General features: G+C 60.5%; 57 protein-coding genes, 1 tRNA gene and 2 pseudogenes (1 of these 60 only partly in view). 24 read left to right on the top strand and 36 right to left on the bottom strand.

Features of this window, described 5'->3' with window-relative positions; genetic code table 11:
* Together ACYQ3S_RS11295 and ACYQ3S_RS11290 are read right to left on the bottom strand one after the other, a co-directional pair.
* On the bottom strand, window positions 1-703 hold the 5' portion of the coding sequence (locus tag ACYQ3S_RS11295) for an ABC transporter ATP-binding protein (protein ID WP_459689199.1). The gene continues 41 nt to the left of window position 1, outside the view; only the first 703 of its 744 coding nucleotides appear in the window; the start codon lies at window positions 701-703; its stop codon lies beyond the left edge, outside the window.
* Window positions 704-717: 14 nt separating this feature from the next.
* Window positions 718-1482, bottom strand: coding sequence for a TraX family protein (locus ACYQ3S_RS11290; RefSeq protein ID WP_459689198.1), 765 nt, complete (start codon window positions 1480-1482; stop codon window positions 718-720).
* A 214-nt stretch (window positions 1483-1696) separates the two neighbouring features.
* Between ACYQ3S_RS11290 and ACYQ3S_RS11285 the strand changes: the two genes are divergently transcribed.
* Together ACYQ3S_RS11285 and ACYQ3S_RS11280 are read left to right on the top strand one after the other, a co-directional pair.
* Entirely contained in the window at window positions 1697-2404 is a 708-nt protein-coding gene (locus ACYQ3S_RS11285) for a LytR/AlgR family response regulator transcription factor (protein ID WP_459689197.1), read from the top strand.
* Between the two features lie 12 nt (window positions 2405-2416).
* Window positions 2417-3697, top strand: coding sequence for a sensor histidine kinase (locus ACYQ3S_RS11280; RefSeq protein WP_459689196.1), 1281 nt, complete (start codon window positions 2417-2419; stop codon window positions 3695-3697).
* Window positions 3698-3756: 59 nt separating this feature from the next.
* Here ACYQ3S_RS11280 and ACYQ3S_RS11275 read toward each other — a convergent pair whose 3' ends face one another.
* From ACYQ3S_RS11275 to ACYQ3S_RS11255, 5 genes and pseudogenes are all read right to left on the bottom strand, one after another.
* Window positions 3757-5373: a mannitol dehydrogenase family protein gene (locus ACYQ3S_RS11275; protein ID WP_459689194.1), complete on the bottom strand. Its 1617-nt coding sequence runs from the start codon at window positions 5371-5373 to the stop codon at window positions 3757-3759.
* A 180-nt stretch (window positions 5374-5553) separates the two neighbouring features.
* Entirely contained in the window at window positions 5554-6189 is a 636-nt protein-coding gene (locus ACYQ3S_RS11270) for a GNAT family N-acetyltransferase (protein WP_459689193.1), read from the bottom strand.
* A gap of 93 nt (window positions 6190-6282) precedes the next feature.
* Entirely contained in the window at window positions 6283-7917 is a 1635-nt protein-coding gene (locus ACYQ3S_RS11265) for a class I adenylate-forming enzyme family protein (protein ID WP_459689191.1), read from the bottom strand.
* A 12-nt stretch (window positions 7918-7929) separates the two neighbouring features.
* A complete protein-coding gene (gene fabF / locus ACYQ3S_RS11260; RefSeq protein WP_459689190.1) occupies window positions 7930-9165 on the bottom strand; it encodes a beta-ketoacyl-ACP synthase II in 1236 nt (411 codons plus the stop codon).
* 146 nt (window positions 9166-9311) lie between these two features.
* A pseudogene (locus ACYQ3S_RS11255) lies at window positions 9312-9806 on the bottom strand (manganese catalase family protein); the annotation flags it as partial.
* A 98-nt stretch (window positions 9807-9904) separates the two neighbouring features.
* Here ACYQ3S_RS11255 and ACYQ3S_RS11250 point away from each other — a divergent pair.
* On the top strand, window positions 9905-10291 hold the full coding sequence (locus tag ACYQ3S_RS11250) for a (deoxy)nucleoside triphosphate pyrophosphohydrolase (protein WP_459689189.1): 387 nt from the start codon (window positions 9905-9907) through the stop codon (window positions 10289-10291).
* Window positions 10292-10319: 28 nt separating this feature from the next.
* Window positions 10320-11360 carry an alcohol dehydrogenase gene (locus tag ACYQ3S_RS11245; RefSeq protein WP_459689187.1) on the top strand — a complete coding sequence of 347 codons (1041 nt, stop codon included), beginning with the start codon at window positions 10320-10322 and terminating at the stop codon, window positions 11358-11360.
* 73 nt (window positions 11361-11433) lie between these two features.
* On the opposite strand, the gene ACYQ3S_RS11240 is transcribed toward ACYQ3S_RS11245, so the two are convergent.
* On the bottom strand, window positions 11434-12957 hold the full coding sequence (locus ACYQ3S_RS11240) for a 4Fe-4S dicluster domain-containing protein (RefSeq protein ID WP_459689185.1): 1524 nt from the start codon (window positions 12955-12957) through the stop codon (window positions 11434-11436).
* Between the two features lie 228 nt (window positions 12958-13185).
* Here ACYQ3S_RS11240 and ACYQ3S_RS11235 point away from each other — a divergent pair, with 228 nt between their 5' ends.
* Both ACYQ3S_RS11235 and ACYQ3S_RS11230 read left to right on the top strand, forming a co-directional pair.
* On the top strand, window positions 13186-13380 hold the full coding sequence (locus ACYQ3S_RS11235) for a hypothetical protein (protein WP_459689183.1): 195 nt from the start codon (window positions 13186-13188) through the stop codon (window positions 13378-13380).
* Complete coding sequence (locus ACYQ3S_RS11230; RefSeq protein ID WP_459689182.1) at window positions 13377-14876, top strand: recombinase family protein; 1500 nt, start codon at window positions 13377-13379, stop codon at window positions 14874-14876. The genes ACYQ3S_RS11235 and ACYQ3S_RS11230 overlap by 4 nt, the downstream gene beginning before the upstream one ends.
* On the opposite strand, the pseudogene ACYQ3S_RS11225 reads toward ACYQ3S_RS11230, so the two are convergent.
* Window positions 14874-15071 (bottom strand): annotated as a pseudogene (locus tag ACYQ3S_RS11225) (manganese catalase family protein); the annotation flags it as partial. The gene ACYQ3S_RS11230 and the pseudogene ACYQ3S_RS11225 sit on opposite strands and share 3 nt — an antisense overlap.
* Window positions 15072-15351: 280 nt before the next feature.
* Between ACYQ3S_RS11225 and ACYQ3S_RS11220 the strand changes: the two are divergent.
* From ACYQ3S_RS11220 to ACYQ3S_RS11210, 3 genes are read left to right on the top strand one after another with little or no spacing between them, the layout of a single operon-like run.
* A complete protein-coding gene (locus ACYQ3S_RS11220; RefSeq protein ID WP_459689181.1) occupies window positions 15352-16464 on the top strand; it encodes a betaine/proline/choline family ABC transporter ATP-binding protein in 1113 nt (370 codons plus the stop codon).
* A 4-nt stretch (window positions 16465-16468) separates the two neighbouring features.
* Window positions 16469-17095 carry an ABC transporter permease gene (locus ACYQ3S_RS11215; RefSeq protein ID WP_459689179.1) on the top strand — a complete coding sequence of 209 codons (627 nt, stop codon included), beginning with the start codon at window positions 16469-16471 and terminating at the stop codon, window positions 17093-17095.
* Window positions 17092-18630 carry a glycine betaine ABC transporter substrate-binding protein gene (locus ACYQ3S_RS11210; protein ID WP_459689178.1) on the top strand — a complete coding sequence of 513 codons (1539 nt, stop codon included), beginning with the start codon at window positions 17092-17094 and terminating at the stop codon, window positions 18628-18630. Before ACYQ3S_RS11215 ends, ACYQ3S_RS11210 begins: the two co-directional genes overlap by 4 nt.
* A 67-nt stretch (window positions 18631-18697) precedes the next feature.
* Here ACYQ3S_RS11210 and ACYQ3S_RS11205 read toward each other — a convergent pair whose 3' ends face one another.
* Both ACYQ3S_RS11205 and ACYQ3S_RS11200 read right to left on the bottom strand, forming a co-directional pair.
* The gene (locus tag ACYQ3S_RS11205; RefSeq protein ID WP_459689177.1) at window positions 18698-19804 is read right to left on the bottom strand and encodes an NAD(P)-dependent alcohol dehydrogenase; all 1107 of its coding nucleotides are present in this window, start codon (window positions 19802-19804) and stop codon (window positions 18698-18700) included.
* A gap of 88 nt (window positions 19805-19892) precedes the next feature.
* Window positions 19893-21839, bottom strand: coding sequence for an oxidoreductase (locus ACYQ3S_RS11200; protein ID WP_459689175.1), 1947 nt, complete (start codon window positions 21837-21839; stop codon window positions 19893-19895).
* Here ACYQ3S_RS11200 and ACYQ3S_RS11195 point away from each other — a divergent pair.
* The 3 genes from ACYQ3S_RS11195 to ACYQ3S_RS11185 all read left to right on the top strand — a co-directional run bounded on the left by ACYQ3S_RS11195 (window position 21829) and on the right by ACYQ3S_RS11185 (window position 24039).
* Window positions 21829-22296, top strand: a complete 468-nt coding sequence (locus ACYQ3S_RS11195; protein WP_459689173.1) for a hypothetical protein — start codon at window positions 21829-21831, stop codon at window positions 22294-22296. The two genes, ACYQ3S_RS11200 and ACYQ3S_RS11195, sit on opposite strands and share 11 nt — an antisense overlap.
* Before the next feature lie 134 nt (window positions 22297-22430).
* On the top strand, window positions 22431-22565 hold the full coding sequence (locus ACYQ3S_RS11190; RefSeq protein ID WP_459689171.1) for a hypothetical protein: 135 nt from the start codon (window positions 22431-22433) through the stop codon (window positions 22563-22565).
* 1 nt (window position 22566) lies between these two features.
* Window positions 22567-24039, top strand: coding sequence for a recombinase family protein (locus ACYQ3S_RS11185; protein ID WP_459689169.1), 1473 nt, complete (start codon window positions 22567-22569; stop codon window positions 24037-24039).
* Between the two features lie 93 nt (window positions 24040-24132).
* Here the strand turns inward: ACYQ3S_RS11185 and ACYQ3S_RS11180 are convergent, their stop codons facing one another.
* The 10 genes from ACYQ3S_RS11180 to ACYQ3S_RS11135 all read right to left on the bottom strand — a co-directional run bounded on the left by ACYQ3S_RS11180 (window position 24133) and on the right by ACYQ3S_RS11135 (window position 35143).
* Window positions 24133-25275 carry an acyl-CoA dehydrogenase gene (locus ACYQ3S_RS11180; RefSeq protein ID WP_459689167.1) on the bottom strand — a complete coding sequence of 381 codons (1143 nt, stop codon included), beginning with the start codon at window positions 25273-25275 and terminating at the stop codon, window positions 24133-24135.
* 155 nt (window positions 25276-25430) lie between these two features.
* Complete coding sequence (locus ACYQ3S_RS11175; RefSeq protein ID WP_459689165.1) at window positions 25431-26435, bottom strand: electron transfer flavoprotein subunit alpha/FixB family protein; 1005 nt, start codon at window positions 26433-26435, stop codon at window positions 25431-25433.
* Window positions 26436-26451: 16 nt separating this feature from the next.
* The gene (locus ACYQ3S_RS11170) at window positions 26452-27255 is read right to left on the bottom strand and encodes an electron transfer flavoprotein subunit beta/FixA family protein (RefSeq protein WP_459689164.1); all 804 of its coding nucleotides are present in this window, start codon (window positions 27253-27255) and stop codon (window positions 26452-26454) included.
* A 41-nt stretch (window positions 27256-27296) separates the two neighbouring features.
* Entirely contained in the window at window positions 27297-28421 is a 1125-nt protein-coding gene (locus tag ACYQ3S_RS11165) for a 2-hydroxyacyl-CoA dehydratase subunit D (protein ID WP_459689162.1), read from the bottom strand.
* A complete protein-coding gene (locus ACYQ3S_RS11160) occupies window positions 28421-29698 on the bottom strand; it encodes a 2-hydroxyacyl-CoA dehydratase subunit D (RefSeq protein ID WP_054327916.1) in 1278 nt (425 codons plus the stop codon). Before ACYQ3S_RS11160 ends, ACYQ3S_RS11165 begins: the two co-directional genes overlap by 1 nt.
* A gap of 38 nt (window positions 29699-29736) precedes the next feature.
* The gene (locus ACYQ3S_RS11155; protein ID WP_459689161.1) at window positions 29737-30516 is read right to left on the bottom strand and encodes an acyl-CoA dehydratase activase; all 780 of its coding nucleotides are present in this window, start codon (window positions 30514-30516) and stop codon (window positions 29737-29739) included.
* Window positions 30516-31703, bottom strand: a complete 1188-nt coding sequence (locus tag ACYQ3S_RS11150; RefSeq protein ID WP_459689159.1) for a CaiB/BaiF CoA transferase family protein — start codon at window positions 31701-31703, stop codon at window positions 30516-30518. Before ACYQ3S_RS11150 ends, ACYQ3S_RS11155 begins: the two co-directional genes overlap by 1 nt.
* A 33-nt stretch (window positions 31704-31736) precedes the next feature.
* Window positions 31737-32513, bottom strand: coding sequence for an enoyl-CoA hydratase/isomerase family protein (locus ACYQ3S_RS11145; RefSeq protein ID WP_459689157.1), 777 nt, complete (start codon window positions 32511-32513; stop codon window positions 31737-31739).
* A gap of 123 nt (window positions 32514-32636) precedes the next feature.
* On the bottom strand, window positions 32637-33779 hold the full coding sequence (locus ACYQ3S_RS11140; RefSeq protein WP_054327911.1) for an acyl-CoA dehydrogenase family protein: 1143 nt from the start codon (window positions 33777-33779) through the stop codon (window positions 32637-32639).
* An 89-nt stretch (window positions 33780-33868) separates the two neighbouring features.
* Entirely contained in the window at window positions 33869-35143 is a 1275-nt protein-coding gene (locus ACYQ3S_RS11135) for an SLC13 family permease (protein ID WP_459689155.1), read from the bottom strand.
* Window positions 35144-35729: 586 nt separating this feature from the next.
* Here ACYQ3S_RS11135 and ACYQ3S_RS11130 point away from each other — a divergent pair.
* Entirely contained in the window at window positions 35730-37064 is a 1335-nt protein-coding gene (locus ACYQ3S_RS11130) for an SLC13 family permease (protein ID WP_054327909.1), read from the top strand.
* A 113-nt stretch (window positions 37065-37177) separates the two neighbouring features.
* Here ACYQ3S_RS11130 and ACYQ3S_RS11125 read toward each other — a convergent pair whose 3' ends face one another.
* The 3 genes from ACYQ3S_RS11125 to ACYQ3S_RS11115 all read right to left on the bottom strand — a co-directional run bounded on the left by ACYQ3S_RS11125 (window position 37178) and on the right by ACYQ3S_RS11115 (window position 38690).
* Window positions 37178-38071: a LysR family transcriptional regulator gene (locus tag ACYQ3S_RS11125; protein ID WP_054327908.1), complete on the bottom strand. Its 894-nt coding sequence runs from the start codon at window positions 38069-38071 to the stop codon at window positions 37178-37180.
* A gap of 167 nt (window positions 38072-38238) precedes the next feature.
* A complete protein-coding gene (locus ACYQ3S_RS11120) occupies window positions 38239-38496 on the bottom strand; it encodes a spore coat protein CotJB (RefSeq protein WP_459689152.1) in 258 nt (85 codons plus the stop codon).
* Entirely contained in the window at window positions 38493-38690 is a 198-nt protein-coding gene (locus ACYQ3S_RS11115) for a spore coat associated protein CotJA (protein WP_054327907.1), read from the bottom strand. The genes ACYQ3S_RS11120 and ACYQ3S_RS11115 overlap by 4 nt, the downstream gene beginning before the upstream one ends.
* A 126-nt stretch (window positions 38691-38816) precedes the next feature.
* Here ACYQ3S_RS11115 and ACYQ3S_RS11110 point away from each other — a divergent pair, with 126 nt between their 5' ends.
* From ACYQ3S_RS11110 to ACYQ3S_RS11100, 3 genes are read left to right on the top strand one after another with little or no spacing between them, the layout of a single operon-like run.
* Complete coding sequence (locus tag ACYQ3S_RS11110) at window positions 38817-39377, top strand: TIGR01440 family protein (protein ID WP_459689150.1); 561 nt, start codon at window positions 38817-38819, stop codon at window positions 39375-39377.
* Window positions 39378-39384: 7 nt separating this feature from the next.
* Window positions 39385-40089 (top strand): HAD family hydrolase, encoded by a 705-nt coding sequence (locus ACYQ3S_RS11105; RefSeq protein WP_459689148.1) that lies wholly within the window; start codon window positions 39385-39387, stop codon window positions 40087-40089.
* Window positions 40090-40102: 13 nt separating this feature from the next.
* Window positions 40103-40360 carry a TIGR03905 family TSCPD domain-containing protein gene (locus ACYQ3S_RS11100; RefSeq protein ID WP_459689146.1) on the top strand — a complete coding sequence of 86 codons (258 nt, stop codon included), beginning with the start codon at window positions 40103-40105 and terminating at the stop codon, window positions 40358-40360.
* Window positions 40361-40464: 104 nt separating this feature from the next.
* Here ACYQ3S_RS11100 and ACYQ3S_RS11095 read toward each other — a convergent pair whose 3' ends face one another.
* The 5 genes from ACYQ3S_RS11095 to ACYQ3S_RS11075 all read right to left on the bottom strand — a co-directional run bounded on the left by ACYQ3S_RS11095 (window position 40465) and on the right by ACYQ3S_RS11075 (window position 43103).
* Window positions 40465-41127 carry a 4'-phosphopantetheinyl transferase family protein gene (locus ACYQ3S_RS11095; protein ID WP_459689145.1) on the bottom strand — a complete coding sequence of 221 codons (663 nt, stop codon included), beginning with the start codon at window positions 41125-41127 and terminating at the stop codon, window positions 40465-40467.
* 126 nt (window positions 41128-41253) lie between these two features.
* A complete protein-coding gene (locus tag ACYQ3S_RS11090) occupies window positions 41254-42102 on the bottom strand; it encodes a 4Fe-4S binding protein (protein WP_459689216.1) in 849 nt (282 codons plus the stop codon).
* A gap of 19 nt (window positions 42103-42121) precedes the next feature.
* Window positions 42122-42268 (bottom strand): CD1871A family CXXC motif-containing protein, encoded by a 147-nt coding sequence (locus ACYQ3S_RS11085; protein WP_459689143.1) that lies wholly within the window; start codon window positions 42266-42268, stop codon window positions 42122-42124.
* Window positions 42265-42891, bottom strand: coding sequence for a TlpA family protein disulfide reductase (locus tag ACYQ3S_RS11080; protein ID WP_459689142.1), 627 nt, complete (start codon window positions 42889-42891; stop codon window positions 42265-42267). The genes ACYQ3S_RS11085 and ACYQ3S_RS11080 overlap by 4 nt, the downstream gene beginning before the upstream one ends.
* A 135-nt stretch (window positions 42892-43026) precedes the next feature.
* Window positions 43027-43103: transfer RNA gene (locus ACYQ3S_RS11075), tRNA-Arg, on the bottom strand.
* A gap of 318 nt (window positions 43104-43421) precedes the next feature.
* Here ACYQ3S_RS11075 and ACYQ3S_RS11070 point away from each other — a divergent pair.
* From ACYQ3S_RS11070 to ACYQ3S_RS11045, 6 genes are all read left to right on the top strand, one after another.
* Window positions 43422-44789, top strand: a complete 1368-nt coding sequence (locus ACYQ3S_RS11070) for a pyruvate carboxylase subunit B (protein ID WP_459689215.1) — start codon at window positions 43422-43424, stop codon at window positions 44787-44789.
* Between the two features lie 2 nt (window positions 44790-44791).
* Window positions 44792-45130 carry an OadG family protein gene (locus ACYQ3S_RS11065; RefSeq protein ID WP_459689141.1) on the top strand — a complete coding sequence of 113 codons (339 nt, stop codon included), beginning with the start codon at window positions 44792-44794 and terminating at the stop codon, window positions 45128-45130.
* A gap of 15 nt (window positions 45131-45145) precedes the next feature.
* The gene (locus ACYQ3S_RS11060) at window positions 45146-45529 is read left to right on the top strand and encodes a biotin/lipoyl-containing protein (RefSeq protein ID WP_459689140.1); all 384 of its coding nucleotides are present in this window, start codon (window positions 45146-45148) and stop codon (window positions 45527-45529) included.
* Between the two features lie 15 nt (window positions 45530-45544).
* Entirely contained in the window at window positions 45545-46696 is a 1152-nt protein-coding gene (locus tag ACYQ3S_RS11055; protein WP_459689139.1) for a sodium ion-translocating decarboxylase subunit beta, read from the top strand.
* Between the two features lie 181 nt (window positions 46697-46877).
* The gene (locus tag ACYQ3S_RS11050; protein ID WP_459689137.1) at window positions 46878-47453 is read left to right on the top strand and encodes a TetR/AcrR family transcriptional regulator; all 576 of its coding nucleotides are present in this window, start codon (window positions 46878-46880) and stop codon (window positions 47451-47453) included.
* A gap of 144 nt (window positions 47454-47597) precedes the next feature.
* Window positions 47598-47894 (top strand): sporulation transcriptional regulator SpoIIID, encoded by a 297-nt coding sequence (locus ACYQ3S_RS11045; RefSeq protein WP_459689136.1) that lies wholly within the window; start codon window positions 47598-47600, stop codon window positions 47892-47894.
* A 34-nt stretch (window positions 47895-47928) separates the two neighbouring features.
* Here the strand turns inward: ACYQ3S_RS11045 and ACYQ3S_RS11040 are convergent, their stop codons facing one another.
* Window positions 47929-48171 carry an AbrB/MazE/SpoVT family DNA-binding domain-containing protein gene (locus ACYQ3S_RS11040; RefSeq protein WP_459689134.1) on the bottom strand — a complete coding sequence of 81 codons (243 nt, stop codon included), beginning with the start codon at window positions 48169-48171 and terminating at the stop codon, window positions 47929-47931.
* A 112-nt stretch (window positions 48172-48283) separates the two neighbouring features.
* Here ACYQ3S_RS11040 and ACYQ3S_RS11035 point away from each other — a divergent pair, with 112 nt between their 5' ends.
* Window positions 48284-48868: a nucleoside recognition domain-containing protein gene (locus ACYQ3S_RS11035; protein ID WP_459689133.1), complete on the top strand. Its 585-nt coding sequence runs from the start codon at window positions 48284-48286 to the stop codon at window positions 48866-48868.
* 136 nt (window positions 48869-49004) lie between these two features.
* Window positions 49005-49532: a nucleoside recognition domain-containing protein gene (locus tag ACYQ3S_RS11030; RefSeq protein WP_459689132.1), complete on the top strand. Its 528-nt coding sequence runs from the start codon at window positions 49005-49007 to the stop codon at window positions 49530-49532.
* 168 nt (window positions 49533-49700) lie between these two features.
* Here ACYQ3S_RS11030 and ACYQ3S_RS11025 read toward each other — a convergent pair whose 3' ends face one another.
* From ACYQ3S_RS11025 to ACYQ3S_RS11000, 6 genes are all read right to left on the bottom strand, one after another.
* Window positions 49701-50570, bottom strand: a complete 870-nt coding sequence (locus ACYQ3S_RS11025; protein ID WP_459689130.1) for a 3-hydroxyacyl-CoA dehydrogenase family protein — start codon at window positions 50568-50570, stop codon at window positions 49701-49703.
* A 45-nt stretch (window positions 50571-50615) separates the two neighbouring features.
* Window positions 50616-51431 carry an enoyl-CoA hydratase-related protein gene (locus ACYQ3S_RS11020; RefSeq protein ID WP_459689128.1) on the bottom strand — a complete coding sequence of 272 codons (816 nt, stop codon included), beginning with the start codon at window positions 51429-51431 and terminating at the stop codon, window positions 50616-50618.
* Window positions 51432-51553: 122 nt separating this feature from the next.
* A complete protein-coding gene (locus tag ACYQ3S_RS11015) occupies window positions 51554-52741 on the bottom strand; it encodes an acetyl-CoA C-acetyltransferase (RefSeq protein ID WP_459689126.1) in 1188 nt (395 codons plus the stop codon).
* 186 nt (window positions 52742-52927) lie between these two features.
* Complete coding sequence (locus ACYQ3S_RS11010; protein ID WP_459689125.1) at window positions 52928-54496, bottom strand: acyl CoA:acetate/3-ketoacid CoA transferase; 1569 nt, start codon at window positions 54494-54496, stop codon at window positions 52928-52930.
* Window positions 54497-54543: 47 nt separating this feature from the next.
* On the bottom strand, window positions 54544-54810 hold the full coding sequence (locus tag ACYQ3S_RS11005) for a hypothetical protein (RefSeq protein ID WP_459689124.1): 267 nt from the start codon (window positions 54808-54810) through the stop codon (window positions 54544-54546).
* An 82-nt stretch (window positions 54811-54892) separates the two neighbouring features.
* The coding region (locus tag ACYQ3S_RS11000; RefSeq protein WP_459689123.1) for a 4-hydroxyphenylacetate 3-hydroxylase C-terminal domain-containing protein at window positions 54893-55329 on the bottom strand (437 nt) is incomplete at its 5' end.

Raw genomic sequence — 55329 nt, 5'->3', positions numbered from 1 at the left:
CCTGAAACGTGCCGCGCGCCTTATCCGCGCGGGCGAGCACGCGCCATACCACGCCGTCGCGCAGGATGACCACGCGGTCGCAGAACGAGGCCGCGAACGAATCGTGCGTGACCATGAAGATGGTCGCGCCGAGCGCCTGCCGCGCCTGTGTAAAGCTGTCGATGACCGCGCGGGAGGACTTGGAATCCAGGTTGCCGGTCGGCTCGTCGGCCAAAATGAGCAGCGGGTGGTTGATGAGTGCGCGGGCGACCGCGGTGCGCTGCTTTTCGCCGCCCGAGATCTCGGCAGGGTATTTATTTTTGATGGCGGTGATGCCGAATACGTCGCACAGGCTGTCCGCTTCGTTCTCCATACCGCGCCCGGCCTGGCCGGCGATGATGCGGGGCAGCAGGATGTTTTCGCGCACGGTCAGCCCGTCGAGCAGCAGGAAGTCCTGGAACACAAAGCCCAGCTTGCGGTTGCGCACATTGGCGAGCGCGTCCTCGTCCAGACGGGCCAGCTCCTCCCCGCGCAGGGTGATGCTGCCGCTGTCCGCGGGGATGTAACAGGAGATGCAGTTGAGCAGCGTGGTCTTGCCTGAGCCGCTTGGTCCCATGACGGCGACGAATTCCCCCTCATTTACGGTAAGGGATACGCCTTTGAGCACCTCATAGGTCGTTTTTCCGACCTGATAGGATTTGTGGAGGTCTTGAACAGATAACATGGTGGATACTCCTTTCAGAAAATAACGAATTGTATTACAGCGATGGCCGCCAGATGCGCGGGATAGAACGCATAGAACACCCACTTGGGGATTTTGAGGTCAAGGCGCGTGGGGAGGAAGAGGAGCGGCGCGGCAAACACGGCGAAGAACGACCAGTCGATGCAGAGGCCGCCGACCGTAAGGCTCAGCGGATCGCCCGGCGTTACGCCGAGGCAGGTGATAAACTGCGCGCAGTACAGCGCTGCGCCCACGGCTGGATGATTGCGGCACAGGTAAAAGATCAGCATGTACTGGATGCCCATGCCGGAATAGTCGAAGTTCCACCAGGAGACCACGAAGAGCGCCGCGAGAAACAGCCACCATTTGCGCTCCTTGAGTCCGTACATGGCGAGCAGGGACAGGAACAGCGTGCAGAAGATGTTCCAGTTGGTGAACTGGGCGGCAAAGTCATGCGGGTGGAAGGCCAGCACATAGAACGGCTGGGAGATCACCGCGAACAGGCCGAGCCGGAACAGGTATTTTTTGATATCCCGCGTGTAGAGCAGGCCGACCGTCATGCAGTAGCAGAAGACCGGGAACGCGATGCGCCCCACCCAGCGGAACCAGCCCGCCTCGGGGAAGAACGCGCCGCCGATGTGGTCGATCAGCATGGCGAAAATGGCGATGAGCTTGAGGAAATTTGTATCCAGATTGGTCCTGAGCCTGGGCGCGCCCGCTTCAAACGTGGGCGGCGTGGTCAGCACGGTGCGGATGCGGGATAAAGTCAGCTTTGCAGTCATGGCGGATGCCCTCCTTTTTCTTGTCTCCAGCATACCGCGGCGGGCGGGCAAAAACAAACAGCCCTGCCAAAAATGGCAGGGCTGATGTAACATTTGGCAGGTGGGCGGCGTGGGATGTCATAAACCGCGCGTCTGCTGTAAAGTTTGGTTTGGCGAAAGGAAAGCCTTGTGGTATAATTTGTTCTGGTAAACAGTAAACAAAGGGGGGAAGCCCATGCTTCGCATCGGCATCTGCGACGATTCAGCGGAGGCGCGGCTCGGCTTGCGCGCTATGCTTGAGCGCCTGCTGGACAAGCGCGCGGTCGAGTGCCAGATCTATGAATTTTCCTCAGGCGAGGGGCTGCTCGGCTGGATGGAAAAGCACACGGGTGAGATCGACCTCGTGTTCCTGGATATCGAAATGGGCGGCATGAACGGCATGGAAGCCGCCAAGGCCCTGCGGGAGCGGAGCGACACCCTGCAGCTCGTATTCGTCACCGGCTACACGGATTTTGTGTTCGACGGATACGCGGTCGGCGCGCTCGGCTATGTGATGAAGCCGCCCCAGCCCGAGCAGATCGGCGATGTGCTCACCCGCGCGCTCGCGGCGCAGTTTAACGAGGCGGACAAGGTGTTCCTGTGCCGCAATACGGACGGCCTGTTCCGCATCCCGAAAAAGTCCATCCGCTATTTCTACTCCGACCGGCGGCAGGTCACCTGCGTGACCGACACGCGCAGCCTGACGTTTTACGCGCGGCTGGACGACGTGGCCGAGTCCGTGGGGGCGGCGTTCGTGCGCATCCACCAGCGGTATCTGGTGCGCGCGGGCGCGGTTGACCGCGTGGAGGGCGGCACGGTCGTGATCGGGGAAGAGAAGCTGCCGGTCAGCCGGTCCTGCCAGTCCACGGCGCTCGCGGCCATCGCGCGCGCCATGCTGGACTAAGGGGGCGCGCGGATGACGGCATGGGACTTTTTTGCGTGGCTGGCGACCGTACTGCTGGGCGGCGTCCTGCCTGCGCGCACGGCGCTGCGCTTTCTGGCCGCGCCCAAGGGGCGGGTGCGCTGGATTGCGCCGTATCTGGTGCTGGGCGCGGCGCTCGGCATGCCGACGTGGATGGGGGACGGCAACCCGCTCTACTACTTCCCGTTCCTGATCGCCGCTTTTCTCATCGGCTACGGCGGCAGTCTGGCCGCGCGGTTGGTGATGGGCATGATCTTTTTCGAGTGGATCATCGCGTGGAGCATGATCGTGGACACGCGCGCGGTGCTGCCCGGTTCTGCGGGCTACTGGGGCGCGCTGGCGTGGAAATTCGCCATGTGGGCGGCGGTGTGGCTGCTCGTGCGTCGGGTGCTGCGGGACGGGCGGCGGATCGCGCTCTCCGGCCGGCTGTGGGCGCTGTTGGGGCTGCTGGCGCTCTCGCCGCTGCTCAGCGAGCTGGCGTTCTCCCTGTGGAACGTCCGCGCCTACACGGAGGAGATCGTGGACGGGGTGCTCGATGCTGCGTTCTACACACTGCTGCCATTCGTATTCGTCTCCTCGATCGCACTGCTGCTCGCGGTCGTGCTGCTTTCACAGCACCAGGCGCTTGAGCAGGAGCATCAGCTCGCAGATATGCGCGAGCTGTACTACCAGGGCATCCGGCGCGAGCAGGAGCAGGTGCGCCGCCTGCGGCACGATATGCGCAACCACCTGACCGCGCTTTCCGGCCTGCTTGAGCAGGGGGAGGCCGGCCGCGCGGCCGAGTATGTGCGCAGCCTGCAGGCTGCGTCCGGCCCCTCCGGCGCCGGACGCTTTACGGAAAACGATACGGTCAATATCGTATTATCCGCCAAGGCGCGCGACATCCGCGAGGCGGGACTGGAGGCGGATATCCGCGTCTCCCTGCCGGAAAAACTGCCGGTCGCCGACCCTGACCTGTGCGCGCTGTTCGGCAACGCGCTGGACAACGCGGTGGAGGCGGCGAAGGACGCGGCGGACAAGCGCATCACTGTGCGCGCCCGCGCGGACAAGGGGCTGCTGATGCTGCGCGTGGTCAACGCTTACGCGGGCAAGCGCACGGAAAAGCCGGACGGGCTGTTCGGCACCACCAAGGCGGACCAGCGTGCGCACGGCTTCGGCCTGCGCGGCATGCGCGAGATCGCCGCGCGTTACGGCGGCACGCTCGAGGCGGCGGCACGGGATGGGAAGTTTGAGCTGGTGGCCTGTCTGCCCCTTGCGGAAAACCGGACCGAATAGCCGGCGGCGCGGCATAGAAAAAAGCATCGGATGATTTTTCATCCGATGCTTTTGTGTTTTTACCAGGCGGGCTCCAGCTCTTTTTCGCCGCAGTATTTGTGCAGGGTCTCGCGAACCGCGTGCGGGCCGCGGTTCAGCTCGTTGAACAGTTCGACGACCTTTTCGCCCACGCCGACCTCGAACAGATTGATGCCGAAGTACATGGTGCTGGAAAGCAGCGGGTACAGGCGCTCTTCGGTCACCTGGTCGCCCAGGCGGGCCTCGCCGAGCAGCTTGTGGACGTTTTCGATCCGCGCGTCCGGACTGAGCTGGAACGGCTGGCCCTCGTCGTCCACGCCGACCAGATAGCGCAGCCAGCAGGCCAGCACGAGCGGGATATAGGTCAGGTGGGTTGCCCGATGCATGGGTACGGGCGAGTTATAGTAGGCCTTGAGCGTTTCCCCGAAGCGGATGGCGAGCTTGCGGCTGGTGTCGGTCGCGATGCGCTGGGGCGTATCCTGCAGGAACGGGTTGGGATACCGCTCGCCGAGTACCTCGTGCAGGAACGCGAACGGATCGATCACGCCGGGGTCGGTGACGAGTGGCATGGCCTCGCGTTCGGACATGCGGGTAATCAGGTTCACCAGGTCGGGGTCCTGCATTTCGTCGCAGATACGGGTGTAGCCGAGCAGGCAGCCGAACAGGCCCAGCGCGGTGTCCATCGGGTTCATGCAGGTGCAGGCCTTCATGCGGGCCGACTTTTCCACGATCGAGCGGCTGGTCAGGATGACGCCGAGCTGCTCGAACGCGGGATGGCCGTTCGGGAAATCGTTTTCGATCAGCAGGTGCTGCGGACGCTCGGAATTGACATAGGCCGCGGCGACCGTATTTTTGGCGGTCGTGAAGATCTCCATGCCGCTCAGCCCGTCCGCCTGCAGCATGGCGCAGACGCGCTCGTCCGGATGCGGGGTGATCTTGTCGATCATGGAGAGCGGGTAGGTCAGCTTTTTGGTGATATAGTCAAAGTCCTCCTGCGTGATGTGTCCGTGTTCGAGCCAGCCGCCGGCGAGGTCGGTCGTCATGCGGCGGAGCAGGTGGCTGTTGTTCTGGCAGTTGTCGAGCGAAACCAGCGCGACCGGCGCAAGACCGGCGCGGGCGCGCGCAAGGCACAGCGCCGTGATGCGGCCGGCAAACGTGCAAGCGGCCTGCGGGCCTTGCCGGATATCCTGCTCGATCGCGGGCAGGAAATGACGCTGGTCGTCACGCAGGACGTAGCCTTTTTCCGTGATGGTGAACGACACCATCTGCAGGTCGGGGCTGGTGAAGATCTGGCGCAGGCGGTCCTCATCCTCGCTCATCTTCAGGCTTTCCGTGACCGAGGCGACAACCTCCTTGTTGACCGTGCCGTTGGGATACACGGTCGCGACGATCGAGAGATGGTCGCAGCTCCGGTAGCAGCGGTCAATCAGTTCTTCGTCATAGCCCTCGCAGCAGATCACGCCGGCTTGGGACAGGCGGGCGGTCAGCAGGCGCTGCGCGAGCACAGCGGGAAAAGCGCGGAACAGGTTGCCGGCGCCGAAATGCAGCCAGACCGGATGGGCCTTGGTGTAATCGCGGGCAGCCTGGATATCATACTGCGGCAGGCGGTAGCCTTTCCAGGAAAGGTTTTGCGAAAGGTTTTCAAGAGAAAGTTTCATGGGTTCACATCCTTTGGTGTTCATAGGAATGGGAATGCGGTTGCCGGTGGATACTCATATGTATATAGTATACCAAAAACGCAGGTGAAACAATGTTTTTTTAAGCGCAGCGGCCGGATTTTTCCATTCCGGCCGCCGCGCTGCGCTTTCCCTAAAAGGGCGGGGCCGCCCCGCCCGGCCTTATGCCAGGAAAGAGCGGCTCATGATATAAAATTCCTCCTGGCTGGGCAGGCGGCGCTTTTCCATGGGCTCCAGGCTGTCGTCATACCGCGCCGCCGCCTCTTCATCGACCGCCATAGCGGGGCTGCCGTGATATACCCAGCGCTCCCTGCCGAGCGCCTGGGGAACAAGCTCCTTGACCAGCATCGCCGCGGGGAAGCGCCCGTCCTCCGTGGCGATCTGGAACCGCCTGCAGCTTTGAAAGCCGCGGCCCACATAATTGGCGGGACTGCCGAAAATAACGATCCCATCATACCCAAGGGCGGCCGCGCGCGCGAACGAATGTTCCATCAGCCGCGTCCCATAGCCTTTCCGCTGGTGCTCCGGCGCGATGCTGAGCGGGCCGAACGTCAGGATATCCTTTTCCCTGCCCGACGCGCCGACCAGCTTGGCTTTTGTATACATAATATTGCCGATGACCTGCCCGTCCAGCTCGAGCACGAAATCCAGCTCCGGCAGGAAATCCGCATGCCCGCGCATGCAGCGGACCAGGTAATGCTCCACGCAGCCCGGGATATAAATGTTGTAGAAAGCGCGGCGTGTGAGCGCTTCCACGGCGGCATAGTCGCCTGCCGTTTCCTTGCGTATCACCATCATGTGACCATCTCCTTTCGGTTTGTTGCCGGCGGATAAAAAGGGGCTGCGGGACGGCTGGCGTCCCGCAGCCCGCTGCGCGGTTCCCCCAGCCGGTCAGCCCAGCGCCTCGCGCAGCTTGTAATGCATCAGCTTGCCGGTTGCGGTGTGCGGCAGCTCGTTGACGATATGGTAGACGCGCGGCCATTTATAGGAGGACAGCATGGGGCTTTGCGTGCAGTACGCTTTGAGCTCCTCTGTGGTCAGGCTGCCGTCCGACGGGACGACGTATGCCGCCACGACCTCGCCGCGCAGCGCGTCCGGCACACCGATGACCGCGCTTTCCGCGACCTTGGGGTGGCCGTTGAGCACGGCTTCAATCTGCGCCGGATAGATATTCTCGCCCGCGGACACGATCATGTCGTCCTTGCGGCCGGCGACGGTGACGAATTCGTCCTCGTCCCAGGTACCCACGTCGCCGGTGTAGAGCCAGCCCTTATAGAATTTTCGGGCGGTCATTTCCGGATTGTTGAAATAGCAGAACGCGCTTTTCGCGGGGGAGGAAATGATGATCTCGCCCGGCGTCTCCCCGTCGCGCGGGACGGTATCCTCCGGCTCCGCGTGCGCGCCGTCCGCGCGGAGGGCGACCAGACGCACCTCGTCGTCCGTGCAGGAGCGGCCGGCCGAGCCGGCCCGGGCGGGCAGGTCGAACGGACGCAGGAAGGTGTTCCAGAACGTTTCGGTGGTGCCGTAGCCGTTGAAGATGTTGGGGGTCAGAAGCCGCATGTATTTTTCGCATGCGGCCTTTTCAAACGGCGCGCCCATGGTCACGATGCCGCGCAGCGCGGACAGGTCGGCGGGCGTGCGCTCCTGGGTGCGCGCGAGCATGGCGATGATGGTCGGTACGCCGATCAGGAAAGAAATGCGGTATTTTTCCGCGTATTCCAGGCAGCGCTTGGGCGCGAAGTCGCGCAGGATGACGACCTCGCCCCCCGCGTACAGGGTTGGGCAGGGGCCGCCCGAATGGATGCCGCCGCGGTGGAACCAGGGGGTCATATTCATTGTGCGGTCGGTCGGACCCAGCGGGAAGTGCATCATCACATCATGCGCGGAAAGCACCTCGTTGACGTTGTTGATCGGCACGCCCTTGGGCCGGTTGGTCGTACCCGAGGTATACAGGCGGGTGGTTTCGTCGTAGATATGGGGGGCGAAATCGACCGGCGGGTCGGCCTCCGGCTGGCCGGACACATAATCCGGATAGCGGACATGACCGTCGGGCGCCTGCGCGCCGCCGCGGGAATCGACCATCACAACGGTTTGCGGCTTGTGCTCGCACAGGGCAAGCGCGCCGCCGGACAGTTCGCCGAAGGCCGCGTCGTACAGGAACGCCTTGGGGCGGCTGTCGTCGATCACGAGCGCGAGCTCGCCCGCGCCCTGGCGGTAGTTGACCGGACTGGCGATAGCGCCGATCTTATGCGCCGCCAGATAGCAGAACACGAATTCAGGGGAATTGAGCAGGGCGAACATCACCACGTCATTTTTCCCCACCCCGTCCGCGCGCAGCGCGTGCGCCAGGTGGTTGGCCGCGGCATTCAGCTCGCGGTAGGTCCAGCGGCGGCCGGAGAGCGGATCGTGCAGCGCCGGCCGCATGCCGAAACGGGATACGTTGCGTAAAAAACCGTTCAAATAGGTGAACCGAGTCTCAAAGGTGTCCCGAAACATGGACACATCATAGGTATATTCATTCTTCATTTCAAAGGGGCCTCATTTCTGGTATCGGGAAAGGACGATGCTGGAGTTCTGCCCGCCGAAGCCGAGGGAGTTGCTCATGGCTGAGTCGATATTCGCCCGGCGGGCCTGGTTGGGAACATAATCAAGGTCGCATTCCGGATCTGGATTTTCAAGGTGCAGGGTGGGCGGCAGGATACCGTCGCGGATGGCCAGGATGCAGGCGATCGCCTCGGTCAGGCCGCCTGCGCCCATCAGGTGTCCGGTGGCGGATTTGGTCGAGGACATGGGGGGCGCGGTCTCACGCCCGCCGAACACGGCCTTGACCGCCAGCGTTTCCGCCTTGTCCCCCAGCGGGGTGGAGGTGCCGTGCGCGTTGATGTAGCCGATGGCTGCGGGCGGCAGGCCGGCGCGTTCGAGCGCCCGCTTCATACAGGCCGCGGCGCCTGCGCCGTCCGGACAGGGCGCGGTGACGTGATGCGCGTCCGAGGTGTTGGCCCAGCCGGCCAGCACGGCGTAAATATCGGCGCCGCGCGCCAGGGCGTGCTCCTCGGTTTCGATGATGAGCGCGCCGCCGCCCTCGCCGATGACGAACCCGTCGCGGCCGAGGTCGAACGGGCGGCAGGCATGCGCAGGGTCGTCGTTGCGGCGGGACAGCGCTTTGGCCTGCGACAGGCCGGACACCACAATCGGACACAGGATGCTTTCCCCGCCGACCGCGAGCACCGCGTCCGCCTCGCCGGTGCGCAGCAGCATGGCGGCGGTCATGATCGCGTCGCCGCCCGCGGAGCAGGCGGTGTTGAGCGTCAGGCTCGGCCCGCGGATGCCATGCGCGATGGCGATCTGCGCGGCGGCGATGTTGCCGATGGTCATAGGCACGAAGCGGGGGCCGACGCGGTGGCCCGCGTCGAACGCGGACTGTGTCTGCGCGACCGTGGTCACGCCGTCCATCGCCGTACCCATCACGATGCCGATGCGGTCGGGCTCGCCCGAAACCGAAAGCCCGCTGTTCCCGAGCGCCTCCTGCGCGGCCGCGAAAGCGAACTGCATGAAGGGGTCCATTGTGCGCGCGAGCGCCTTGGGCATGTGGTCGCCGGGGTCGAAGCCCTTCAGCTCGGCCGCGATCTGCACGGGCAGGCCGGATGCGTCGAAGCGGGTGATCGGGCCTACACCGCAGCGGCCGGCCTTGAGAGCCTCCCAGTAGGCGGCGACCCCGATGCCGATGGGCGTTACTGCGCCCATGCCGGTGATTACCAGTGTTTTTTCTTTCATACTCATTCCTCAATTTCTATATTCAGTTGATAGAAATACATGTATAGTATACCAGATTAAGCAAAAAAATAAAAGTATTTTCACCTTGTAATGTGTTCAATAACAAAAGCCTCCCCGCTGCAGCGGGGAGGCTGGGAAAGGAAAACTCAGGCTTTTTTCGGTTCGGCAGGCGCCGCGGCGCCTGCGGAAAGGTCGGGCAGCTTGGGCGCCCAGGTCCTTTCCGGCGGGCGGATATCGATTGCGGGGTTGAAGGCATAGTAGTTCTTCGCGTCCAGATTCTCCTGCACGACGCGCAGGGCGTCGCCGAAACGCTGGAAGTGTACGATCTCCCGTTCGCGGAGGAATTTGAGCGGCTCGCGGACATCCGGATTGTCGATCAGGCGCAGCAGGTTGTCATAGGTCGTGCGGGCCTTCTGTTCCGCTGCCATATCCTCGAACAGGTCGGTAATCGGGTCGCCCTTGGACTGGAACGTCATGGCGCTCCACGGCGTGCCGGAGGCGAATTGCGGATAGATACCGGTCGTGTGGTCGACAAAATAGGTATCGAAGCCGCCCTCTTTGATCTGTTCGGGCGTCAGGTTGCGGGTGAGCTGGTACACAATAGCGGAGATCATCTCCATGTGCGCCAGTTCCTCTGTACCTGCGGCGGGGTCGAAATGACGCCCGCTGGATTTGACAGCCCGCGCCCCGCGGCGCTATAATAAGTGCATCAAACACAGAGAAAAGAGCGGATGAACGGATGAAGGAAGTCGTAGCCGCCCTGATTTGGGACGGAGACCGGTTTATGATCTGCAAGCGGCCGGCGCATAAGGCGCGCGGCTCGCTCTGGGAATTTGTGGGCGGCAAGGTCGAGCCGGGCGAGAGCCGGTCCGAAGCGCTGATCCGTGAGTGCAGTGAGGAACTTGCGATCACCGTTGCGCCGGGCGCGCCGTTTATGGAGGTCACGCATGTGTATCCGGATATGTCCATCCACCTGACGCTGCTCAACGCCCGCATCACCGCGGGGGAGCCGCAGCTTCTGGAGCATGAGGCGCTGCGCTGGATCACACCGGCGGAAATACCGGAATATGAATTCTGCCCTGCGGACGAGGCGATCCTCGCCCGCCTGCGCGGGGCGGCCGAGTAAAAACCAGTACGCAAGGAGGACGGCGTTTATGCTGGCATATACCTATGTGGAGCGCGGGAAATTCGCGCTCAGAAACAAGCCCGTGCCGGTCGTTCAGGACCCGCACGACGCGGTTGTGCGCGTGACGCTGGCGAGCATCTGCACGAGCGACCTGCATATCAAGCACGGCTCCGTGCCGCGCGCGGTGCCGGGCGTGACTGTCGGGCATGAAATGGTCGGCGTGGTCGAGCAGGTGGGCGCGGCGGTCACGGCGGTCAGACCCGGCGATCGGGTGACGGTCAATGTCGAAACGTTCTGCGGCCGGTGCTTTTTCTGCGAGCACGGCTATGTCAACAACTGCACCGACCCGAACGGCGGCTGGGCGCTTGGCTGCCGTATCGATGGGGGACAGGCGGAATACGTCCGCGTGCCGTATGCCGACCAGGGGCTGAATGTGATTCCGGACGGCGTTTCCGACCGTGAGGCGCTGTTTGTGGGGGATGTGCTGGCGACCGGCTTTTGGGCGGCGCGCATCGCGGAGATCAAGCCCGAAGATACCGTGCTGATCCTGGGCGCCGGCCCGACGGGCATCTGCACGCTGCTCTGCGCGCGGCTGCACGGCCCGGGCAGGGTGATCGTCTGCGAGCCGGATCCGGTGCGCCGCCGTTTTGTGGAGGAGCGGTATCCGGAGGTGCTGACCGTAACGCCGGAGCAGGCGCCGGATTTTGTCCGGCGGCACAGCCGCCATGGCGGCGCGGACGCGGTGCTCGAGGTGGCGGGAACCGCGGACAGCTTCCGGCTTGCCTGGGAATGCGCGCGCCCCAACGCGGTGGTGACTGTGGTTGCGCTGTACGACGCGCCGCAGACGCTGCCGCTGCCCGATATGTACGGCAAAAACCTGACCTTCAAGACCGGCGGCGTGGATGGCTGCGACTGCGCGGAAATCCTGCGCCTGATCGCGGCGGGCCGACTGGACACAACGCCCCTGATTACGCATATTTTCCCGCTGCGCGAGATCGACGCGGCCTATGACCTGTTCGAGCACCGGCGCGACAATGTGGTCAAGGTCGCGGTCACGACCGAGGGATAAGCGCGGGAATGGCAGAAAGGCCGCCCTTTTGGGCGGCCTTTCTTTGCTTTTCCGGATATATATGCGCAGCCGGTCAGTCAACGAGCTTGTCAAGTTCCTTGACGTATTCCGTGCCGCTTGCAGTCTTGTGTTCGGCCTGCTTGGCGTACATACCGACCGCGGCGGCGGACTTGCGGATCGGCTGCATGGTACCCGCGCCTGCGACGCAGCCGCCCGGGCAGGCCATGCCTTCCAGCAGGTAGCCGTTGTACTTGCCGGCCTTGGCGGCGGCGAGCAGGTGGCGGCATTCGCGCAGGCCCTCTGCGTTGGCGACCTTGACCTCGCGGTCAGGGTACTTCTCCTTGATGACGTTGACGACCGCCTGCGCCACGCCGCCGGAGACGGCGAAGTTGCGCCCGTCGGTCGAAGCGTCGTTGACGCCGTTCGGGTCCTCCGGCACCATGGTCAGCTCAACGTGCTTGGCGTCAAAAATACCGGCCATTTCCTCAAAGGTGAGCACGAAATCCACTTCGCTGCGCACGTCGGTGCGCATGGCTTCGAGCTTTTTCGCCGCGCACGGCCCGATGAATACGACCTTGGCGTTTTTGTGCTGGTGCTTGATCAGGCGTGCGGTCAGCGTCATGGGCGTGAGCGCCATGGAGATGCAGTTGGCATAATCGGGGTACAGCTTTTTCGCCATGGTCGACCAGGCAGGGCAGCAGGAGGTCGCCATGAACGGCAGCTTTTCCGGCACCTCTTCCAGGAAGTCGTCGGCCTCCTGCGCGGCGCACAGGTCCGCGCCGATCGCAACCTCGAAAACGTCCGCAAAGCCGAGCTGCTTCATCGCGGCGCGCAGGCGGCCGGGCGTGACCTTGGGGCCGAACTGGCCGACGAACGCGGGCGCGACGGCGGCGTAAACGCGCTCGCCCGACTGGATCGCGCGGATGACCTGGAAGATCTGGGACTTATCCGCGATCGCGCCGAACGGGCAGTTGACCAGGCACATGCCGCAGGAAACACACTTGTCGTAATCGATATCCGCCTTGCCGTTCTGGTTGGTGCGGATGGCGTCCATGCCGCAGGCGGCGGCGCAGGGGCGCTTCTGATGGATGATCGCGTTGTAGGAGCAGACCTCCACGCAGCGGCCGCACTTGATGCACTTTTCCTGGTCGATCACCGAACGCCCGTTATAGCGGGCGAGCGAAACGGCGTCCTTGGGGCAGACCTCGACGCACGGATGCGCCAGGCAGCCCTGGCAGCCCTCGGTCACAACGACCTGGTTCTCCTTGCAGCCGTGGCAGGCGAATTTGATGATGTTGATCAGCGGCGGGGTATAATAGGTTTCGGGCTTGTCGGCGGCCTCGATGCCGTCCGAAATGGGAGAGTGGTCGGCCGCGCTGCGGTAGGGCAGGCCCATGGCCAGGCGCAGCCGCTCGCCGACAATGGCGCGCTCCAAAAAGATATCGTTGCGGAAATTGCCGACCTCGCCCGGTACAATCTCATAGGGAAGCTCTTCGATCCGTTTGTCCACCTGCCATTCAGTATGGTAGGCCATACGGGCCACCTCGCGGAAAATCCTGTGGCGGATCTCCTGGATACGGGTCTCTACGCCTCTCATTCTTTCTTCGTCCCCCTCAATATAGTTATGACATGATAAATCCTGTTTTTACAGTAAAATCGGGCTGCTTTACAACCATCATAAGCATACAGCAAAACACAATTGTTGTAAAGAAAGAAATTGTAGAAAATTTAACAAATTTCTGCGGCGCAAACAACGTCCGGCTGTGCGGGAAGTGGAAAGCGGCGGGGAGGCGGCGCATATCCTCCTGATAGAGGAGGCGATGGAATGTACAGGCAGCCGGTGATGAAAGGGGAACGTACGCGGCCGGCCGGACCGCGCTTTTGGGAGGCCTGCGGCCGGGCGCTGCTGGCGGAGGCCGAGGCCTGCGGTCTGTTGGACGCGGCGGCATACCCGCGGGCAGAACGGGAGCTGCGGCGCCGTTTGAACGACCTGGCGGCAGGGCGGGAGGCGCGGCCGTGATACGGGCCGCGGCCTATTGCCGCGTGTCCACGGACAAGGAGGACCAGGCGGGCTCCTTTGCCAGCCAGCAGCGGTATTTCGAGGCGTTTATCAGCCGCCAGCCCGACTGGGCGCTGTACCGAATCTATGCGGACGAAGGCGTGACCGGCACCTCGACAAAGCGGCGCGCGGCGTTCAACCGCATGATGGCCGACGCGCGCGCGGGCCGTTTCTCCCTGCTTCTGACCAAGGAGGTCAGCCGCTTTTCGCGCAATATCCTGGATACGGTCGCGTATACGCGCGAGCTGAAGCAGCTCGGCGTGGGCGTACTGTTCCTGAGCGACGGCATTGACACGCGGGACGCGGACGCCGAGCTGCGGCTGTCCATCATGGGCTCGATCGCGCAGGAGGAGAGCCGCCGCACCTCGGCGCGCGTCAAGTGGGGGCAGACGCGCCGCATGGAGCAGGGCGTGGTGTTCGGCCGCTCGCTGCTGGGCTACACCGTGCGGGACGGGGTACTTACGGTCGAACCCGAAGGGGCGGCGGTGGTCCGGAGGATTTTCCGCCAGTACGGGGAGGAGAAAAAAAGCACAGGCGAAATCGCGCGCGGCCTGGAGGCGGCAGGCTGCCGCACCAGTCGGGGCGGCGCGTCGTGGTCGGGCAGCCATATCGTCAAGATCCTCCGAAATGAAAAATATGTGGGCGACTTGATCCAGAAAAAGAGTATCACGCCGGACTACCTCTCCCATGCAAAGAAATACAACCACGGGGAGGAGGAAAAGATCATCCTGCGGGACCACCATGAGGCGATCGTCAGCCGGGCGCTGTGGGAGACCGTGCAGCGGGAGCTGGAACGGCGGCGGCGGCGCGGCGGCGCGGGCGCCGGTGCGGGGGCGGGGCATCTGTTTTCCGGCAGGCTGCGGTGCGGGCAGTGCGGCGGCGCGCTGGTGCCGCGCCAAAAGCGCCGGAAAGACGGGAGCCTGTACCGGCGATGGGTGTGCGGCCGGACCGTGTACGGCGGGAAGCGCGCGTGCAGCATCGGCTGGGGCCTGCCTGAAGCGGCGGCGTGGTCCATGCTGCGGCAGGCGGTGGAAAGCCTGGTGTTCGATTGGGACACGGCGGTGCAGGCGGCGGCCGAGGCGGTTACAGCCGCGATGGAGTCCGGCGGCGCGGAGGACGCGGAAAGCCGGCGGGAGCAGGCCGAAAAGCTGCGTCGGAAAAGGCTGCGCGCCCTGGACGCATTTCTGGAGGGGGCGATCACCCAGGCCGAGCTGCGCGGGCTGACGGAGCAGTATGACGGGCGGCTCGCGCGCCTGCAGGCACAGCCCGCGGCGGCCGCCGGTTTGCAGGAGGCGGCGGAGCGGCTGCGCGCGGCCCTGCGGCGGGAGGCGGGCCGCGGCGACGCCTTTTACCGCGCCCTGCTGGAGGGGATGGAGATTCGGCCGGACGGAACGGCGGCGCTCCGTCTGCAGGGCATACCGCAGGAATGGATATTCGCCGTAAAGGGGTCGGTATAACCCCGTTGTACCGATATCGGTCAGGATAGCCTTGCACTCCTTGTACGGCATGGCATAGCGCTGGTTGAGGTAGCGCATGGAGGCGCCCAGCTCGCCGTCCGGTCCGCCAAGCTGGGTAATAACGATCTTGGCGGTCTGCGGGTCGGGATTTTTGATCTTGACCGGGAACTGTAAGCGTTTATCATATGACCACATTAATTATCCTCTCCTTCCCACGGCCACGGGTCGCCGAGACACGCGCCATACCATGACGTTCCCGCGCGCCGCAGGAAAGGGGAGAGCATCTTTTCAACTTCTTAATTTGACAAAAGTGCTGTTTTCTGTCATAATTTTTATAGGCAAAATATACAAAGAGGGGTGCGCGGCGCTGCAGGGGGGCGGCGCTGTGCGGAGAAAGGGCGGTGCTGCGCGCGTCTGCGCGGCCTACCGTAAAATGGAAGCGGAGGCAGGAACAGAGAAGGGAGAGGAGTTACCTTTGGTTAAATTTGAACATGTTTCGCTGTCTTATGGGAGCCAGCAGGTAATTTTCGATTTGAGCTTCGAGATTCCGGACAACAGGTTCGCCATCCTGATCGGCCCGTCCGGCTGCGGCAAGACAACGACGCTCAAAATGATCAACCGGCTGATCCAGCCGGACAGCGGACGCATTTTTGTGGATGGAAAGGATATCGCCCAGGAGGACAAGGTCGAGCTGCGCCGCCGCATCGGCTATGTGATCCAGCAAATCGGCCTGTTCCCGAACATGACGGTGGCGCAGAATATCTGCGTGGTACCCAAGCTGCTGAAGTATCCGAAAGATCAATGCGAGCAGATCGTGCGCGACATGCTCGCCATGGTCGATATGCCGTATGAGCAGTACGCGCACAAATACCCGTCTGAAATGTCCGGCGGGCAGCAGCAGCGCATCGGCATCCTGCGCGCGCTGGCTGCGTCGCCGCCGATCGTGCTGATGGACGAGCCGTTCAGCGCGCTCGACCCCATGACGCGCCGCAGCTTGCAGCAGGAGATGAAATCCCTGCAGCAAAAGCTGAACAAGACCATCGTGTTCGTCACGCACGACATGGAGGAAGCGCTCGACCTGGCCGACCTGATTATTTTCATGAACCACGGCCGTATCGAACAGATGGCCACGCCCGAGGAGATGCTTGCGCATCCCGCGACCGGACTGATCCACGATTTTCTCGGCAAGCATATGCCGGACAGCGCGGCCGCCGACCTCAAGGTGAAAGAGTTTATGCGCACCGGCGTTTATACGGTCGAGCAGGGGCGCGGCGTCAACGAATGCATCAGCCGGATGCAGCGCCGCAACGTGGACACGCTGCTCGTTGTGGACGAAGCGGGCAAATACCTGGGTACGGTTTCGATCACGGATATCCGGCTGACCGGACATGTGGTGGATTCGATCGCTCCGCTGATCCGGTGCAACATGCCGGTCGTGCAGACGGAGGACAACGCGCGGGCCTGCTTTGACCAGTTGATCGAAAGCGGCAGCCCGTATCTGGTCGTGCTCCGGCCGGATAAAACGGTCGCCGGCATCGTGACCAAGACCAGCATGGCGTCCGCCATGGCGGAACGGCTGTGGGGGTGAGCATATGACCTACCACGACCTTCCCCGCGCATTGCTGGCGCATTTGGGTTTCACCGCGGTTTCCGTGTTTTTCAGCTTTGTGCTGGGCGTTGCGTTCGGTATCCTGCTGTCCCGCCGGCCCCGCCTGTCCGGCGTGGTGCTGCCGGTATTGAGCGTGTTCAACACGGTGCCGGGCATTGTGTTCGTCGGCCTGCTCTTTATCTGGCTGGGCATGCAGCCCGCGACCGTGCTGATCGCCCTGTCGATCTACGCAATGTTCCCGATCCTCAAAAACACATATGCGGGTTTGGTATCGGTTGACCCGCAGTATATCGAGGCCGCCCGCGGCTGCGGCATGACGCCGCTGCAGCGGCTGTACAAGATCGAGATACCGCTGGCGCTGCCGACCATCATCGGCGGCCTGCGCATGTCCACGATCTATACCGTGAGCTGGACCGTGCTGGCGGCGATGATCGGCCAGGGCGGGCTGGGCGAGTTCATCTATACCGGCATCAGCGCCAATGACAACGGCCTGATCCTGATGGGCGCCATACCGGCCGCGCTGCTGGCGTTCCTGCTCGGCTCGCTGATTGACGCGCTGCAGCGCATGGTCGTACCCAAAGGCATGCGGAAAGGGGGCGGCGGCGTATGAGCGCGGTGATGATACTCGACCATATCTCCATTGTCGTTGCGTCCCTGCTGTGCGCAATTCTGGCCGGCGTGCCGCTGGGGGTAATATGCTATTTTTATCCCTCTGCGCGCAGGGTGATCCTGCGCGTGGTAGACCTGATTCAGACCACGCCGGCGCTTGCCCTGCTCGGCATCATCATGGTGTTTCTGGGCGCGGGCAAGCCGACCGTCATCACGGGGCTTGCGCTGTATTCTCTGCTGCCCATTGTGCGCAATACCTGCCTGGGGCTGGACCAGGTGCCGGATTACCTGGTCGAAGCGGCAAAGGGGATGGGGATGACGCGCCTGTACCGCCTGGCCCATGTGGAGATGCCCATGGCGGCGCCCATCATTTTCACCGGCATCCGCATCGCGGCAGTCAACGCGGTGGGAACGGCCGTGTTCGCCGCGTTTGTCGGGGGCGGCGGCCTGGGCGGTGTGATTAACACCGGCATCCGGCAGGATGATATGAACGCAATCCTCGGCGGCACGGGCGTGCTCATGCTCATGGCGCTGGTGCTCGACACCCTGATGGGCATTGTGGAGCGCCGGATGAACAGCCGCACAGCGGCCGCGCCCGCTTACCGCTTTCGGGTGGTCAGGCGGCTGGGGGCCGCGGCTGCGGCGGTCTGCGTGCTGGGGCTGTGCGCATGGAATTTCATCCCGCAGGACGCGGACGGGCTGGTGCTGTACCAGGGCGAATTTTCCGAGGTGCAGCTCGTTAACAGCATGATTCAGCAATTGGTCGAGGACCGGTATGATCTGACCGTGACGATCAAGGATCAGATGACCTCCAAGAACAATTTTGACGAGCTGGTCGGGGACGGACACAGCTGCGACCTGATGTACAACTGGGACGGGACCATCCTGACGACCATCATGAGCCTGGATACCGCGGATATACCGGAGGGGCAGACGCTCTACGATTTTGTAAACGAGCGCCTGCAGGATAAATATGATGTGCGGCTGATGGGCAAGATCGGCGTCAACAACACCTATGCCATCGGCGTGACGCAGGACGTGGTGGACCGGTACGGCGTGGCCGCCATCAGCGACCTGCAGCCGGTCGCGGGCGAGCTGCGCTTCGGCGCGGAGCAGGACTTTTTCACCGATGCCGGCAGCATGAAGTTCGGGCCGTTCGTGAATTTCTACGACCTGGATTTCAAGGAGGTGCGGCACGTCGATATTATGCTCAAATACAAGGCGATCGAGCAGGGCGCGTATGACGTCATGGTGGTTTACGCGACCGACGGGCTGAACAAGCGCGCGGGGCTGACCATTCTGGAGGACGACCGCCATTTCTTCCCAGACTATTACGGCACGATTCTGGCGCGGAACGATGTGTTTGAGCGCTTCCGAGAGCAGGCGCCGGATCTGGAGGACACGCTCAGCCTGCTCAACGGCCTCTTTACCGACGAACTGATGAGCGGCCTGACCTATGAGGTGGACGTGGAGGGGCGGCCGGTCGATGAGGTGGCGCATGAATTCCTGGTCGGACAGGGACTGCTGGAAAAATAAACGCAAAAACGGTGCGGAACCATATTCCGCACCGTTTTTTGCTGTGTTGGATAATGGAGGAAAGCGGTCAGGCGTCCATACGGAGGATGGCCTTGATGCACTTGCCGGAGCCGGACTCCTCGAACGCTTCGTTGATCTGCTCGAAGGGATAGAATTTGACCAGCTTGTCAAACGGGAACATGCCCTTTTTATAGTAGTCGAGCAGCTTGGGGATGAACAGCTTGGGGATGGCGTCGCCCTCGACAATGCCGATCAGGCTCTTGGCGTCGCCCATCAGCTCGGCCTGGATGTTGAACGTCACGTCGCCGGTTGCGCCGAGCACGACCGCCGTACCCATGAAGCGGCAGGACGCCAGGGCCTTTTTCACGAAGTCCGCCACGCCCGAGGTGTCGATCGCATAGTTGACGCCGCCGGGGATGATCTCGTTCTTGATCGTACCCACAATGTCGTCCACTTCCTTGCGGTTGATGGTGTGGGTCGCGCCCAGTTCCTTGGCAAGCTCCAGGCTTCTGGGATTGCCGCCGACCGCGATAATGGTCTCGCAGCCCGCGATTTTGGCCGCCATGATCGCGCTCATGCCCACCGTGCCGCAGCCGAACACCGCGATGGACGAGCCGAATTCCGGACGCAGGCGGTTGAGCACCGCGCCCGCGCCGGTCTGGATGCCGCAGCCCATGGGGCCGACGAGCGCAAGGTCGATATCGTCGTACTGCACCTTGACCGCGCTGGCCTCGTTGACGACCACATGGGTTGCAAACGAGGACTGCCCGAAGAAGGTGGCGAGCGGCTTGCCGTCCAGGGTGGACAGGCGCGACGTGCCATCCGGCTGCACGCCGCCGAAGTTGATGGCGTTGAAGTTCTCGCACGCGTGCTGGTGGGCAGTCATGCAGTTGTGGCAGTGGCCGCAGTAGCCGAAGGATATGCCCACCTTGTCCCCAGGCTGGAATTCCGTGACCTCAGAGCCGACCGCCTCGACGATGCCGCAGCCTTCATGGCCGAGCACTGCGGGCAGCGGGACCGGAATGACCTGTTGGCGGGCTGCGTCGTCGGTGTGGCATACGCCGCAGGCGGTGATCTTCACCAGGATTTCATGCTTCTGCGGGGCGGCCAGCTCGACTTCTTCGATCTGGAACGGCGCGCCGGGCGCGTGGATAACGGCAGCTTTGATTTTCATGGAGTGGTCCTCCTCGTGTCAGAATAAAAATGGAATTTCCGAAAGCCCGCGGGGTGCGGACCCAGGATGCGGGGATAGGCGCGGCGGTTCAGATATCGAGCGCGCGGTAGTAGCCGTCCGTGACCGCGTCTACGACGCGGCCGGCTCTGATGCAGTCGCCGATCTCGAACACACGCGGCGCGGCGTTGTAGAAGCTCTCCGCGCACGCGCGGTCAGCCTTCATGCCCGCGGCGAGCAGAATGGTGTCCGCTTCCAGCAGCATTTCGCCGTTCGGGCTGTCGCACAGCAGGCCGGCGTCGGTGACGGCCTTTGCGGTGGTGTTCACATGGATGCGGATGCCGCTGTTTCGCATATAGATCTTCATGGCGTTCTTGTGCATGAAGTAGGAGTCCGCGGCCCAGTCGTCCTTCATCTCCACAATGGTCACGTCCTTGCCCAGACCGTCCAGATAGATCGCGCACTCGCTGCCCACCAGACCGCCGCCGAGGATGACCACCTTCTGGCCGATGGCAGGGTCCTTCTGGTGCAGCGCGTCCAGGCTAACGACTTTCGCGCTGTCAATGCCCGGGATGGGCGGCACGATGGGCTTCGCGCCCACGGCGGTGAGGATGACGTCGGCCTGCAGCGCCTCGGCCTGTTCCGCGGTCAGGGCGGTATTCAGGCGCACGTCCACGCCTGCTTCGCGCAGCCGGCCCTCGAGTACCTGCACGAAGCGGTACATGTCCTGCTTGAACGGGATGTACTGCTCGGAGAGCAATTGCCCGCCCAGACGGCTGTTTTTCTCATACAGCGTGACCGTGTGGCCGCGCTGGGCGGCCGTGACGGCGGCGTACATGCCGCCCGGGCCTCCGCCGACGACCACGACCTTTTTGGGCGTTGTCGCGGGCGCGCCGTAAAAGCTCTCCATCTCGCGGCCGACGATGGGGTTGAACGCACAGCAGAACGTGCGGTTGGTCAGATAATTGTAGAAGCAGGTGAAGCAGCGGCAGCAGCGGGTGATATCGTCCTTGCGGCCGGAGAACGCCTTTTCCGGAAAATAGGGGTCGCAGATCGACTGGCGGGCGATCTCGATCAGGTCGGCCTGACCTGAGGCGAGGATTTCCTCCATCTGGTCGGGATCATTCAGACCGCCCAGCGTCGCGACCGGAGTCTTGACGTGCTTTTTGATTTCAGCCGCCAGGTAGACGTTGCAGCCATGCTCGACAAACATTGAGGGATGGGTCAGCACGAACACGTCAGGGTCCTCGTGTACGCCGGCGGAAACGTGGATGATGTCCACCTTGCCGTCGATGGCCTTGGCCATCGCAATGCCCTCGTCCAGCCCGTAGCCGCCCTCGGTCAGCTCGGCGCCGCTCATGCGGAATTCAATGGGGAAGTTTTCGCCCACCGCCTCGCGCACTTTTTCGATCACGAGCAGGGGAAAACGCATGCGGTTCTCCAGACTGCCGCCCCAGCGGTCGGTGCGGCGGTTCATGGACGGGGACATAAACTGGCCGAGCAGCCAGCCGTGGCCGCCGTGGATGAGGATCATGTCAAAGCCCGCCTGCTTGACGAGCGCGGCCGCGCGGCCGAATGCCTCGGCGGTGTGGACGATCTCGTCCTCGGTCATGCTGCGCACAGGCAGACCGTCGGGGTTGACCTCGTCGTTCGGGCCGAGCGCGTATGCTTCGGCGGCGTGGCCGTGGCCGCGGGCGTTGGCGTACTTGCCGCCGTGCGCCAGCTCCATGACCGCGGCGCTGCCGTGGCGGTGCATGGCCTTGGCCGCCTCCTTGAGCGAGGGCAGCGAGCCCACGTCGTACAGCGCGACCTCCTTGGTGTGCGTGCGGCCCACCGCGTCCACAATGCCCAGGCCGATGGCCACGCTGGCCAGGCCGCCGCGCGCGCGGTTTTCATGGAAGGCGATGTCTTCCTTGCGCATATGGCTGTCCGGATCCATTTCAGGGTTGGACATCGGCGCGCCCAGGATCCGGTTTTTGAACGTCAGTCCCTTGATGGTCAGCGGGCTTGCCAAATGGGGGTAATACTTGTTTTGCATAGCTGAGATCAATCCTTTCCAAAATCCTGTTTGCCGCGCCGGAACGCGCGGACATACGTCAGAGAGAAGCGGCTTTGCGGGATTGCGCCGCAAAACGGCTTTCCGGAAACGTATGCGGAGGAGTTCGCTTACAGGCCGCGTCTGCCCTGGCGAATGCAGCGGCGTATGCTATGTCGAGGTTCTGGTTCGCGCCGGTCATCGCGGCGGCCTTGCCATCCAGGCGGAACCAATCCGCCTGAAAGCGTTCATAAGGGGCGGGCATTATGGGATACCTGTCCTTTTCGGAAAAAACGGCGTTGCGTCTTTGTGGAAAATGACGGCACCTTTGGCATGCGCCCATCTTGTATCAGTATCATACTGCGGCTTTTTTCTCCTGTCGATTGCTGTGAGAGACAGAAAAAAAGATTTTATGTCCAAAAACGACGAGATGAACAAGAGAATTGTGGAAAATGAATAAAAAACCATTCGTGTTTTTGCACATATGGCGAATGCGGGAGGGGGCAAGGCTTCTGGGCGGGGAACCAGTGGCCTTGCCCTGTGCGCATACCCCGCCCGCCCGCCGCATAAGGTGGAGGCGGAGGTGGTGCGGAAATGATGGAAAAACAGGAAGCGGAGGCGCTGGCGGTCGTCCATATCCGTCCGCCGCAGGCTTCGGAGGAGGAGCGGCAGGCTGCCGTGCGGGCGCTTGCCGCCGTGTTCCGGCAATATGCACGGGCGGAGGGATAGCGTGGATTTTATCTACAGCCGCCAGTCGGTCGACAAGGCAGACAGCATTTCGATCGAGAGCCAGATCGAATATTGCCGGTATGAGGCGAGGGGCGGACCGTGCCGGATCTTTTCCGACAAGGGGTACAGCGGCAAAAACACCGACCGGCCGGCATTCCGGCGCATGATGGAGGCGCTGCGGCAGGGCGGCGCCTCGCGGGTGATCGTCTATAAGCTGGACCGCATCAGCCGGTCCATCCTGGATTTTGCGGGCATGATGGAGGAGTTCCAGCGCCTGGGCGTGGAATTCGTTTCCTGTACGGAGAAGTTTGACACCGCCACACCGATGGGGCGCGCCATGCTGAGCATCTGCATCGTGTTCGCGCAGCTGGAGCGCGAGACCATCCAGATGCGCGTCGCGGATGCCTATGCCGCCCGCATGAAGCACGGTTTTTTCATGGGCGGGCATGTGCCGTATGGCTTTGCTTTGGAGGACGCCGTGCTTGACGGGATACATACCAGGCGGTATGTGCCGCAGCCCGAGGAGGCGGGGCATATCCGTCTGATCTGCGCGCTGTACGCGGACCGGAAAAATTCGATCGGGGATGTGCTGCGCCTGCTGGAAGAAAACGGCGTTGTGAACCGGCGGGGGCGGCCGTGGACGCGAGAGCGCGTGCGGGAGACCATCCGCAATCCGGTCTATGTCCGCGCGGGACCGGGCGTTTATGAATTTTACCAGCGGGCCGGCACCGAGATGCTGAGCGGACCGGAGCTGTTTGCGGGCCGGAACGGCTGCTTTTTATTTTCCGGGGAAAGCGGGAAGCGCAAGCAGACCCATCCGGAGGCCGCGCGCCTGCTGCTCGCGCCGCACGAGGGCCTGGTGGATGAGGACGTTTGGCTGGCCTGCCGCCGGCGCTGCATGGGCAACCATCCGGTCGCCGCGGGCAACAAGGCGAAATGGACCTGGCTGGCAGGCCGCCTTAAATGCGCGTCCTGCGGCTATGCGCTGACCGTCAAGCGGGCGCCGAACGGCAGCCGCTATCTGGTCTGCTCGCACCGCTACGCCGCGCACGGCTGCACCGCCGCGGGACTGCCCAAAGCGGACACGGTCGAGCGGCTGGCCGGCGAAGCGGTGCGAGCGCGGCTGGCGGAGCTGGGGCCGCTCGAACCGCAGCGGCAAGCGGACACGGCACGCGCCGCGCTGCGCGCCCGTCTTGCGGAGCTGGAAAGCGAGCGGGAGGCGCTCGCCGCCCGCATCCCGCAGGCGAATGAACAGGCCATGTGCCTGATTAACGAACGCGCCGCCGCACTGACCGGACAGGCAGCCGAGCTCCGGCGGCAGCTGGCGGATCGGCAGGAGGCAGAGGCGGTGCCGCCGGATGGCGCGGCACAATGGGAAAGCCTGTGCTTTGAGGGGAAACGGGCGGTGCTCGACGTGCTGGTGCAAAAGGTAACGGTATCCCGCCGAGAGGTCTGCATTACCTGGCGGATATAAAGAGAATACAAAAACAGCGCCCCGCTCGCTGCGGATACCATAGTACCGCAGTGGAGCGGGGCGCTGTTTTTTGCTACATTCCGAAAGGCGGGCTTACTTCACACCCATCCAACCGGAGATGACCATTTTTTGGACCTCAGAGGTGCCTTCGTAGATTTCAGTGATTTTGGCGTCACGCATGAAACGCTCGAAAGGATACTCGCGGGTATAGCCGTAGCCGCCGACGAGCTGCAGGCAGCGGCGGGTAACGTCGCTGGCGGCCTCGGAAGCGTACAGCTTGCCCATCGCAGCAAGGTGGCTGTAGGACTCGCCATCCTGCTTGGCCTGCGCTGCCCGATAGATCAGCAGCCGCGCCGCATCCACCTTGCACTGCATATCAGCCAACTCGAACTGCGTGTTCTGGAACTGGCTCAGGCGCTTGCCGAACTGCACGCGTTCCTTGACATACTTGACGCATTCGTCAATCGCGCCCTGCGCGATGCCGAGCGCCTGCGCACCGATGCCGATGCGTCCGCCGTCCAGCGTCATCATCGCGATCTTGAAGCCCTTTCCGACTTCGCCCAGTAGGTTCTCCTTGGGTACGATGCAGTCCTCGAATATCAGCTCGCAGGTGGACGAGCCGCGGATGCCCATTTTCTTCTCGTGCGCGCCCACACGGAAGCCGGGGAAGCCCCGCTCCACAATGAACGCCGAGATGCCCTTGGTGCCGAGCGATTTGTCGGTCATGGCGAAAACGACGAAGGTATCCGCAAAGCCGGCGTTGGTAATGAATATCTTTGTGCCGTTAAGCACCCAATGGTCGCCCTTGTCCTCGGCGGTGGTCTTCTGCATGGCGGCGTCCGTGCCGGCGCCCGGCTCGGTCAGGCCGAATGCGCCCAGCTTTTCGCCCGAACAGAGATCGGGAAGGTATTTCTGCTTCTGCTCTTCCGTACCGAACGCATAGATCGGCCAGGTGCAGAGCGAGGTATGAGCGGAAACCATGACAGATGTCGTGGCGCAGTATTTCGCCAGCTCTTCCGCAACGCTGATATAGGAAACATAGGACAGTCCGGCGCCGCCGTATTCCTCCGGATAAGGCACGCCCATCATGCCCATCTCTGCGAGCTTGCGCCAGGTTTCCTCGGGGAAACGCTCGTTTTCATCGACTTCCGCGGCGATCGGCGCGACCTCCTTGACCGCGAAATCGTGCAGCATGTTCAGGATATCCTTTTCGTCTTCGGTAAAATGAAAATTCATATCAGTTCTCCTTTCTCGTTGCAGAGGAGGCCGCCGCCACACCGGCAGCGGCCCCATGCCCTGAGCGTTTGAAACGCCCTATGGAAAACGCGCGCCACACCGTACGTTTAGGCGCCGCACGGCGTCCGTGTTTTCCAAGGGAGGTATCGGTTTTGTCAGCCGCGCGCTTTCTGGATCTCCTCGGTCAGTACGGGGAGCACCTCGAACAGGTTGCCCACCACGCCGTAATCGGCCACGTCAAAGATCGGGGCGTCCGGATCCTTGTTGATGGCAACGATCACATCCGAACCGCTCATGCCGGCCAGATGCTGAATCGCGCCCGAAATGCCGCAGGCGATGTACAGCTTGGGACCGACGGTTTTGCCGGTCTGCCCGACCTGGTGGGCATGGCTGATCCAGCCGGAATCCACCGCCGCACGGGAGGCGCCGACCGTTGCGCCGAGCGCTTTGGCCAGCGCGCGCACCGGCTCGAAGCCCTCCGGACCGCCGACGCCGCGGCCGCCGGATACGATGATCTCCGCGCCCTCCAGATCGACGTTCTCCTCGTCCATGTCGCGCAGCAGCTCGATCACCCTGGTGCGGATATCCTTTTCTTCCACATGGATATCCTCGCGGATGACCTCAGCCTTTGCCTCGGTCTCCTCGCACTTCTTGAAGACGCCCGGGCGCACTGTGCCGATCTGCGGACGGTGGTCGGGGCAGAGGATGGTCGCCATCAGGTTGCCGCCGAAGGCCGGACGGGTCCAGGCGACATTGCCGCTCTCTTCATCAATATCCAGCGCGGTGCAGTCCGCAGTCAGGCCGGTCTTGAGGCGGCAGGATACGCGCGGGCCAAGGTCGCGGCCGTTATTGGTCGCGCCGATCAGCATGCTTGTCGGGCCGTATTTCTCCACGAGCGCGCACAGCGCGATAGCATAAGCGTCCGTGCTGTAATGTCCGTATTCCGCACCTTCGACGACAATGACCCGATCCGCGCCATGCGTGGACGCCGCCTCGACCGCAGCCGATACATGATCGCCGATCACAATGGCGACCAGAGCGCCGCCCTGCTTATCCGCCATCATGCGGCCGGGGGTCAATAATTCAATGCCGACGTTCTTTGCCGAACCGTCGCTGTTTGTCTCCACAAATACCCAAAGGTCTTTCGTTTTTGCTTCCATGGTTCTCCTGCCTCCCTTAAATGACGCTCGCATCGCTGAGCAGCTGGAACAGCTTGACAGCCGAATCCGCCGCGGTTTCTTCCTTGATCTTGACGCCGCCCGTTTTTTTCTGCGGCACAAAGGTCTTTTTCACCTTGGTGGGCGAGCCTTTCAGACCGGCGTGCGCCAGGTCGATGGTGGGCAGGTCTGCGGCGGTCAGCGTCGGGATATCCGCGCGGTTGGCCGCCATTTTGCGCTTGATCGTGGGATAACGCGGGTCCCAGGCGGGCTTGGTAAAGGTAACGACGCACGGCGTCTGCACCTCTACGACCTCCACGCCCTCTTCCACTTCCTTGTTGACGCGGATAAGGCCGTCCTCGGCCGCAGCCTCCAGACCGTAGGTGACCTGCGGATAATCCAGATGCTCTGCGATTTCCGGACCGACCTGCGCGGTGTCGCCGTCGATCGCCTGCTTGCCGCAGAAGATCGCGTCGAACTTGCCCTCAAGCTCCTCCACCTTTTTGATCGTCTCGGAAATGATATAGCTGGTAGCAAGCGTGTCCGAGCCGCCGAACGCGCGGTCAGATACGAGATATGCCTTGTCTGCTGCGATGGCCAGGCATTCCTTGAGCGCTGCCTTGGCCTGCTCGGGACCCATGGACAGCACGACGATCCGCGTATTCGGGTCCTTGTCCTTGATCCGCGCCGCCGCTTCCAGGGCATAGCCGTCGAACGGGTTCACGATCGACGGCACGCCTTCCCGAATCAGCGTATTCTTTACCGGATCGATCTTGATCTCCGTTGTATCCGGTACCTGCTTGATACATACTAAAATGTTCATGGTGTTCCTCCTGTTTGGTTTAATGAATGAAGCACAGGCAGTCAGTTTTCTGCAAATGCCTGTATCTTGGTCAGCGCCTGGCCGCTTTCCGTGGTGCTTTGGTCGATGTCAATACTGAAGCTCATAAGTCCTGCGCGCGTCACAACGTCAATCACCGATGGCTGGTCGTATTCTTCGATCTCGCAAAAGCGCATCATGCACAGCACGACACAGTCCGCGCCATTGTCCTTTGCCAGCTTGGCAAGCATTTGGCCGCGCGCGGTATTGTTATCGTCGTGGGCGGTCGAACAGCCGTAAATGGCAAACCAGTGCAGCGCAAGGCTTTCGATTGCGGAGTTGGCCGCGGGATAATCGCTGCGGTACTGACGGGATTCCTGCGCCAGGTCGTCGCCGACCACGGCGACGTTGTTATCGGCAAAGTAGCCGAGTACCTCGTCCGGCTCGCAGGTGATGCCGGTGAGGATGACTTTTTTACCCTTCCAGTCGCAGACCGGTTCGGCGGCGAGCGCCTCGGTCAGCGCGGAAACCATTTCAATGGTCTTTTCCGGACGCAGGAACGTGGCGGCTTTCATGACATGGTGGCGGTCGGCCGGCCGGATGAGGTCGAGATGGTCGTTCGCCGCTTCGCAGAAGGCCCGCATGACCGCGTTTCGTTTGTTGCACAGCGCGATGGCGTTCTGCAAGGCTTCGTTTGTGATTTCCTTGCCGGCGATCTCCTCCAAGGCGCTACGTACCGTCTTGAGCTCCTCAATGAGGAAATCCCGCGCGCCGGGATCCTTGCGGTTCTGCGGATAAATAAAGGTGATCGGGCGGATGTCCTTAACGCCTGCGCGCCATGCGGAGTTCATGCCGCGGAACGTATCGCAGATGATGGGCATGATCGCCGCGGAGACGCCCTGATACGCGCCGGTCATGCCGAACTCCAGGCAGGAGCGCAGCAGGGAGCAGGTGAAGATAGGGGCGTACTTGCCGGCTATCTGAGGGTTGCATTGGCCGCCCCAAATACCCATCGGCACCATGCCGGCCGCGAGGACGAGCGGCTGGGGGGTATAGACGGGGAAACAGGCGATCACCTTGTCGCCGGCATCGAGATACTCTTTCAGCAGACGCTGCGGATTTTTGCTGATGTCGTCAAACTGCGCCAGCAGGGTTTTTACGTCAGCCATTACTGCTCCGCCTCCTTATTTGCTTTCATTACATCCACCAGGCTTTGCAGCCGGGTTTCAAACTGGGCCTCGTTGAAAATCGTCGGGTCGGCCTGATCGCCGTCGAAGAACACGACGGGGATACCGCATTTTTCCTCCACGATCTCCCGCCCGCAGGTCATCTGGTAGGTCATGAATTTGCAGCTGCGGTTGATATGACAGAACATGCCGTTGCACTGGAAATGGTTGGCGACATCCGCGCGCTTGCCCATCATCGTGGTCGTATTGACGACGTTGGTGGAGGAAAGCATATACTGCTCGGCCATCTCATCCAGATTGCCCGGCGTATAGTGCAGGCTCCAGGCGCCGACATAGCCGTTTGTAACGCAGTTGACGCCATACTTTTTCATGGTCTTGAGGTTAAAGCCAAGATTCGGCCAGCAGGCGATGCCCTCCCAGTCGACACGGTACTCCTGAGGCGAGGTGCCGAAGGTAGTCGTGCCGTTGTCGATATGCTCCTGGATCTCGCGCTTGAGCTGCAGGAGCACCTCAGTGGTTTCACGCCGGCTGCGCGCAACGACCATGGGCGCCATGTAGTTGAACAGGTCGAAACCGTTGAGCGGAGCGGGGTTGCGGTCGTTCATCAGGACGCACTCGTCAAACAGCCGCGCGTTTTCGACCGAGATTTTCTGCAGCTCAAGGAATTTATCCCAGTCGAATTTCTTGCCGAAGAATTCCTCCATACGGTGGATGTTGTGCTCGATCTGGCTGCGGCCGTAAGCGATCCAGTGCTTAGCGGGCTTGGCGTCCGTATAGTTGAACAGGCAGTCCTGCATGAAGATCGGGATATCCAGCTCGCGCGACAGGCATTCGTACCATTTAAGCAGCTCAAAGCAGCTGTTGGTGGCGCAGAGCAGGAATGTAGGACGCGGCATGCGCTGCACGGAGGGCGGCTCATAGTTGGGGTCGTTGGCCATCTGGTGCGCCATGCCGATGCTCAGGCGGGCGTAAGAACAGATATCGTTGGAATAACCCAGCTCGCCCTCCGAGGTTGCGATAAAACGGGGGGAATCATGGCGCGCGGCTACGCCGGCCGCGTTGTTTTCAGGATACAGGACAGGTACGTCGAACGTGGCGCACAGCTCCTGCGGAAAGATAGAGGTGGACCAGCCGACCGGCTCGCCCTTGGCCTCTGCGTCCCAGGCGGCCTGGTAGATGCTGTCAACCAGCGCGTTCAGCATTACGCGGGATTTGGGAAGCGGGCGCTTTGGCTTTTTTACTTCAGTAGTTTCGCTCATAGGGGTTCCATCCTTTCCTGCGAATGAAAATATGGCGTTCAGGCGGACCGCATGCTGCCCAGTGCGTACAGTGCGGCACCGAGCGCGCCGGCGAGCTGGCAGTCCTCATGAACCTGTATGGGGTGCTTGATCTCCTCCTCCAGGGAATGAACAAGCCCCTTGTTGAGTGCGACGCCGCCGCTCATGGCGACCTCCGGCTGGATTCCGCAGCGCTGCACCAGGGATGCGACGCGGCGCGCCACGGATTTATGGATGCCGGAAACAATGTTTTCCAGCCTGATGTTCGCGGCCAGCTTGGAGATGACCTCGGACTCGGCAAAAACCGTGCAGGTGCTGCTGATTTCGGCCGCCTCGTCCGCCTGGAAAGAGAGATCGCTCAGGTCGGTCACCTCTACGTCGAGTACCTTGGCCATGGTGTCGAGAAAACGTCCGGTACCCGCCGCACATTTGTCGTTCATCACGAAATTCAACAGCATGCCCTTGCCGTTTATGCGCATGACCTTGATGTCCTGCCCGCCGATATCCACAATCGTACGGGTATTGGGCAGAAGGTGGGCGATGCCTCTGGCATGGCAGCTCAGCTCGCTTTTTTGATCGTTAATCCCCTCGAAAGAGAAACGGCCGTATCCGGTTGCAGTGATCCATTGGATATCGTCCCGCGTGATGCCAGCCTTTTCCAGCGCCTGCGCGAACACGCGCGCCGGACCAACGGTACCCGTGCCGATTGGGACGATCGCTTTGGCCGCGATGCCGCCGTCCGCTGCCAGAATGACGGCCTTGGAAGCGGTGGAACCGATATCAATGCCTGCTGCAAACATCAGATCACCCCGTCCTCCGCAAACTGGGCGAGCTGCTCGTCCGTATAACCGAGCAATCCGCCGAATACGTCCTTGTTGAATTTGCCGAGCGGCTGGCCGGGCCATTTGATTTCACCCGGCGTTCCCAGCATTTTGGGGCAAACGTTCTGCATCTTGATTTTGCCGAACTGCTCGGTTTCGACCTCGACGATATCGTCGCGGGCTGCGAACTGCGGGTCCTCCATAATATCGGCCACGTTGTAGATCGGGCAGGCAGGGATGCCTTCGCCCAGTATGTCGAGGCATTCCTTCAGTGTGTGAGCGCGCGCCCACTTGGCAAATTCCGCGTTGATCTCCTCGCGGTGCGCCGCGCGGTCGATCGTGGTCTGGTAATCCGGATGGTCGATCAGATCCTGACGGTCGATCTGGTGCATGCAGTCGCGGTACAGCTTATCGCCCGTGATGGACAGGGCAACATACTTGTCGTCCTTGGTGAGGAAGTGACCGGATGGGACGGTAACAGTTGTGCCGTTGCCAATGCGGGTGCGGATGGTGCCGTCGTAGGAGTATTCCGCGATGATGGATTCCTGTAGCCGCAGGACCGACTCGGTCAACGCGCAGTCGATCATCTGCCCCTCGCCGGAGCCGTTGACATCACGGTCGTAGATTGCGAACATGACCGCCATGCAGCTGAACATGGCAGTATAGAAGTCCGCGACCGAGATGCCGGGCTTGACCGGAGGCGTATCCGGATAGCCGGTGACCTCCAAAAAGCCGCCGAGCGCAAGGCCCATGCGGTCAAAGCCGGGGCGGGGAGCGTAGGGGCCGGTCTGGCCGTAGCCGGAAGCGACCGTGTAGATCAGGCGCGGGTTGCGCCGGTGGATTTCCTCCCAGGTAAAGCCGAGCTTTCGGAACACGCCGGGACGGAAGTTTTCGATCAGGACGTCTGCGTCCTCAATCAGCTGCCAAAGCATTTTTTTACCCTGCTCGGTTTTAAGGTTGAGGGTAACGTTCTGCTTGTTGCGGCCTTCGACGGCGAACCACAGGTTCTTGATGCGGCCCATGCCGCGCATCAGGTCGCCGGTCTTGGGCGGCTCGACCTTGATTACGCGCGCGCCGAAATCGGCCAGCATGCTGCCGCACCAGGGGCCGGCCACGATATTGCCCACTTCAACGACCTTCAGACCCTCCAAAGCCTGTCTGGACATAAATATGCTCCTTTCAAATCCAATGAAGTTGTTTTATTTACCCTGAAATTGCGGCGGCCGCTTTTCCTGGAACGCGCGGCCGCCCTCCAGATAATCCTCGGTTTGGTAAAGCGCCATGCCGAGCGTGTTTTCCAGCGCAAGCCCATCCCGCAGCGGCATGTCATAGCCCTGCGACAGGCATTGCTTGATGCTTCTGACCGCCAAGGGCGCCAGCTGGCAGATCTTTTCCGCGGTCTGCAGCGCAGCGTCGAGCAGCTGCTCTGCGGGGACGACCTGGTTCACCAGCCCGATCTGCAGCGCGGTCTGCGCATCGACCTTTTCATTGGTGAGCAGAATCTGCATGGCCCTTCCATAGCCGACGATGCGCGGCAGGCGCTGTGTCCCGCCAAAGCGGGGCAGCAGCCCGAGCGACGGCTCCGGCCAGCGGAACGACGCATGCTCGGCGGCGATACGCAGGTCGCAGGCGAGCGCCAGCTCGCCGCCTCCGCCATAAGCAAGGCCGTTGACCGCAGCGATCAGCGGTTTCGTAACATACAGCCCGCGCATCGGCGTTCTGGGGATACGCCATGGACGGTCTGCCGTGGCTTTGACGAACGGGAGCCATTCGGTCACATCCGCGCCGGAACAGAAAGCCTTGCTGCCCGCGCCGGTCAGGATGCCGACATACAGGTCGGCGTCTTCCATAAAGTTCAGCATGGCATCTTCCAGCGCCTGAATGAGTGCGGGGTTGAGTGCGTTATACTTTTCCGGACGGTTGAGCGTGAAAATCGCGATCCGTCCCCTTTTTTCTGTCGTAAGTACAGACTCCATGTTGCGCCTCCAATACAAATGTCTGTTTCCCACGGAGAATCGGCAAAGCAAGGAATAAGAGATTGTTCCAGCTGCCCGCCGGAAGTATGCGGCGGGCAACTGGAATGGGAGGTATAAGCGTTTTTATCGGCAGAGCTGGCCGGAAATAACGACGCGCTGAATCTGGTTGGTTCCCTCAAAGATCTGATAGATCTTTGCGTCGCGCATCAGCTTTTCCACCGGATACTCACGGGAATAGCCGTTGCCGCCGAGCACCTGCACCGCGTTGGTGGTAACGAATACTGCGGTATCACCCGCAAAGCATTTGGCGGAGGCGATCAGCTTTTTGTTGATGATGCCGGCGTCCGCCGATTTGCAGGCGCCCCAAACCATCTGACGGGCGGCCTGCGTCTGGATTTCCATATCCGCGAGCAGGAAACCGATACCCTCGTGCTTCCAGATCGGCTTGCCGAAAACGACGCGCTCCTTGGCATAAGGAACCGCTTCGTCCAGCGCGGCCTGTGCAATACCGACCGCGGAGGCTGCGGTGCAGGGACGGGAGTTATCGAGGATCTTCATGGCAATCTGATAGCCCTGGCCCTCTTCGCCCAGACGGTACTTGGACGGCAGCACCATATCGTCAAAGAACAGCGAGTTGGTGTGGACGCAGCGGATACCCATTTTATCCTCATGCTCGCCCACCGTGAAGCCCGGCGTGTCCTTGGGAAGCAGGAACGCGGTGATGCCGCCCTTTGTTCCTTTTTCCTTGTCGGTAACGGCGAAGATGGTGATGAGATCGGCGCAATCGCCGTTGGTGATAAAGGTCTTGCCGCCGTTGATTACATAATCGTCGCCAACCTTGCGCGCGGTCGTGACCATAGCGCCGGCATTAGAGCCGGATACGCTTTCGGTCAGGCCGAACGCCATGATGCCGCCGTTGACCATGATATCCGCAGCCCACTTTTTCTGCTCCTCCGTGCCGGCGATATTGAGCGGCTCGAAGCCGAAACCAAATACGCGGGAAGCGAAGCCGGCGTCACCGCGTGCGAGTTCCTCGCGGATGACGGCGTATGTAAAGTTATCCAGTCCCAGTCCGCCGTACTCCTCGGGAACGGTGACCAGATGAAGGCCCATTTCATAAGCGGTCTTGACAAGATCCTCCGGTACGATGGCGTCTTTCTCCGCGATGCGGCAGGTGGGCCGGACCTCTTTTTCCGCAAACTCGCGGACCAAATTGCGCAGCTCGATCTGGTCTTCATTCAGCATGAAATCATAATCGGTCATCATAGTCGTGTTCCTCCTAAAGCATGTGTTTTATTCCCAACAGGCGTCCATATCCTGATTTGGTACAAGTGGTGCTGTTCGTCTCGAACAGGTTACAGCTGGAAAACAAAGGGGTAGCTGGCGATGGTAAGGATGAGACAGCCGATCAGCAGCGGGACGCCCATCTTGGTGTAGTCCAAAAAGCGGTAGCCGCCCTGCAGCGTCATGGTGACCGGCGGTGTCGCAATCGGCGTCAGGAACGCAAGATTCAGGCTCCAGATGATCGCCATGATGACCGGCTTGGCGGCATAGCCCAGAGAAGCGCACATGGAAAGCGCGATCGGGCCAAGCATGGCCATGGAAGCGGTCGAAGACATCACATTGCTCATGATAACGCTCAGGATGGTGAAGATAACGAGCAGCTTGAACATGCTGATATTGCCGCCCATCCAGCCGATCACCGTGTCCGCAATCAGCTTGCCGGCTCCGCTTTCCGAAATACCCGCGGCAAAGCCGAGCGAACCGGCCAGAACCCATACGGTCGTCCAGTCGAGGCGGGCGAATACCTGTTTAACCGAGATGCAGCCGGTCAGGATACAGGCCAGGCCCGCGACCATAGCGACCGCGCCAACCGTCCAGATACCGACAACAAAGCCGATAACCGTAAGGATCAGGATGGCGGAGGCAATGATCATTTTTACGGTGCTGTACTGGGTCTGATCCTCCTCTTCCTGCGCGTCCTGCGAAAGGTCGTATTTTTCCTCGAAATTGAAAACCCGCTTTTGCAGGGCGTAACCGATCGTCGCATAGAACAGGATGATAAAAAGCAGGCGGGGGATGCTGCCCCAGGTCAGGTCGAAAAAGCTCATGGTTTCCAGGCCCGCATCAGCCAAAATACCCTGGCCGATCACGTTGGGCGTGGAGCCGACCAGCGTCATGCCGCCGCCGACATTGGCGGCAAAGCCGATAGCCATAAAGCTGTTTTTACGCGAAATAGCGCCGCGCGAGCTGGCCGCGGTTGCGGAAACAACCGGCAGCATCATTGCGACGACCGCGGTGTTGCTGAGAAAAGCGGAGAGTATGGCGGAGACGACAACGCATACCACGATAAACAGCTTTTCCCGTATGCCCACCATTCGGATGATGGAAGTTCCGATCTTTTGCGCGACTCCGGTTTCAAACAGAGCCTCACCGATAATCATGGAGCCGATTACCATCATCGTGACATCGCTGGCAAAGCCGGCAAACGCACTGGTAAACGGGATCACGCCGCATATGCCCATCGCAAGCGCGGCGCCGACCGCGGTCACGGAGAGGGGAACCTTGCCGGATGCGAACAAAATGATCGTAACGACCAGAATGATCAGTGCTATCGTCGAAGTACTCAAGAGTTGTGCCTCCTTTTGCCTTGCGGCAGGCTGGATTTTGCATTGATTATAATTTAACGATAGCGTATCAAGTAGGCGCTGTCTATTTCCAAAATACATTGGTTTTGTTAAGTGGGCTGTTAACAATGACGCAAATGTCCAATGGAATGCTGGAGTTTATATGCAAAATACACAATAAAAACGGCGGGAAAGAGGTGCCGCAGGGTGCGGGACACCGCAGACCAGCGCGCTATCCGGATAAATTTTTTTGCGATTGAAAATGTACATAAAAGGTAAATTATTGCGCTGGTAAAAATTACGAAATGTTATCATTACTTGTAACAAAGGTAAGGAATTATTAATCACAGAAAAAATGATCGCGTCAAAATTGATATAAAATAAACAATTTCATTTTGCTTGAAATGAGTAAGATGCACATTTTTATAAAAAAATCCGCCGGCAAGGCGGATTTGACAATTGAAAAGATTGTTGCTATTTTGACAATACAGCATGCATGTGTGACTGGAGGAGACGTCCTCTGACTCAAACGCTTCGCAGGTTTGCGCTCCCATTTTACAGAATTGGGTGGTAGAAAGGAGAAGTCTGTATGCCCTCCAGCACAATAGCAATAATTATCACAATAATAACAATTATTTCCTTTGTTTTGGAAAAAATCCCGTTGGCCATGACGGCGATGATCGCTTCTCTGGCAATGGGGATTATTTTGCCGGAAATGAAGCTCTCGGACGTATATTCCGGTTTTTCCAGTTCGACCGTAATGATGGTCGCCGGTATGTGTATCGTTGGCGACGCCCTGTTCAAAACCGGTATGGCCAATAAGATCGGCCGTGCCATCAGCAACAGCGCAGTAGCGAAAAACGAGCGGCTGTTCATGATTGTGGTCGTCATTTGCTGTACCGTTATGTCCGCGTTTCTGTCCAATTCCGGTACGATCGCAATGTGGATGCCGCTGATTGCTGCCTGTGCGGCCAAATCGCATGGTGTGGTTCGCTCCAAAATGATTATCATCGCGGCAGGCATGGCGGCAGCGATCGGCGGTGCGGCTACGCTGGTCGGTTCCACATCGCAGCTTACCGCAAATTCCATACTGATGGGCTATGAGGGTTACGAGGGCGGACTCGGCCTGTTTGACCAGACCAAACTCATGGTACCCATGTGCCTGATCATGATTATTTATTTTGCCACCATTGGCTATTCGCTCTGCAAAAAGGTGCTGAAACCGGAAAGTCCGGATTTTGACAAAGGCAATTACTATGCGGAACTGGCGGAGAAATCGGGCGAGGAGGAAACCGATAAGATTCCAGCGTGGAAAGGAAAAATGTCGGTCATCGTGTTGCTGCTGTGCATCCTCGGATTCATTCTGACAGGTTTCGACGCATTCGATCCCTATCTGGATGTTGGCATCATCGGTCTGCTGGGTGCGACGATCCTGATCGTCTCCGGCTGCATGCCTTTGAAGAAAACACTGGCGGAAATGGACTGGAACACCATCGTCATTCTCGCGGCGGCGCAGGGCTTTGCCAAGGGCCTGGACGTCTCCGGCGGCGGCAAGGTGATCGCGGATTTTATCCTGAATCTGTTCGGCGGCCAGAATGCATCCACGGCGGTGCTGATGGCGGCAGGCGTCATTGTTACCACCGTGCTGACGAACTTTATGTCTAATACGGCGTTGGCGGCGATGATGACCCCGATCTATATTGAGATCGCCATGCAGATGGGTATCAGCCCGATCCCGTTCGTAATTGCGATCGGTGCAGTTGCTACGAACCTGGCGTGCGCAACGCCTGTCGGTACCCCCGCATGCACCCAGACCCTGCCGGCTGGTTACAAGTACATGGACTATGTCAAAATAGGCGGCCCGCTGTGTATCATACTGATGCTTGTAGCCGCGTTCCTATCTCCTGTACTTTATACATTCTGACCGGCGGCGGAGCGCAGATTTGCCCATATCGGCTTTTCCAAAAGGAGAAGCAGGTTTTGCCCCTATTTTCCCCAGAAGAAACGCAGGCCCGGCATAAGCCGGACCTGCGTTTCTCATATGCTGCGATGCGCCCTGTTCTGGTAAAAGTCGATCAGGTAGTCGCGGAATTGGAGCACGGTATCGGAATGGGCGACGCCGGACTTCCAGAACACGGTCTGCATTCTGGGGTTGGGAGGGTATTTGACGCGCACCATCCGCACCAGCGAAGAATGAATGGCGCGCGCGCCGAGGACGCTGCTGAATGCAATGCCATAGCCATTCTCGATCAACTGCGTGCGTAAGATGTAGTCCACCTCCGCCACGATTCGAGGAATAAAGCCGGACTGCTTGCAGGCGTTTTCGAAAAAGGCGCGGGAAGAATAGCCCTTGGATAATGCGATAAACGGTTCATCCCGTGCCTCCGCCAAAGAGATCGCGCCCTTTTGGACAAAGGGGTGGTCGCAGTTTACCAAAAGCGCGGGCGGATCCTCAACAATAAATTCATGCTCCCAAGCCTTATTGGTGATGTCGCCAACGTCAGTGATAACGAGGTCGTATTGTTCGAGCGCTTCGGGATCCTGTAATTCCTTGAGCGTCAGGGAAGCATGCTTGATGGTAACCGAGGGATGCGCCTTCATAAAGGAGCTGATGACTTCGGTCCAGAGCGACTGTGCGGAGACGCCCACATATACAATATCCTTTTGGGAGGACGCGGTCTTGGATAGTTCGCGTTTGATATTATCCAGTTCGGAAAAGATATTGCATACATGGATATATAAAATTTTTCCGTTTTCGTTGAGCTTAATCTTGCGCCCGACGCGGTCGAAAAGGCTGACCTGCAGCTCGTCCTCCAGGCGGGAGATGGTCGTGCTCAGCGCCGGCGGGGAAATGTGAATGATCTTTGCGGTGTTGAGCAGATGCTCATTCTCAGCCAAGAGCTTAAAATAATATAAATGTAGTAACTGCATATCCCATTCTCCTGTGAAGCTGAAAATAATCGAGTTTATTATAGCATACGTTTTCAAAATACAGCTTTTTCCACGCAAACAGCGTTGTTTTTGCAAAATAACGTTTTGTTTGGCTGATGATATTTTGCAAAATCTTTATGCTTGTAGAACTTTGGAAAAGTATACCTTTAGAAACTATGGTATGCCGTGTGTCCCGCTTCATCGATCCAGCGCCAAAAGCCCGGGCGGGTGTCGACCTCGCGGGCGGTCAGGGGGCCGAATGCGTCTTCGTATTCGGCGGCGGCTTTATCGAACGCGGTGCGCATCTCACTGTAATAAGCGAGCGCGGCGGTGTTTTTCGGATGGCCGTCCAGGTATTCGATCACGTCGACGAGCGCGAAGTCATACATCCGGACACGGTTGAGCAGCTTTTCCCGTTCGGTCATCTGGGAACCGCCTCCTCTCCGAGGAAGGGCTTGTCGAGCGAGGGGAATATCGTGCCGCGGCTGAACGCAAGCGCCGGCTCATAGGGCGTTTCAAAGCTCTGATACGGCACGAACGCCATCGCAAGCGAAAGCAGACGGGGATCGATGCTGTCCGCGGGCAGCATCTGATCCGTCTGGTTGTTAGGCTGATTCATATGCGGTTGCTCCTTGTTCGTAAAACAGTTTGAGGTCTTGCCTCAATCCCATTGTATGCCGCGCGAAAAAAGACGGTGAAAGAGGGACGGGAATGTGGTATACTATGAAAAAAGGAGGCATGAAGCATGGAGCTTTCTGAGATCAGGGAGCAGGCTGGAAAAGCGGCCGCTCTGGTGTGCGACGCGGCGGGGCTGCGCGCGGGAGACCTGTTCGTGGTCGGCTGCTCGTCAAGCGAGGTGTGCGGGGAAAAGATCGGCACCCACTCGAGCGTGGAGGTCGCTGAGGCGGTGTTCGAGGGCATTTACGGGGTGCTGCGGGAGCGCGGCGTTTACCTGGCGGCACAGTGCTGCGAGCATCTGAATCGGGCGCTCGTGGTCGAGCGCGCCGCCTGCGAGCGTTTCCAGCTGGAGGAAGTGAATGTCGTCCCGCAGCCGAAGGCGGGCGGATCGTTTGCGACCACGGCCTACAAGCGTCTGAGCGATCCGGTGGCGGTGGACAGCCTGCGGCAGTCCGCGTCCGCGGGCATGGATATCGGCGGGACGCTGATCGGTATGCACATTAAGCCGGTTGTCGTGCCGCTCCGCATTGCGGTCAAGCAGGTCGGGGAGGCGGTTCTGCTTTGCGCGCGCCGCCGGCCGAAATTTGTGGGCGGCAGCCGCGCCGTATACAACGAAAAACTTTTGTGAGGGAACCATGGGAATAAAAGCAGTATTTTTCGATCTGGACGACACGCTGTACAGCAGCTTTCAGGCGTGCGACGCCTACGCATACGAGCGTATGGCCGCCTGGGTGGAGGAGCACACCGGCGCTTCGGGCGCGGAGTTCGCGCGGCAGTTCAAGTGGTACCGCAAAAAGCTGGCGCGGCAGCAGCCGGGCATGCCGCCCACGCATGACCGTGTGCTGTTCGCGCAGGGCGCGCTGGAACGGATGGGGCTGAACGCGGTGCAATACGCCCGCGCCCTGCACCGCGTCTACTGGGACGCGGTCCTCTCCAAAATGGAGCTGCGGCCGGGCGTGCCGGCGCTGTTGGAGGAGTTGCGGCGGGCGGGCGTCAAGACCGCGGTCTGCACGGATATGCTGGCGGATATCCAGATGGAAAAGCTCGAATATCTCGGCCTTGCCGACCGGATCGATTATCTGGTGTCAAGCGAGGAGGCGGGCATGGATAAGCCCGGCTCCCCGATCTTCTGGCTGGCGCTGCAGAAGTGCGGCTGTCTGGCGGGGGAAGCCGTGATGGTGGGCGATAACTTCCGGCACGATGTGCAGGGGGCGACCGATGTCGGCATCGCGGGCGTGTGGCTCAACTGGACACACCTGCCGCGGCCGGACGACGACCGGCCCTATACCGAGGTGCATACATTCGAGCAGGCGGCGGCGCATATCCGCACCCTGCTCTGAGGAGGACAGAAAAATGCAGCATTATGATTACCGGCCGCGGGGCGTCTGCCCGATGAAAATATCGTTTGACCTGGAAGGGGACACGGTGCATAACGTATCCTTCCTCGGCGGCTGCAACGGCAACCTGCAGGCGATCAGCCGCGTGGTTGAGGGCATGACCGTCGCGCAGATCGAGGGATATTTCAAAGGCATCAGCTGCGGCGGCAAGGGGACCTCATGCTCCGACCAGCTCGCCGCCGCGGTGCGGGCGGCGTATGAACAGGCAAAATAAAACAGCGGAAGAAAACGGAAAGCGGGCCGGCGCAATAGCGCCGGCCCGCTTTTTCGGGTGTCTGAGGACAATAAAAAAGCAGCGGCAAAGCCGCTGCTTGCAGTTTAGTCGAGAATATGCAGGACAGGATCTTCCGCGCCCGCCTGCTGGATGCAGACGGCCAGCCGGTAGGAACGGTCCGCCGAGAACGGCGGCAGGAACAGGGAATAGGGCTGCTCCATATCCGGACAGTCGAGCTGCGGGCGGGCATTGGAGCGCAATTTGACGCAGAAGCTGCGCAGCGGCAGGTCAAGGCCGCGGCCGGTGGACTTGACAAAGCTCTCCTTGAGCGTCCAGAGCGAATAAAACGCGTCGGTCCGCGCGTAGGGGGGCAGCGAATTCAGGTAGCGGATCTCCTCCTTGTGGAAAAAGCGGGAGGCGATATCGCGGCGGTTGGGATCGCACCATTCGATATCCACGCCAACCGGATGGTCGCTGATCGCACACACCGCCCAGTCTCCGGAGTGGGACAGGCTGAAATGGATGCCAGGCTCGGAAACCAAGTAAGGCTTGCCGCCCTCCGCGATGGAAACCGCAAGCGGATGCACCACCCAGGGGAAGTGCTGCGCGACCGCGTACTCGAGCAGCAGCATGGCCGCGAAGCTCTGTATACGCGCCGTGCCGCGCCGGCGGTCAATCCATTCCAGCCGGTTGGGGGCGATGCGGGCGCGGGACTTGCTGTCGTCAGGATCGACGGCAGTGATTGGAATGGCGTATACAGCAGTCACAGAAATACCCCCTGTAATTTTTTATCGCCTTGGTATTATAGCACATTTGACCAACGCTTGACAATGAAAAATCAGAGAGGAACTGTAAAAAAATAGTGCCTGCCGGAAAAGACCGGATGGGACCGGTCATTGCCGCGTTTCCCTGAAGGGCCTGGCCGCGCGCCGGTTCGCGGTGCAGATAGCGCCGTGCGGACAGGCGCGCCGGCAGTCCCCGCAGCGGATGCATTCCGGACTGTTGGGCGTCCGGTGGATCGGGATATCCAGCTTGCACGCCTTTTGGCACGCGCCGCAGCCCGTGCATTTTTCCCTGTCAATGCGGAACCGGTAGAGCGCGGCCGGATTGAACAGCCCGTATATGGCGCCGAGCGGGCAGAGGTAACGGCAGAACGGCCGGTATACCAGCAGGGAAAGCAGCAGCAGAACGGCAAGGATCGCGGCTTTCCAGGTGAACAGCCAGCCGAGCGCGGCCCGCAGCGGGGGATTGGAGGCAATCAGCGGGATGCCCGCGAACAGCGTGCCGGAGGGGCAGATGTATTTGCAGAACCAGGGCTGGCCCTGCCCGACAATATCCAGCACAGTCAGGGGTAGCACGATGACAAAGCCCGCAAGGATGACGTATTTCAGATATTTGAGCCAGCGGTCGCCGGGCAGGCGGCGCAGCTTTTTGACAAAGGGGATTTTATACAGCAGGTCCTGCACCAGCCCGAACGGACACAGCCAGCCGCATACCAGCCTGCCGAACAGTGCGCCGAACAGGAGCAGGAAGCCGGCGACATAAAAGGAGAACCGATAGCTGCGGCTGCCGATGACCGCCTGCAGCGAACCGATCGGACACGAGCCGAGCGCGCCGGGGCAGGAGTAGCAGTTCAGGCCGGGCAGGCAGATAAATTTTCCAGGGCCTTTATAAATGCTGCCCTTTGCAAAACCGGCGGCGTAACCGTTTGTCAGGGCGGTAAAGGCGAGCTGGACGAGCATGCGCGCATGCTTCCGCAGTCTACCCAAGGCCGATGCACTCCATACAGATCATAACCGCTTTGCGGAAAACGGTTTCGGTTTCCCCACGCCATACGCCAAGCGCGAGGCACACCACGGCGGCCAGCATCAACGCCGCCGCTGTCCGGTTGCGCCGCAGAAAGCTCACGCCTCCACCTCCGCCAGCATGCTGTCAATCGTTTCGACCCACTCCTCCTTGCTTTGCGCGGAGACAATGGCATGCCCCACCTGCGCGCCTGTGCTGTCCACGAAAAATGTGGTCGGTACGCCGGTGATGTCGGACAGGATATGGTACAGGTCGGGCGAGGGGAGCAGGTGCAGGTAGTCCGCGCCGGTCTGGGCCACGATCTCCTTCGCCGTCTCCACCTGGCTTTCGCTGATCGAACCGTCCGAATCCAGGGTGTCCAGGACCAGGCCGACGATGCGCACGTCCTTTTCGTCGTATTCGGCCGCCAGTTCGCCGAGGTCGGGCATTTCGTTGATGCACGGGGTACAGAACGTCGCCCAAACGTTGACCATCGTCAGCTTGTAGTCTGAGAAAATGGACTGGTCAACCTCGCTGCCCTCCAGGTCGGTGGCAGTAAAGCGGCTCATAACGCCGGCCGGCGCTTGAGAATCGTCCGCGTCCGGCGTTTCATTGGGCGTGGTGTCCGTATCCGAGACAGGCGCCTGCGGCGCGGCGCCGGCCTCCTCCGCCGGAGCGCAGGCGCCAAGGGAAAGTGTAAGCGCGAGCACGGCGCTCAACAGGGCAAAACGGTATCGCAACAGCATAGAACTCCTCCAGAACAGTGATGTGTAGGGTTGTAGTTTCTGTCATTATACGGAGTGGGGGCGGGCTTGTCAAGGGTGCAAAAGGAAAGCGCCGCGGCCCTTTGCAGACAAAGGACCGCAGCGCGGCATGCAGATTGGCGTCCCCGACAGGAATCGAACCTGCGACGTTCCGCTTAGGAGGCGGACCCTCTATCCTGCTGAGGTACGGAGACATAAATATATTGATTGCGATTACCTTTATTATAACAGATGGGACGCGTTCCGGCAAGCCCCTGCGCGGCACAACGCCGCGGTTAAAAAGGGAAGGCAATACGCACAGTATTTTTATATCATACTGTATGGCGGGACGATTGTCAATCCAAGAACGCATGAAAATACAGACAAAATAAGCAAAGCAACTTTGTTAAAATAAAAACATTGCATGCCTGAGAGGAAAGTGCTATGATAAAATTAAGTAAAATGGGGTAGTAGGTAGAGTTTTGTTTTCATACCCTGTTTTGCCGGTAAAGGAGGGCATATTCGTGAAACAAATGCACATCACCGAAACCGTGCTGCGCGATGCACAGCAGTCGTTGATCGCAACCCGTATGCCGTTTGACGATTTTGAAGCCGTACTGGACGATATGGACAAGGCCGGCTATCATTCGATCGAATGCTGGGGCGGTGCGACGTTCGACAGCTGCCTGCGTTACCTGCACGAGGATCCTTGGGAGCGGCTGCGCAAAATCAAATCCCACATGAAAAACACCAAGCTGCAGATGCTGCTGCGCGGCCAGAATCTGCTGGGCTACCACCATTATTCGGACGATACCGTCCGCCGCTTCGTGCGCAGGAGCGTGGAGAACGGAATGGATATCATCCGCATTTTCGACGCGCTCAACGATATGCGCAACATCGAAACCGCCGTGGATGAATGCCTCAAGGCGGGCGGCCATGCGCAGGGCTGTATCTGCTACACGCTCAGCCCCATTCACAACCTGGAGATGTTCGTCTCCCTGGGCAAGCAGATCGAAGCGCTTGGCTGCAATTCGCTCTGCATCAAGGACATGGCGGGCATCATGTCGCCGCAGGAATGCTACGACCTTGTCACGGCGCTGCGCGAAAACATCAAGCTGCCGGTTTATGTGCATACCCATGCGACCACCGGCCTGGGCTATATGACCTACCTCAAGGCGGCGGAGGCGGGCGCGGCCGGCATCGACTGCGCGACCTCGTGCTTCTCCGGCGGCACCAGCCAGCCCGCGACCGAGTCGCTGGTCTATGCGCTGGCGCAGATGGGCTTTGACTGCGGCGTGGACAGCAAGCAGCTGAAAAAGGTAAACGACTTCTTCCTGCCGGTCAAGGACAAGTTCTCGGCCAACGGGCTGTTCGACCCCTATGTGCTGTCCACCAAGACCGACGCGCTCAACTACCAGATCCCGGGCGGCATGCTGTCCAACCTGGTGGCGCAGCTCAAGGCGCAGAACGCGATCGACAAGCTGGAGGCCGTGCTGGAGGAGACTCCCCGCGTGCGTGAGGACATGGGCTACCCGCCGCTTGTCACCCCGCTGTCGCAGATGGTCGGCGTGCAGGCAACGGTCAACGTCCTGCTCGGCGAGCGATATAAATCCATCGGCAAGGAGATCAAAAGCTATATCAAGGGCGAATATGGCAAGGCGCCGGGCAAAATTGATCCGGAACTGGCGAAAAAGGTGCTGGGCGACGAGCAGCCGATGACCGGCCGCTTCGCGGATACGCTCAAGCCGGAATTTGAAGAGGCGAAGGCCTACCTGGGCGGCCGCGCGCGGAGCGAGGAGGACGTGCTTTCCTACATCGCGTTCCCGCAGCAGGCGGAGCAGTATTTTGACCGCCGCGATCAGACCTTTACCGCAAGCTATTCGTTCAAGGAGGTCGGTTGACTATGATACAGGGACCGCTTAGTCCGGTCGAGGCAGTGATGGTTGCGCTGTCCGGCTTTGTGATCGTATTTTTGATGCTGGCATTATTGTGGGGCATCATCATTGTGGTATCCCGCATCGTCGGCGGCGTGGAAAAGAAAGCCGCGCCGGTCGCGGCGGCGCCCCGGCCCGCAGCGGCTCCGGTCGCTGCGCCTGCTGCTGCGCCCGCGCCGGCCGCAGCGCCGCAGGTCGTGCTGGAGGGCATCGACGAAACGCAGGCGGCATGCGTAATGGCGATTGTAAGCCACGAAACGGGCATTCCGCTCGACCAGCTCGTGTTCAAGTCTATCAAGGCTGTATAAGGGGGAAAGAAAACAATGAAATATCTGGTTACGCTCAATGGGAAACAGTATGAGGTTGAGGTGGACAAGGGCTCCGCAAGCGCGGTCTGCGTCGGGAGCGCGCCGGCGGCTCCGGCAGCCGCACCCGCACCGGCCGCAGCGCCGGCGCCAGCTCCGGCTGCAGCGCCCGCCCCGGCGGCGCCGGCTGGCGGCGAGATCGTCGCGGCGCCCATGCCGGGTACGATTCTGGACGTCCGCTGCGCGGCGGGACAGGCGGTAAAGGCGGGCGACGTGCTGTTCATCCTGGAAGCGATGAAGATGGAAAACGAGATCTGTGCGCCGCATGATGGCACCGTCGGTTCGGTCAGCGTGCAGAAGGGCGCGACCGTTGAAACCGGTACGGCGCTTTGCACGATGTAACGGGAGGCGCGTAACATGCAATTTTCATTTATAGGCGCGCTGGAGGAGATCCTGGCCGGCTCGGGCTTCGCCGCGTTGTTCAGCGACCCGCGCAGCCTGGTCATGATCCTGATCGCGTTTGTGCTGCTGTTTCTCGGCATCGGCAAAAAGTTTGAGCCGCTGCTGCTTGTACCGATCGCGTTCGGCATCCTGCTGGCGAACTTCCCCCTGACCGGCCTGCTCAACGCGCCGGCGGACGGCGCCAGCCCCGGCATGCTGTGGGTGTTCTATCAGGGTGTGGAGCATGCGATCTACCCCTCGCTGATTTTCCTCGGCATCGGCGCGATGACCGACTTCGGCCCGCTGATCGCGCGGCCGTCCTCGCTGCTGCTGGGCGCGGCGGCGCAGCTCGGCATCTTCACCGCGTTCCTGTTGGCGCTGGCGCTGGGCTTTGCACCGAATGTAGCCGCGTCGATCGGCATTATCGGCGGCGCGGACGGCCCGACCGCCATTCTGGTCACCTCACGCCTGGCTGCGGATTACCTGCCTGCAATCGCGATCGCCGCGTATTCCTATATGGCGCTTATCCCCTTGATACAGCCGCCGCTGATGCGCGCGCTGACGACCAAAAAGGAGCGCGAGATCAAGATGGAGCAGCTCCGTCCGGTGTCCAAGACCGAGAAGATCGTGTTCCCCATCGCGGTAGCGACTGTGGTTATCCTGCTGATTCCGGATACGGCGCCGCTGATCGGCATGCTGATGCTGGGCAACCTGTTCCGCGAATGCGGCGTGACCGATCGTTTGTCCGACACGGCGCAAAACACGCTGTGTAATATCGTGACCATCTTCCTCGGCCTGTCTGTCGGCTGTAAGGCGGTTGCGGAGAAGTTCCTGACCATGGAGACGATCAAGATCATCGTCCTCGGCCTGATCGCGTTCATGTTCTCCACGATCGGCGGCCTGCTGTTCGGCAAGATCATGTGCAAGCTGTCGGGCGGCAAGGTCAACCCGCTGATCGGCTCGGCCGGCGTTTCCGCGGTCCCGATGGCCGCGCGCGTTTCGCAGGTCGAAGGCCAGAAGGCCAATCCGGCGAACTTCCTGCTCATGCACGCCATGGGTCCGAACGTTGCGGGCGTAATCGGCTCCGCTGTCGCGGCGGGCTTCCTGCTGAAAGTATTCGGCGCGTAAGCGGGCGCCGCAAAAACAGAGCGCAAGGGCGCCGGACGATTCCGGCGCCCTTTTCCATGGGAATAGAGGCGCGGGGAGGCCTGAAAACGGACGCAGTCTTAACGCCTGTAAAACCCATTTGTATTGACAAAATGCGCCATAATGCTATAATATAGGAAGAAATGAACGGGTGGTCTTTATTGTGCAGGTTTTGAAGGACGAGCTACGGCATAAGATTTTGCTGGAATCCCAGCACCTATTTCTGCAGAAAGGGTACGACCGGACCTCTCTGCAGATGATTGCGGATAAGGTCAATATCAGCAAGAGCAATCTGTACCATTACTTCAAAAACAAGGAGGAGCTGTTTTACGAGCTGACGGACGGCGCCGCGGAGGGGCTCAAGCGACTGATTATGCGCTTTCGCGACAAGCGCTTTGACCCGCGCACCGGCGCGCGCGAATACCAGGTCCTGCTGACCGAGGAGGTCATTTCTTTGCTGCTGGCCGAGAAATACGGCCTGCTGCTCATTATGGAGCAGTCGCAGGGGACACGGTATGAGGGGCTGCGCAGCAGCCTGATCGATATGCTGGCGGCAAAGACTGCGCCGCTGCTGACGGATGAGGACAACTGCCTTCTGCTGGCACAGATCATGGCGCGCAACCTGATTGACGGGACCGTGCAGATATTAAAAAACCGCGTCCGTCCGCGCGAGGTGCGGACCGGACTGAACCGGCTGGTGGAATACCATACACAAGGGATCAATGCGCTGCTCAAATGAAGCGGCGCATTTTTTTGCGGAAAACGGTGGCGCGTTTTGCGGATCAGCCGGACGGGGCAACTCCGGCAAAAAGCGCGTTCTACCTGTCTTTTGCGCTGCATAGATTTGTAGTAATCAAAGCGTCGACAGGCAGGGGGGACGATCGTGAAAGGCTTACCCGAAGAGCGGGCAGTCCGGCTCGCGCAATATATGATCGAAGAAAAGGCGACGGTGCGCCAAACGGCGGCCAAATTCGGCATTTCCAAATCAACGGTACATAAGGATATCACGACAAGGCTGAAAAAGCTCAACGCTGTGCTGTACGACCGCGTGCAGGAGGTGCTGTACACCAATAAAAAGGAGCGGCACATCCGCGGCGGCATGGCGACGCGGGAGAAATACCGCGCCCAGGCGGGGCGGGATACCGCGCGGCAGGGAAAAAAGAACGGCCACCCTTGCTGAAGAGGGTGGCCGGCCTATGTACGCATCAGATCGATCAGATGGACTCCAAATCGCGAATGCAGCTGCGGCAGACGTTTTTATCCTTGAAGTGGATCACGTCCTTTGAGCTGCCGCAGAAGACGCAGGCAGGCTCGTACTTTTTCAGGATGATTTGGCTGCCCTCCACATAGATTTCCAGGGCGTCCTTCACATCGATATCGAGCGTCCTGCGCAGCTCGATCGGCAGTACGATTCGGCCCAGTTCGTCAACCTTACGGACAATACCAGTGGATTTCATTTGATATACACTCCTTCATTCTTCATTCATTCCTTTGCCAGCATCAATCCATGTTGCGGCTCTCTGTATGGAGGAGAGCGGCTTTTTTCTACAAGGGAGGGGAGAGGCGTAAATGCTTTCCGTAATCTGGGTCGCATTTCTGGCCCTGGCCCTGCTTTGCGGGACGGTGACCGGCCGGTTGGACGCGGTCACTGCCGCAGTGGGAACAGGCGCGTCGGAAGCGGTCACGTTAGCCATCAGCATCGCCGGCCTGATGTGCTTTTGGAGCGGCGTGATGGAGGTGATCCGCGCTTCCGGATTGGCGCAAAAGCTGTCCCATGCGCTTACGCCCCTGCTTCGGCCGCTGTTTGGCAAGGCAGCGAACGACAGAGAGGCCATGGAACTGGTGAGCGCCAATGTGACGGCAAACCTGCTGGGACTTTCCAATGCGGCAACGCCGCTGGGGCTGCGCGCGGTCGACCGGCTGTACACGCTTGCCGGCCGGCGCGGTTCGCCGGATACCGTTTTGACATTGATCACCTTGAATACGGCGTCCATACAGATCATCCCGTCCACGGTGGCGGCGGTACGCGCGTCGTGCGGCGCTGCAGCACCGTTTGACATCATGCCGGCGGTTTGGGGGGCGTCCGTGGCGTCTGTCGCGGTCGTCCTGTTGAGTGCGCGTATCCTCCGCCCGCTATTTCCCGATGAAAAATAAGGGGAAATACCTGTTCGGATTACAATTTGTATTATTGCATATGGAAAGCACAAAAAATGTCGAATTGCCTGTTATTTCCAAAAATATTTCCTAAAATTTGAAAATAAACGCGGGCCAGCGGGAAAGGAGAGGAAACATGCGGATGCTGCAGAGCGCGTTTATCCCAATGCTGCTGGCGGCAGTGGGGCTATACGCACTGTATAAAGGGGTAGACGTGTTTCCCACTTTTCTGCGCGGCGCCAAAAGCGGCCTGGAAACGGCTGTGGGGCTGCTGCCGACCATGGTCGGCATGCTGACGGTCGTTTACATGCTGCGGGCGTCCGGAGCAATCGATTTAGCGGCGGCCGCACTTGCGCCGCTGTTGAATTTGCTTGGCATTCCAAAGGAATGCACCGCGCTGACCCTGCTGAAACCGATCAGCGGCGGCGGCGGTTTGGCGCTGGGCAGCGAGATCATGCAGCGCTGCGGACCGGACAGCTATGCCGGCCGCGTGGCGGCGGTCATGCTGGGTTCGTCCGAAACCAGCTTCTACACGATCAGCGTTTACAGCGGTCATTTAGGGCTGAACCGGCTCCGCTATGCCGTGTTTGCCGCCCTTTGCGCGGATTTGACCGCCTTTGCCGTATCGGCGGCGATGGTGCGGCTCTATTTTCCATACATGTAACATTATATCGTGTTTGCAGGAAAAATACCATACGTTGAGAAAAAATTGTAGAATCATCCAAACCGCCTTCATAAAAACTGTGCAAAAATCAAGATATTTCAGGGGTTTGATTTTCTCACAAAAAGAAAGGACTGTACAAGTACAGTCCTTTCTTTTTATAGTATTCTCTTACTTTACGATTTCCTTGCCGTTCTCGTCGTACTCGAAGAAGCCCTTGCCGGTCTTGACGCCGAGCCAGCCGGCGCGGACCATCTTGCGCATCAGCGGATGCGGACGGTACTTCGGATCGCCGGTCTCGCGGTACAGCGTCTCCATGATCGCCAGGTTGACATCGTGGCCAACCAGGTCGGCGGTGTGGAGCGGGCCGGACTTCATACCGGCGCCGAGCTGCATGGCAACGTCGATATCAGCAGGGGAAGCGATGCCGTCGGCAACAATGCCCATGGCCTCGTTCATCATCGGGATCAGGATACGGTTTACGACAAAGCCAGGGCCTTCGTTGACCGATACCGGAGTCTTGCCCAGGGAAGCCATCAGGTCGAACGCGGTCTGGAACGTCTCGTCCGAGGTCTGAATCGCGCGGGTAACCTCGACCAGCTTCATGATCTGAGCCGGATTGAAGAAGTGGCAGCCGATCACCTTGTCAGCGCGGTTCGGTACGCTGGCGGCCATCTCGGTGATGGACAGCGCGGAGGTGTTGGAGCCGAAGATGGTGTGCGCCGGGCAGATCTGGTCCAGCTCCTGCAGAAGCTCTTTCTTCAGGTCCATGCGCTCCAGAATGACTTCCATGATGAAGTCGGCGTCGGCGGCAGCCTTGCGGTCCAGCGAGGTCTTGAGGGAAGCGAGCAGCTCGTTCTTCTTCTCTTCGGTCATTTTTTCCTTCTTGACGAGGAAGGACAGGTCGTTGGTGATGGTCTTAACGCCGCGGTCGATGAACTCCTGCTTTACGTCAAGCATCGTTACCTCATGGCCGTTGGTCAGGAAAACTTCCGTAATGCGCGCGCCCATGTTGCCGGCGCCGAATACACAAACTTTCATATTATATAACCCTCTCTCTCAATGATTGCAGATAAACAAACGCGCTTACTTGTTCTTGAACTCCTTGGCGGGCTTTTCCTTATTCTTATCGAGGAAATAAGCCATGCCGTACTTCTGGTCCTCGGTTGCGAAGCACTCGCCGAAGATGTTGCCCTCCAGCTTGAGCGCGGAATTCAGGTCGGTCTGCATGCCGACGTTGATCGCTTCCTTGCAGAGCGCGACAGCGATCGGCGCCTGCGCCGCGATCTCCTCGGCCAGCTTCATGGCTTCGTCCATCAGCTGATCCAGCGGGTAAACGTAGTTGACCAGACCCATCTCCAGCGCCTGCTGCGCGGTGTAGTTGCCGCGGGCGGTATAAATAAGCTCCTTAGCCTTGCCGAGGCCTACGATGCGGGCCAGACGCTGCGTGCCGCCGCAGCCCGGCGTGATGCCCAGGCCGACCTCGGGCTGGCCGAACAGCGCGTTATCGGATGCAAGGCGGATATCGCAGGACATCGCCAGCTCGCAGCCGCCGCCCAGGCAGAAGCCGTTGATTGCTGCAATGACCGGACGCTTGAAGTTCTCGATCTTCCAGCAAACGCGGTTGCCGTTGTTGCCGAACTTCTTGCCTTCCTCAACGGACAGGGTGGACATTTCGGAAATGTCCGCGCCGGCCACGAAGGAGTTGACGGTCTTGCCCTTCTTGTTTACCATGGAGGAACCGGTCAGCACGACGCAGTATACGTCGTCCATCGCCGCAACTTCGTCGAACGCTTCCTCAAGCTGGCCGTACATATCGGTGGACAGCGCGTTCATGGCTTTCATGTGCTCGATCTTGACGACCGCTACATGGCCTTTCTTTTCAACTACTACATCAGTCATTGGTAAGACTTCCCTTCAAATTGATGTCGGAATCTTATATACGAGGTGCGCCGCGCACCTGCGCAATCGAATGCTTTGGAGATAGGGGGCCTGCAAAAAGCCCCCTATCATGCCGGTTTGATTTACTTGCAGAGCTCGTCGCGCTCAACAACGATCGCTTCGCCCATGCCGCCGCCGATGCACATGGTGGCAAGGCCGAGGGTGGAGTCGCGCTTGATCATTTCATAGATCAGCGTGGTGGTGATACGGCAGCCTGCCGCGCCGATCGGGTGGCCCAGCGCGATCGCGCCGCCGTTGACGTTGACCTTGTCCATATCAAAGCCCAGCTCGCGGTTGACCGCAGCGGCCTGCGCGGCAAACGCCTCGTTGGACTCGACCAGGTCGAGGTCGGCAACGGTCAGGCCGGCGCGTTTGAGTGCCTGGCGGGTGGACTCGATCGGGCCGACGCCCATGATGGACGGGTCGCAGCCGACAGAGCCGAACGAACGGATCTTGACGAGCGGCTTGAGGCCGTGCGCCTTCACATAATCCTCGGACGCGATAATCATCGCGGCGCCGGCGTCGTTGATGCCGGAAGCGTTGCCCGCGGTGACGGTACCGTCCTTCTTGAACGCCGGACGCAGCTTGGCCAGGCCTTCCAGCGTGGTCTGCGGGCGGCAGTGCTCGTCGGTATCGAAAATAACGGTTTCCTTCTTCTTCTTGACCTCTACCGGAACGATCTCGTCCTTGAAGCGGCCGGAGGAAATCGCCTTGGCGGCCTTCATCTGGGACTCGTAGCCGATCTGGTCCTGAATCTCGCGGGTGATGCCGTACTGCTCGGCAACGTTTTCCGCGGTGATGCCCATGTGGTACTGGTTGAAAATATCAAATACGCCGTCATGAACCATCATATCGACCAGCTTGACGTCGTTCATGCGCGCGCCCCAGCGCACGTTGTGGGAAACGTACGGTGCGCCGGACATGGACTCAACGCCGCCGACCAGCATGAGCTGATCCTCGCCGGAACGGATGATCTGGGAACCGAGCGAAATTGCGCGCATGGAGGACGCGCAGACCTTGTTGAGGGTCATGGCGGGGGTGGTGATCGGCAGGCCCGCGCCGATCAGGACCTGACGGGCAACGTTCTGGCCGCAGCCGCCCTGCAGCACCTGGCCGAACATTACTTCATCGATCGCTTCCTTGTCCACACCGGCGCGCTCGATCGCCGCATTGGCGGCAACAACGCCGAGCTGGGCTGCGGGTACGTCGCGGAGGGTGCCGCCGTAAGTACCGATCGCGGTACGGGCTGCGGAACAGATATAAACGTTCATTTGGCTGTTTCTCCTTTTCTTCTCTTACGCCGGTGACGCCGGCGCAGCAGTTTGTGACATCTCTTAACGAGTTCGTTAATATTTTATCAAATGTGCAGAAAAATGCAAGGGGTTTTTGTAAGGAATATGGCCCAAATCTTAAAATACCCATAACTTGCACAACACACACAAGGAATAAATCGGGAATTAATCGTTTGCCAGACCCATCAGTTCATCGCGGAAAATACGCGCGTCCATCAGCTTGATCGAACCGTCCGCCTGGCGGGCGATCTGGGGCGCGAATTCCATCTGATCGAGCACCTGGGTCTGCAGGTCGATGCCGGGCGCGATTTCGACCAGGGTGACGCCCTCCGGACGCAGCTCGAACACGCAGCGCTCGGTGATGTACAGGACGGGCTGGTGAACCTCGTTGGCATAGTCGCCGGAGAACGTGATGTGCTCGACCGCGTTGACGAACTTTTTCTTCGCGCCCTCCTGGGTGATGACCAGCTTGCCGTCGCGGCACTCGGTCTTGAGGCCCTTAGCGGTAAACGTGCCGCAGTAGACGACCTTTTTGGCATTCTGGGTGATGTCGATGAATCCGCCCGCGCCGGCCAGACGGGTGCCGAACTTGGACACGTTCAGGTCGCCGTTGGGCGCGGTTTCGGCCAGGCCGAGGAACGCGACGTCCAGGCCGCCGCCCTGGTAAAAGTCAAACTGTACGTTGTGCGGGATGATGCACATTGCGTTGGCGGCCGCGCCGAACTGGGTGCCGCCATAGGGGACGCCCGCGATCGAGCCGGCCTCGACGGTCAGGGTCATCTTGTCCGAGATGCCCTCTTCAGCGGCGACGTTGGCAATTTTTTCCGGCGCGCCGGTGCCGAGGTTGACGATCGCGTCCGGCGGCAGCTCCATGGCCGCGCGGCGGGCGATGATCTTCTTGGCGTCCATCGGGATGGGCGGGATGGCGTCCACCGGAATGCGGAATTCGCCGGTCAGCGCGCCGTCATACGGCATGCCGAGGCACTGCATGTTTTCCTCCTCCGAGCCAACGACGACCGAATCCACATAAATGCCCGGGATCGCCACCAGCTTCGGATCGAGCGAGCCGCCCTGCACGATCTTTTCGACCTGCACGATGACCTTGCCGCCCGAGTTTTTGCACGCCTGCGCCATCGCGGTCACGTCCAGCGGGCCGATCTCGCGGTGTACGGTGCAGTTGCCGTATTCGTCGCAGTAGGAAGCGCGCAGGAACACCACGTTGATCGGGAAGCCCTTATACAGCAGGCGCTCCTGCCCCTCGATGTTGATGACCTTGACCAGATCCTCCTTGGTCACGTCGTTGAGCTTGCCGCCGCCGTTGCGCGGGTCGGCAAAGGTCTTGAGGCCGACGTGGGTGATCGTGCCGATGTTGTGCGCCGCGATATCGCGGTACATATGCGAAATAACGCCCTGCGGCAGGTTGTACGCCTCAATCTTGTTGGCCAGCGCCAGCTCGCCCAGACGGGGCGCACGGTCCCAGTGGCCGCCGATGACGCGCTTTACCATGCCCTCGTGGCCGTAGTGGTCGCCGCCGGTGCCGTCGCGGTGGCCCTGGCCGGCCGCGAAGAACAGCGTCAGGTTGTTCGGATGGCCGGTCTCCAGAAAGCGCTTTTCCAGCGCCTTGGACAGGGTCTCCGGACAGGCGCAGGAGACGAAGCCGCCGGTGGCGATCGTGTCGCCGTCCTGTACTTTCAGGGCGGCCTCTTCCGCAGAGATAATGCTTACTTTCTTCATGTTCTATCATCCTCCTCAGAGTAACGGGCGTGCGCAGCCCGTTTCATTTACGCGAGCAGCCGGATCTGCTCGGTGACCGACGGAATATCGTCCGCCGACACCAGCAGGAAGCGGCGGTCGGCATCAATGTCCTCATACAGATAGGGACAGCCGGTGCAGCCGCGGATAATCAGCAATGCGTCGTAGTGGGCGCCATCCTCCGGATAGGAGAACTGTGCGACGTCCGAAAGGGAGGAGCGCACGGCTTGATAGGCCGCGCCGCGGTCATACCGCGGGTTGCAGCCGCCGCAGAATTTGACAGTGCAGCGCAGCATGGGTGCGTAAACCTCCTTTTGTCTAAGCGCAAACATAGGCACTCACGGATCGCCCGCGGGTGCCTATGGGATGCTTCAGAGATTACTTGATACGGGCAATCTTCTTGGCGAGTTCTTTTTTCATTTCGAGGTTGGACTGACGAGCGATCATGATGCGCTGGGCCTGCGGGGAGCCTGCGCCGTGCATGGACTCGGGCAGGTAGCCAACCGCGGCCGTACCCATCGTCATGTTCTCGATCAGCCGCAGCACACGCATGCGGTCCTCGGTCGGCACGCCTGCCACACCTTTGAGGTACTTCTCGATGTAGTCGTGCGTCGCCGGATTCCGGTAGTCCGCCTCGCTCGGCTGCGTTACCATAATGCCGCCCGCAAGGTCCTGCGCCAGACGCGCGATCTCGTACGGGAACCGCGTCACGTTCTGCTTGCATACGTTCGCCAGCAGCAGGTCGATCAGGTAGTTGCCGCTCTTTGTCTTCGTCCCCTGGCTGGAGCACGCGATGCCGCAGCAGTACAGCGTCT

The organism is Agathobaculum sp. TL06 (assembly GCF_054658635.1).
The sequence above is the reverse complement of the archived record's forward strand: the minus strand, read 5'-3'. Positions and strand labels throughout refer to the sequence as shown.

Bases quoted from the DNA above. Each gene is read 5' to 3' on its own strand.
- ACYQ3S_RS11290 (WP_459689198.1), bottom strand. From the start codon at position 1,482: ATGACTGCAAAGCTGACTTTATCCCGCATCCGCACCGTGCTGACCACG.
- ACYQ3S_RS11285 (WP_459689197.1), top strand. From the start codon at position 1,697: ATGCTTCGCATCGGCATCTGCGACGATTCAGCGGAGGCGCGGCTCGGC.
- ACYQ3S_RS11280 (WP_459689196.1), top strand. From the start codon at position 2,417: ATGACGGCATGGGACTTTTTTGCGTGGCTGGCGACCGTACTGCTGGGC.
- ACYQ3S_RS11275 (WP_459689194.1), bottom strand. From the start codon at position 5,373: ATGAAACTTTCTCTTGAAAACCTTTCGCAAAACCTTTCCTGGAAAGGC.
- ACYQ3S_RS11270 (WP_459689193.1), bottom strand. From the start codon at position 6,189: ATGATGGTGATACGCAAGGAAACGGCAGGCGACTATGCCGCCGTGGAA.
- ACYQ3S_RS11265 (WP_459689191.1), bottom strand. From the start codon at position 7,917: ATGAAGAATGAATATACCTATGATGTGTCCATGTTTCGGGACACCTTT.
- fabF (WP_459689190.1), bottom strand. From the start codon at position 9,165: ATGAAAGAAAAAACACTGGTAATCACCGGCATGGGCGCAGTAACGCCC.
- ACYQ3S_RS11250 (WP_459689189.1), top strand. From the start codon at position 9,905: ATGAAGGAAGTCGTAGCCGCCCTGATTTGGGACGGAGACCGGTTTATG.
- ACYQ3S_RS11245 (WP_459689187.1), top strand. From the start codon at position 10,320: ATGCTGGCATATACCTATGTGGAGCGCGGGAAATTCGCGCTCAGAAAC.
- ACYQ3S_RS11240 (WP_459689185.1), bottom strand. From the start codon at position 12,957: ATGAGAGGCGTAGAGACCCGTATCCAGGAGATCCGCCACAGGATTTTC.
- ACYQ3S_RS11235 (WP_459689183.1), top strand. From the start codon at position 13,186: ATGTACAGGCAGCCGGTGATGAAAGGGGAACGTACGCGGCCGGCCGGA.
- ACYQ3S_RS11215 (WP_459689179.1), top strand. From the start codon at position 16,469: ATGACCTACCACGACCTTCCCCGCGCATTGCTGGCGCATTTGGGTTTC.
- ACYQ3S_RS11210 (WP_459689178.1), top strand. From the start codon at position 17,092: ATGAGCGCGGTGATGATACTCGACCATATCTCCATTGTCGTTGCGTCC.
- ACYQ3S_RS11205 (WP_459689177.1), bottom strand. From the start codon at position 19,804: ATGAAAATCAAAGCTGCCGTTATCCACGCGCCCGGCGCGCCGTTCCAG.
- ACYQ3S_RS11200 (WP_459689175.1), bottom strand. From the start codon at position 21,839: ATGCAAAACAAGTATTACCCCCATTTGGCAAGCCCGCTGACCATCAAG.
- ACYQ3S_RS11190 (WP_459689171.1), top strand. From the start codon at position 22,431: ATGATGGAAAAACAGGAAGCGGAGGCGCTGGCGGTCGTCCATATCCGT.
- ACYQ3S_RS11180 (WP_459689167.1), bottom strand. From the start codon at position 25,275: ATGAATTTTCATTTTACCGAAGACGAAAAGGATATCCTGAACATGCTG.
- ACYQ3S_RS11175 (WP_459689165.1), bottom strand. From the start codon at position 26,435: ATGGAAGCAAAAACGAAAGACCTTTGGGTATTTGTGGAGACAAACAGC.
- ACYQ3S_RS11170 (WP_459689164.1), bottom strand. From the start codon at position 27,255: ATGAACATTTTAGTATGTATCAAGCAGGTACCGGATACAACGGAGATC.
- ACYQ3S_RS11165 (WP_459689162.1), bottom strand. From the start codon at position 28,421: ATGGCTGACGTAAAAACCCTGCTGGCGCAGTTTGACGACATCAGCAAA.
- ACYQ3S_RS11160 (WP_054327916.1), bottom strand. From the start codon at position 29,698: ATGAGCGAAACTACTGAAGTAAAAAAGCCAAAGCGCCCGCTTCCCAAA.
- ACYQ3S_RS11155 (WP_459689161.1), bottom strand. From the start codon at position 30,516: ATGTTTGCAGCAGGCATTGATATCGGTTCCACCGCTTCCAAGGCCGTC.
- ACYQ3S_RS11150 (WP_459689159.1), bottom strand. From the start codon at position 31,703: ATGTCCAGACAGGCTTTGGAGGGTCTGAAGGTCGTTGAAGTGGGCAAT.
- ACYQ3S_RS11145 (WP_459689157.1), bottom strand. From the start codon at position 32,513: ATGGAGTCTGTACTTACGACAGAAAAAAGGGGACGGATCGCGATTTTC.
- ACYQ3S_RS11140 (WP_054327911.1), bottom strand. From the start codon at position 33,779: ATGATGACCGATTATGATTTCATGCTGAATGAAGACCAGATCGAGCTG.
- ACYQ3S_RS11130 (WP_054327909.1), top strand. From the start codon at position 35,730: ATGCCCTCCAGCACAATAGCAATAATTATCACAATAATAACAATTATT.
- ACYQ3S_RS11125 (WP_054327908.1), bottom strand. From the start codon at position 38,071: ATGCAGTTACTACATTTATATTATTTTAAGCTCTTGGCTGAGAATGAG.
- ACYQ3S_RS11120 (WP_459689152.1), bottom strand. From the start codon at position 38,496: ATGACCGAACGGGAAAAGCTGCTCAACCGTGTCCGGATGTATGACTTC.
- ACYQ3S_RS11115 (WP_054327907.1), bottom strand. From the start codon at position 38,690: ATGAATCAGCCTAACAACCAGACGGATCAGATGCTGCCCGCGGACAGC.
- ACYQ3S_RS11110 (WP_459689150.1), top strand. From the start codon at position 38,817: ATGGAGCTTTCTGAGATCAGGGAGCAGGCTGGAAAAGCGGCCGCTCTG.
- ACYQ3S_RS11105 (WP_459689148.1), top strand. From the start codon at position 39,385: ATGGGAATAAAAGCAGTATTTTTCGATCTGGACGACACGCTGTACAGC.
- ACYQ3S_RS11100 (WP_459689146.1), top strand. From the start codon at position 40,103: ATGCAGCATTATGATTACCGGCCGCGGGGCGTCTGCCCGATGAAAATA.
- ACYQ3S_RS11090 (WP_459689216.1), bottom strand. From the start codon at position 42,102: ATGCTCGTCCAGCTCGCCTTTACCGCCCTGACAAACGGTTACGCCGCC.
- ACYQ3S_RS11080 (WP_459689142.1), bottom strand. From the start codon at position 42,891: ATGCTGTTGCGATACCGTTTTGCCCTGTTGAGCGCCGTGCTCGCGCTT.
- ACYQ3S_RS11070 (WP_459689215.1), top strand. From the start codon at position 43,422: ATGCACATCACCGAAACCGTGCTGCGCGATGCACAGCAGTCGTTGATC.
- ACYQ3S_RS11065 (WP_459689141.1), top strand. From the start codon at position 44,792: ATGATACAGGGACCGCTTAGTCCGGTCGAGGCAGTGATGGTTGCGCTG.
- ACYQ3S_RS11060 (WP_459689140.1), top strand. From the start codon at position 45,146: ATGAAATATCTGGTTACGCTCAATGGGAAACAGTATGAGGTTGAGGTG.
- ACYQ3S_RS11055 (WP_459689139.1), top strand. From the start codon at position 45,545: ATGCAATTTTCATTTATAGGCGCGCTGGAGGAGATCCTGGCCGGCTCG.
- ACYQ3S_RS11040 (WP_459689134.1), bottom strand. From the start codon at position 48,171: ATGAAATCCACTGGTATTGTCCGTAAGGTTGACGAACTGGGCCGAATC.
- ACYQ3S_RS11035 (WP_459689133.1), top strand. From the start codon at position 48,284: ATGCTTTCCGTAATCTGGGTCGCATTTCTGGCCCTGGCCCTGCTTTGC.
- ACYQ3S_RS11030 (WP_459689132.1), top strand. From the start codon at position 49,005: ATGCGGATGCTGCAGAGCGCGTTTATCCCAATGCTGCTGGCGGCAGTG.
- ACYQ3S_RS11025 (WP_459689130.1), bottom strand. From the start codon at position 50,570: ATGAAAGTTTGTGTATTCGGCGCCGGCAACATGGGCGCGCGCATTACG.
- ACYQ3S_RS11020 (WP_459689128.1), bottom strand. From the start codon at position 51,431: ATGACTGATGTAGTAGTTGAAAAGAAAGGCCATGTAGCGGTCGTCAAG.
- ACYQ3S_RS11015 (WP_459689126.1), bottom strand. From the start codon at position 52,741: ATGAACGTTTATATCTGTTCCGCAGCCCGTACCGCGATCGGTACTTAC.
- ACYQ3S_RS11010 (WP_459689125.1), bottom strand. From the start codon at position 54,496: ATGAAGAAAGTAAGCATTATCTCTGCGGAAGAGGCCGCCCTGAAAGTA.
- ACYQ3S_RS11005 (WP_459689124.1), bottom strand. From the start codon at position 54,810: ATGCTGCGCTGCACTGTCAAATTCTGCGGCGGCTGCAACCCGCGGTAT.